We start from the raw sequence: 55,816 nt of genomic DNA on the forward strand, positions 1-55,816 counted from the left end.
CCACCAGGAAGCCCGGGTCAGAAGTGTGCGCGCATCGGATCCGGGGTGGCCGCGGCCCGCTCGGCCCGCCGGTCGCGGTGCCGTCGTGCGGCATGTCCCGCGCACCAGGTCGCGGCGGCCACCGTGAGACCGGCCGCGGCGATCACCCAGGCCGTGGTCAGCAGCGGGTCGGTCAGCGCGTCGTAGACCGAACCGGCCGCGGCCCGGGACACATCGGGCGGCAGATCCGACAGGGCCAGCCGGCGGCCCACCGAGACGGCGCCCGCCAGCAGCACCGCGCCGAGCGCCATACCGAGCGCGGTCGCCGCCACCGCGCGCCGCCGCCGCAGCGACAGCAGGATGCCCCCGACGGCGAAGACGACGGCCGCCACCGGCAGCCAGGGGCCGAGGGCCTGCAACATGTGGAACCCCTTTCGCAGCCCGGCGAATTCACGCGGGCGCAGCACGGTGATGTGGGTGTGCTCGACGGGGATGCGCTCCGCGAAGGGCACCCCGTCCGCCAGCAGCCGGCGTTTGACCTGCTCGGTGACGGGCGCCAGGTCGACACGGACCGCGCCGTCGCCGCCGCCGTGTTCGGTCAGGGCGCTCCGCACCACGTCGTGCGCGGCGCGGTTGGCGGTGGTCCAGGCGGTGCGGTAGGTGTCGGTGCCGGTGAAGGAGCGCACCGCCTGCCGGACGAACTCCTCGGTGCGCTGCCGGTGCGGGCCCGGCTCCAGCTCGGGCGCGATCCCCGCGGTGACCGCGTCGGTGACGGCGCCCCGGACCGCGGGTTCCGAGGCGAGCGGCGCCATCGCGGCCACATAGCGGTCGGTGTCCGCGATCTCGTACGTCACCCAGGCCGAGAGGGCGCCCAGGGGCAGCAGGCAGCAGGCGACGGTGAGGCACACCGCCGCCAGGACGCTGCGGGCGCGCACGGCGGGCGGGCCGTGGGCCGGGTCGGGGGGCACCCCTCCAGGCAAGGCCCCCGGACCGCGCTCCGCGATTCGGGGGCGTGCATCAGAGGGCTACCGCCGGGTCACGGACGGTTCTCCAGCCGCGGTGCCGCTTCCCGCCCGGCGACCGCTTCCCGGGCGCGCTCCCGGTCGCGGGCCGCTGCTGCCAGGGCGGGCCGTGCGGTGGCGGCCTCGTCGGCGTCGGCCGTCGTCATGTACGAGTGGTAGTACACCGCGACATAGACGCCGAACGCCACGATCAGGGAGAGGAGCACGTTCCACAGCAGGCTGGTGTTGGACAGGCTGTGGATCCAGCCCATGGCGATCCCGGCGAGGGACGCCCAGGCCAGTGCGCGGGGCCCGCTGTGCAGGCGGGGCGAGACGAGGTGCAGCGCGAACAGGAGCACGGCCAGCGCGATGCCGCTGACCAGGCCGAGGACCCAGTTGGCGGTGGTGATGGCGTGGGCGTCGCGCTCCACGGCGGCGGTCCAGAAGCCGTAGGAGACACCGATCAGGAACGGCAGCAGCACCGCGGCCGGCCCGGGCCGGGTGCCCCCGGCGGTGTGCGGACGGCGGGTGCGCGGGGCGGGTGCCGCGTGGGCCATGAGGGGCTCCTCTCTCCTCGCCCCGCCGCGACTCCGAGCGGGGTACGGCCCCCGGGTTCCCCACCGCACCGCCGTCAAGCCCTCGCCGCCCGCACGCTCATCGCCGGGCGCGCAAGGACCGGGGTACGGGACCGGGGTGCGGGCCGCGGTGGGCCGTGCTTGGCTGGAACGGGCCTCGCGGACCGGGCGGTCCCGCGAGGAGACACCGCCGAGGCCCGGAACGGCAGCCGGGAGGGCGGCGAGTGGCTGAGGAGCACGGGTCATGAACCGCTTCCGGCGTGCGGTGGGGCGGGGCGCCGGTGCCCGCGGCCCCGGGAGGTCCGCCGCGCCTCGCCGGTACCGCCCGGACCGGCCCGTTCATCAGGACTACGCGGACTACGGGGACCTGGCCCCACGCCAGCGGGTGCTGCGGGTGCGCGGGAGAAGCGTGGCCTGGGTGCCGTCGCTGGTGCTGCTGATGGTGATCACCTACGTCGACTACAACACCTCGGGGCAGTTCCGGGTGCTGTCCTGGATCGCGGTGGTGCCGGGGATCGCCGCCGCGCTCTGCGGGGTGTGGACCACGGCCGCGTTCTCACTGCTCACCGTGATCACCTACATCGAGTCGGACTCCGCCTGGCCGCACCAGTACCGCACCGGGCTGCCGGACTTCATCCTGGTCGCCGCCGCGGGGCTGCTGTCCACCGCGGCCAGTTGGGTCCGGGTACGCAGCGAGCGGCGCCAACTGCATCTCGCGGACGTCGCCGAGACCACCCGCCGTACCGTGCTGCGGCCGCTGCCGCCGGGGTGGGGCGGGATCGAACACGCCGCCGTCTACCTCGCCGCGGACAGCGAGGCCCGGGTCGGCGGCGACTTCTACGACATCCAGCCGGGCCCGTACGGCACCCGGGTCCTGCTCGGCGATGTGCAGGGCAAGGGCCTGGGGGCGGTCGCCGCGGCGGCGGCGCTGCTCGGCACCTTCCGCGAGGCCGGATACCGGGACCGGGGCCTGCCCGAGGTGGCGCGCAGCCTGGAGGACCTGATGCGCCGCCACCACGGGTACATGGCGCGGCTCGGCGACGAGGACGACGACCGGTTCGCCACCGCGGTACTGCTCGGCTTCCCGCCCGGGGAGCGGGACGGCTGGGTGGAGCTGGTCAACTTCGGCCATGAGGCGCCGCTCGCGGTGAGCCCCGGCCGGGTCCGGGCCCTGCCCTCCGGCGACGGTCTGCCGCTCGGCCTCGGCGGCCTCACCGACCGGGGCCCCGTGGTGCACCGGGTGCGGCTGGCGCCGGGCGAGACGATCCTGCTGGTCACCGACGGGGTGACGGAGGCACGGGACGGCGGCGGGGAGTTCTTCCCGCTGCGGGAGCGGGTGACCGAGGCGGTGACGGCCGATCCGGCGGCCGCGGGACCCGCCCCGCTGGTCGCGCTGGTACGGGACGGCACCCTGGCCCACTGCCACGGCCGCCTCGCCGACGACACCACCGTGTTCGCGGTACGCAGCGGCGGCGGGGGCCGGCGCTGAACGGCGGGCGGCCCGCGCGCAGGTCTGTACGGGCAGGTCAGTAAAGTGCCGCGGGTCCCCCCTCAACCCCGCCCGGGCCGTCGACCGGCACCCGGCCGAACCCCGCGAGGTACCCGCGTGGCACCCGACTCCCCTGCCCGGGAACCCGACCGGGACGCCGGCGACACCCGCGGCCCCCACTCCCGCCCCCCGTCCTGGCCCTGTGTGGTCGGCCTCGGCGCCGACGGTTGGGCCGGGCTCGGTGACGGGGCGCGGAGGGCGCTGCGGGAGGCGGAGGTGATCGTCGGTGGGGCCCGCCAACTCGCGCTGCTGCCCGACGAGTTCACCGCCCGCCGGATCACCTGGCCGGTGCCGCTGCGGCCCGCCGTGCCGAAGCTGCTGGCCGAGCACGCCGGGCGTCGGCTCGCGGTACTCGCCAGCGGGGACCCCATGTTCCACGGCATCGGCCGGGCCCTCGCCGAGGAGGCCGCGCCCGCCGGGGTGCGGGTCCTGCCGCACCCGTCCTCCGTGTCCTACGCCTGCGCGCGGCTGGGCTGGCCGGTGGAGACCACCGAGGTGGTCACCCTGGTCGGGCGGCCCGCGGACCGGCTGGCCGCGGCGCTGCACCACGGGCGGCGGCTGCTGGTGCTCAGCGCCGGTGCCGCCACCCCCGCCGAGGTGGCCCGGCTACTGTGCGACCGCGGCTTCGGGCCGAGCCCGCTGCGGGTCCTGGAGCAGCTTGGCGGGGAGCGCGAACACCTCCACCAGGCCCGGACGGCGACCGAACTGGCCGCGGACGGCGGCGAGTTCGACCCGCTGAACGTGATCGCCGCGGACTGCGTACGCGCCCCGGACGCCCTGCGGCTCGGCGCCGTCCCCGGGCTGCCGGACGAGGCGTACGAGCACGACGGGCAGCTCACCAAGCGCCAGGTGCGGGCGGTGACGCTGGCCGCGCTGGCGCCCGCGCCCGGCGAACTCCTCTGGGATGTCGGCGGCGGCTCCGGCTCCATCGGCGTGGAGTGGCTGCGCACCCATCCGACCTGCCGTGCCGTGTCCGTGGAACGGGACCGGGTGCGGGCCGAGCGGATCGGGCGGAACGCGGCCCGGCTCGGCGTGCCGGAGCTGCGCGTCGTCACCGGCGAGGCCCCCGCGGCACTGGCCGGCCTGGACCGCCCGGACGCCGTCTTCATCGGCGGCGGGCTCACCGCGCCCGGCCTGCTCGACGCCTGCTGGGCGGCGCTGGCCCCGGGCGGTCGGCTGGTCGCGAACACCGTCACCCTGGAGTCGGAGGCCCTGCTCGGGCAGTACCACCGGCGCCACGGCGGGGAGTTGGTACGGCTCTCGGTGGCGCGGGCGGTGCCGGTCGGCGGCTTCACCGGCTGGCGGCAGGCGATGCCGGTGACCCAGTGGACCGCCACCAAACCGACCGGACCCGCCGCCGGCACCGATGACCTTCCGACCCCCGGAGCGCCCCAATGACCGTGTACTTCATCGGGGCCGGGCCCGGCGCCGCCGACCTGATCACCCTGCGCGGCGCCCGGACCCTCGCCGCCTGCCCGGTCTGCCTCTACGCGGGCAGCCTCGTCCCGGCCGCACTCCTCGACTCCTGCCCGCCCGGCGCCAGGCTGGTGGACACCGCCCGGCTCGATCTGGACGCGATCACCGAGGAGTTGGTCACCGCCCACCGCGCCGGTCTGGACGTGGCCCGGCTGCACTCCGGCGACCCGTCCGTGTTCAGCGCCGTCGCCGAGCAGATGCGGCGGCTGGACGCGGCCGGGGTGCCGTACGAGGTGGTGCCGGGGGTGCCCGCGTTCGCCGCGGCGGCCGCGGCGCTGAAGCGGGAGCTGACGGTGCCGGCCGTCGGCCAGACCGTGGTGCTGACCCGGATCGCCCAGCAGGCCACCCCCATGCCGGAGGGAGAGGACCTCGCCACCCTCGGCCGCAGCGGCGCCCTGCTGGTCCTGCACCTCGCCGCCCGCTACGTCGACCGGATCACCGCCGAACTCCTCCCGCACTACGGGCCCGACTGCCCCGCCGCGGTGGTCGCGATGGCGAGCCGCCCCGACGAACTGGTGCTGCGCGGCACCCTGGACGGTATCGCCGGGCAGGTGAAGGCGGCCGGCGTCACCCGTACCGCGGTCATCCTGGTGGGGCGCACCCTGGGCGCCGGGCAGTTCCCCGACAGCCACCTCTACTCACCGGACCGGGACCGGCACGACCGCTGACGCCCGCGCCGGTGCGGCGGTCCGATCCCGGGAGGGAGGGAACCCGATGCATGTACTGGTCCTGGGCGGGACCACCGAGGCCCGGCAGCTCGCCGAGGCGCTGCTCGCCGGGGAGGCGGGGCTGATGGGGGTGACGAGTTCGCTGGCCGGGCGGGTACGACGGCCGCGGCTGCCGCCCGGCGAGGTGCGCATCGGCGGCTTCGGCGGACCGGAAGGCCTGGCCCGGTGGATCAGGGAGCACCGGGTCGACGCGGTCGTCGACGCCACCCATCCCTTCGCGCAGACCATCAGCTTCAACGCGGCACGGGCCGCGGCCGTGGCCCGGGTCCCGCTGCTGGCGCTGCGCCGCCCCGGCTGGCTGCCCGTCGAGGGCGACGACTGGCGGGAGGCTGCGAACCCGGACGCCGCGGCCCGGATGCTGCCGGAGCTCGGCCGGCGGATCTTCCTCACCACGGGCCGCGGCCAGCTCGCCGCCTTCACCTCCCCCCGGGGCCCGGCCGCCCTGGACGCGCTCTTCTTCCTGGTGCGGTCGGTGGACCCGCCGCCGCCCCCGCACCCCGCCCGGACGCAACTCCTCCTGGACCGCGGCCCGTTCACCCTCGAAGGGGAGCGCGAGGTGCTGCGCCGGCACCGCATCGACGTCCTCGTCACCAAGGACAGCGGGGGCACGGCGACCGCGCCCAAGCTGGTCGCCGCCCGGGAGGCCGGCCTGCCGGTGGTGCTGATCCGCCGCCCACCCGCCCCGGAGGGCGTGGCGGTGGCGTCGACGGTACGGGAGGCGGTCACCTGGCTACGGGTGTGCGGGCGCTGACCCTTCCCCGGGCACCGGCCCCTCGGGATAGGTACGCGGCGTCCACACCGAGATCCGCAACCCGCCTTCCCCGCCGCGGGGTGCCGTGCGGGTCTGGGAGGAGCCGACGATGAGCAGGGTCCGCATATCGACCTCCGCCGGGTCGAGTTCGCCGAGGCGCACCACCCGCACCCGCTCCCCGCTCCCGCCGACATCCCGGGCCAGCACCACCGGGGTGTCCGGAGCCCGGTGCTCCAGCAGCAGTTCGCGGGCCTTGCCGACCTGCCAAGTACGGCTGCGGGAGCCCGGGTTGTACAGCGCCAGCACCAGATCGGCGGCGGCCGCGGCCCGCAGCCGGGCGGCGATCACCTCCCAGGGCTTGAGCCGGTCGGAGAGCGACACCACCGCGTAGTCGTGCCCCAGCGGCGCGCCCGCGCGGGCCGCCGCCGCGTTGGCCGCGGTCACCCCCGGCAGCACCCGCACCGGCACCTCCCGGTACGGGTCGCGGGCGGCGGCCTCCAGTACGGCGGTGGCCATGGCGAAGACGCCCGGGTCGCCTCCGGACACCACCGCGACCCGGCGGCCGCGCCGCGCCAACTCCAGGGCGAACTCGGCGCGTTCGGCCTCCACCCGGTTGTCGGAGCCGTGCCGCCGCTGCCCCGGCCGGTGCGGCACCCGGTCCAGATAGGTGGTGTAGCCGACCAGGTCCTCGGCCGCGGCCAGCGCACCGCGACTCTCCGGGGTGAGCCACAACGGCCCCGCCGGCCCGGTACCGACCACCACCAACTCCCCGCCGCCCGCGGCGAGTTCAGGCTCCGACCCGGCCCCCGGCAGTACCGCGACCCGGCTGGGCAGCACCGCCACCGAGAAGTACGGCACCGAGTCCGGGTCGATGTCGGTGAGCCGCCCGGTGCGCTCGCCCGGCATGGTGGCGCGCTCCGCGTAACGGGCCTCGGGCAGCCGGCCGGAGCGGTCCAGGGCGCGGCGCACCGTGGGGAAGGTACGGCCGAGCTTCATCACCACGGCCGCGTCGGTGGCGGCCAGCCGGGCGGTCAACTCCTCCTCGGGCAGCGTGCCGGGCAGGATCGTCAGCACCTCCTCGCCCTCCACCAGCGGTTTCTGCAGCCGTGCCGCGGCCGCGCTGACCGAGGTCACCCCCGGCACCACCTCCGTCGGATAGCGCCCCGCGAGCCGCTTGTGCATATGCATATACGAGCCGTAGAAGAGTGGATCGCCCTCGGCGAGCACGGCGACGCTGCGCCCCGCGTCCAGATGGGCGGCGAGCCGGGCCGCGGCCTGCTCGTAGAACTCGTCCAGGGCGCCGCGGTAGCCGCCGGGATGGTCGGTGGTCTCGGTGGTGACCGGGTAGACCAGGGCCTCTTCGATGTGGTCCGGGCGCAGATGCCGCTCCGCGATGGAGCGCGCGATCGACCGCCCGTGCCGCGCACTGTGGTACGCCACCACCTCGGCGCCGCCGATCACCTCCACGGCGCGCAGGGTCATCAACGCCGGGTCGCCGGGGCCCAGACCCACCCCGTACAACCGGCCCGGTTCCGGGTGCTGCCGGCCGCTCATTCCGCCTCGCTCGCCATCGCGTTGATCGCCGCCGCCGCCATCGCGCTGCCGCCGCGCCGGCCGCGGACCACCAGGTGGTCCAGGCCCGCGGGGTGGGCGGCGAGGGCGTCCTTGGACTCGGCGGCTCCGACGAAGCCGACCGGGACGCCGATCACTGCGGCGGGCCGTCCCGCTCCCTCCTCGACGAGTTCCAGCAGCCGGAAGAGGGCGGTGGGCGCGTTGCCGACGGCGACCACGGAGCCGTCCAGGCGGTCGCGCCAGAGTTCCAGGGCGGCGGCGCTGCGGGTGGTGCCGAGTTCCGCGGCGAGCGCGGGCACCGCGGGGTCGGACAGGGTGCACACCACCTCGTTGCCGGCGGGGAGGCGGGTGCGGGTGACGCCGCTGGCCACCATCTGCGCGTCGCACAGGATGGGCGCCCCGGCGTTCAGCGCGGCCCGCCCGCGGGCCACCGCCCGCGGGCTGAAGGCGAGATCGCGGACCAGGTCGACCATGCCGCAGGCGTGGATCATCCGGACCGCGACCCGGCTGACGTCCTCGGGCAGACCGGCGAGATCGGCCTCGGCGCGGATGGTGGCAAAGGACCGGCGGTAGATGGCCGCACCGTCCTTCTCGTAGTCGAACACGCTGGTCTCGCTCATCTCGTGGGGTCCGTAGGGGAGTTCGTGCCGTGGGTGGTCATCTGGCGTGATCCGTCGGGGAGTTCGTGCTCCGGCCGGTCATCCGGCGTGGCTGGTGAGGGAGTTCAGCCGGTGCCACGGGTGGCGGTGCGGTAGCCGTCCGGGGTGGCGACGATGTCCAGGTGTTCGCCTCGGGGGCGGCCGCAGCGGCGTTCGCATCCGGACCAGTGCACCGGCAGCGCGGCCCGCGGTCCGGCGCGCACCGCGTGTTCCGCGTCGGCCCGTACGTCGGTGCGGGAGCGGGCGCAGCCGGGCCGGCCGGTGCAGGCGGTGACCCGGTGCCAGGGCGAGTCCGCGGAGGTGATGAGTCCGGCGGCGGCGAGTGCGGTGAGGCGTTCGGCGGCGGGCCCGGCGTCCAGGCCGGAGAGTACGGCGCCGCGCCAGGGCGTGAGTCGCAGTTCGCCGCCGGGCGGGGGCCGCAGCAGGTCCCACTGGTCGGCGGTGAGGCGGCCCAGCGGGGCGTGGACGCTGAGGACGCGGCGGCCACCGGGGCCGGTGAGGAGGCCGGGCGGCGGGGGCTCGCCCGCCGGGGTGGGGGCACGGCCTGGGGGGAGGGGGCGGAGGCCGGCCCGGTGCAGGGCGGCGGGGATGTCGGGGCGGGCGGTGGCGGGGAGTTCGGACATGCGCCAGGCTCCGCCGCCGGTGGTGGCCGCGGTGGTGAGGAAGGCCTCGGCGGCGGCGAGCGCGGCCCGCGGCCCGTCCTCCGCTGTGACGAACCACACTTCGTCCGCGGGGTCCTGGCCGCCGAGCCGGAGTGCCGCGGTGCCGTCCGGGAGTGCGAGCAAGGTCACATCGGCGCCGAGTGCGGCGGTGTCGCCACGGCCGTCGTCCAGGGCGAAGAGGAAGCGCCCCGACAGGCCGGTGGTCCACTCCCGTGAACACAGCAGGTGGTCCAACTCCCTTACCCAGGGCCGGACATCGGTGTGGCCGCGGCCGTCAAGCCCGGAGAGCGGGGAGGCCAGGATGTTGCGTATCCGGTCGTGGGCCGGGGAGGGCAGCAGGCCGGCGGTGGTGAGCAGGGCGGCCAACTCGCCGGTGCCTTCGGCGTCGAGGGCGCGCAGTTCGGCGTTGCCGCGGGAGGTGATGCCGATCCGGCCGTCCGCGAGATGCCGTGCCGCGTCGCCCAGTGCGCGGGCCTGAAACGCCGTCAACAGGCCGCCGGGGAGCCGGAGTCGGGCCAGTGGGCCGTCGTCGGCGGGGTGCAGCCTGAGGGCCCCCGGGCAGGCGTCGCCGCGGTCCCGGACCGGCGCCGCGGGACCGGTCGCACGGGGCGCACCGGGGTCCTGCGGCACCCGGGATGCTTTGTCCCGGTCCGGGGTGTTTGCTGAGGTCGGCGGCATGGCGGCGAGCATACCCACGGCCCCGAAGCCGCCTCCCGGGCGCCGCTGTGCCCCGTACGCCGAGGACTTACTATGCAGTCGCCAGAGACGGCACGGGTCCCCCACGACCCACGGGAGGAAGCCCGGTGTGAATCCGGCGCGGTCCCGCCACTGTGTAGCCGCACCCGCGAGGTGTGCGGTCAGCCAGGAACTCCCGCCGTCCTCACGACCACCCGGGGCGCGGACACCCCGAGGAAGGCCCGCGCACCCATGCTTCTGCTGCTGTCGACCTCCGACACCGACCTGCTCAGCGCACGCGCGGCCACGGGCCCCGTGCCGTACCGGTACGCCAACCCGGCCCGGCTCTCCCTCGGTGAACTCCCCGCGCTGCTCGACGGGGTGGACCTGGTCGTGGTGCGGCTGCTGGGCGGGCTGCGCGCCTGGCAGGACGGGATCGACCTGCTGCTCGCGGACGCCGCGCGGCCCGTCGTCGTCCTCACCGGTGAACAGGCCCCGGACGCGCAGCTCATGGCAGCCTCCACGGTGCCCATCGGCGTCGCCACCGAGGCCCACGCCTACCTCGCCCACGGCGGCCCCGCCAACCTGGAGCAACTGGCCCGCTTCCTCTCCGACACGGTCCTCCTCACCGGCCACGGCTTCGAACCCCCCGCCGCCGCCCCCACCTGGGGCCGCCTCGACCACCAGCCGCTCCCCGGCACCGGCACCGATCCCGGCCTTCCGCTGGTGGCGGTGGTCTACTACCGCGCCCACCACATGAGCGGCAACACCGGCTTCGTCCGCACCCTCTGCGACCGCGTCAACGCCGCCGGGGCCCGCGCCCTCCCGCTGTATGTGGCCTCGCTGCGCTCCCCGGAGCCGGAGCTGCTCGCCGAGTTGGCCGCCGCGGACGCCGTCGTCACCACGGTGCTCGCGGCCGGCGGCACCACCCCGGCCGCCGCCTCCGCCGGAGGCGACGACGAGGCCTGGGACGCGGGCGCGCTGGCCCGGCTCGACGTACCGATCCTCCAGGCCCTGTGCCTCACCTCGTCCCGCGCCGACTGGGAGGCCAACGACGAGGGCGTCTCCCCGCTGGACGCGGCCGGGCAGATCGCGGTGCCCGAGTTCGACGGGCGGCTGATCACCGTGCCGTTCTCGTTCAAGGAGATCGACGCGGACGGGCTGCCCGCCTACGCGGCCGACGAGGAGCGGGCCGACCGGGTCGCCGGGATCGCGGTGCGCCACGCCCGCCTGCGGCACATCCCCGACGCCCGCAAGAAGCTGGCGCTGGTGCTGTCCGCGTACCCCACCAAGCACTCCAGGATCGGCAACGCGGTCGGTCTGGACACCCCGGCGTCCGCGGTGGCGCTGCTGCGGCGGCTGGCCGGCGAGGGCTACGACCTGGGGGCCGCCCCCGTCGAGGAGTTGCCGGGCTTCGCCTCCGGTGACGGCGACGAGCTGATCCGGGCGCTGATCGAGGCCGGCGGCCATGACCAGGAGTGGCTCACCGAGGAGCAGTTGGCCCGCAACCCGGTGCGCGTCCCGGCCGCCGCCTACCGCCGCTGGTACGCCACCCTCCCCGAGGAGCTGCGGACCGCGGTCGAGGAGCACTGGGGGCCGCCGCCCGGCGAGATGTTCGTGGACCGCAGCCGGGTCGCCGACGGCGGCGACCCGGACGGGGACATCGTGCTGGCCGCCCTGCGGCACGGCAACATACTGATCGTCATCCAGCCGCCGCGCGGCTTCGGGGAGAACCCGATCGCGATCTACCACGACCCCGACCTGCCGCCCTCGCACCACTATCTGGCCGCGTACCGGTGGATCGCGGCGCCCGAGGCGGAGGGCGGCTTCGGCGCCGACGCGGTGATCCACCTCGGCAAGCACGGCAACCTGGAGTGGCTGCCCGGGAAGAACGCCGGGCTCTCCGCGGCCTGCGCCCCCGACGCCGCCCTCGGCGACCTGCCGCTGATCTACCCCTTCCTGGTCAACGACCCCGGCGAGGGCACCCAGGCCAAGCGCCGGGTGCACGCCACCCTGGTCGACCACCTGGTGCCGCCGATGGCCCGCGCCGAGTCCTACGGCGACATCGCCCGGCTGGAACAACTCCTGGACGAGCACGCCCAGATCGCCGCCATGGACCCGGCGAAGCTGCCCGCGGTCCGCGCCCAGATCTGGACCCTCATCCAGGCCGCGAAGCTCGACCACGACCTGGGCCTCACCGACCGGCCCGACGACGAGGGCTTCGACGACTTCCTGCTGCATGTCGACGGCTGGCTGTGCGAGGTCAAGGACGCCCAGATCCGCGACGGACTGCATGTCCTCGGCCAGGCACCCGCCGGGGACGACCGCGTCAATCTTGTCCTCGCCATCCTCCGGGCCCGCCAGATCTGGGGCGGCGGCCAGGCCCTGCCCGGACTGCGGGAAGCCCTCGGCCTGGACGAGTCGGCCGCCACCCGCACCGCCGCGGACGCCGCCGAGGAGACGGCCCGCGCCCTGGTGCGGCGGCTGGAAGACGCCGGGTGGGACCCGGCCGCCGTGGACGCCACCGCCGAAGGCCACCCGGGGCCGGTGCGGGACATCCTCGCCTTCGCCGCTCGCGAGGTCGTGCCCCGGCTCGACGCCACCGGTGACGAACTCGACCATGTGGTGCACGCGTTGAACGGCGGCTTCGTGCCCGCCGGGCCGTCCGGGTCGCCGCTGCGCGGCCTGGTCAACACCCTGCCGACCGGCCGCAACTTCTACTCCGTCGACCCCAAGGCCGTCCCGTCCCGCCTCGCCTGGGAGACCGGGCAGGCGCTCGCCGAGTCGCTGCTGGAGCGCTACCGCACCGACCACGGCCGATGGCCCGCCTCCGTCGGCCTCTCCCTGTGGGGCACCAGCGCCATGCGCACCGCGGGCGACGACATCGCGGAGGCCCTGGCCCTGCTCGGTGTCCGCCCGGTGTGGGACGACGCCTCCCGCCGCGTCACCGGCCTGGAACCGGTGCCCCTCACCGACCTCGGCCGCCCCCGCATCGATGTCACCCTGCGCATCTCCGGCTTCTTCCGGGACGCCTTCCCGCACACCGTGGCCCTGCTGGACGACGCGGTCCGGCTCGCCGCCTCCCTGGACGAGCCGGACGAGCAGAACCTCGTACGGGCGCACACCCGGGCCGAGTTGGCCGAGCACGGCGACGAACGCCGCGCCACCACCCGTATCTTCGGCTCCCGGCCCGGGACGTACGGCGCCGGGCTGCTCCAGCTCATCGACTCCCGGGACTGGCGTACCGACGCCGATCTCGCCGAGGTGTACACGGTGTGGGGCGGCTACGCCTACGGCCGCGGTCTGGAGGGGCGGCCGGCGCGCGCGGAGATGGAGAGCGCGTACCGGCGGATCGCGGTGGCGGCGAAGAACACCGACACCCGTGAGCACGACATCGCGGACTCCGACGACTACTTCCAGTACCACGGCGGGATGGTGGCCGCGGTGCGCGCGCTGCGCGGCACCGCGCCCGAGGCGTACATCGGGGACTCGACCCGGCCGGAGACGGTGCGCACCCGCAGCCTGGTCGAGGAGACCTCCCGGGTCTTCCGGGCCCGGGTGGTCAACCCGAAGTGGATCGAGGCGATGCGCCGCCACGGCTACAAGGGCGCCTTCGAACTCGCCGCCACCGTGGACTACTTGTTCGGCTACGACGCCACCACGGGCGTGGTCGCCGACTGGATGTACGACAAGCTCACCGAGACCTATGTACTGGACCCGGAGAACCGAGCCTTCCTCCAGGAGGCCAACCCGTGGGCGCTGCACGGCATCGCGGAGCGGCTGCTGGAGGCCGAGTCCCGCGGCATGTGGTCCCGGCCCGACCCCGCGGTACTGGCGGCGCTGCGGGAGGCCTTCCTGGAGACCGAGGGCGAGTTGGAGGAGGAGGGGCCCTGAGAGCCGGCCCCGAGCACATTCCGCGCTCGGCCAGCATGTGCGCTGCGGTCGAGGTGGCCCTTTCGTTTCCGAGTAGACCAACTGCAAACCAGAGGGGGTCGGCCCCGGGATCATCTCCCGGGCCCTCTGACCTGTGTGCACTCGGTAAGACCGGACGCAAGACCGGCCCTGACCGAACTCACAGGCCAGGGGCCGTCCTCACTGCTCGATACGCAGAGAAGTGGAATTTGAACCTACGGTGACGCCGCTGCCGCGGCGGTTTTCAGACGGTTCCGTGGGCGGCTTCCGTCTCATGCCCGGCCATCCCCGCGAACAGAGGTGAGGCCGAGATGAATTGAGGGGGGATGCCCCCATCTCCGTGATGTCGAACCTGTCAGGTGAGCGAGTTCTCGATCGCCTCGAAGACGTCCGAGTCGGTCTCCTTCTGCCAGTCCGGCAGATCGGGCCAGTCGGCGACGTAGCCCGGCTTCGGGTCTTCGAAGTGCTTGAACATTTGAGCCGTCCAGCACATGGCGACGAAACGGCCCTTCTGCTCGCGCGTCAGCCTGGACGCATGGCCGTCGCTCGTTTCGAGCAACTGCCGCACCTGTTCGTACACGGCAGACGCAGCCTGCCGTTCCCACTCCGGCGTGTCCTCCCAGGGGGTCACGTAGCCGGGCTTCGGCTCGCCGGGGAAATGCTCGCGTACGCCAGCGATCCATGTTTCCCGGAACAGTCGCGCGCCCTCAATCTGTGACATGTCTACCCCTCTCCTACGTGGTGCTCAGTGCGTCGATCTCGGCCCCCAACTCGGCTACGCGGCCATCGCGGGCCAGGGGACCGAATTCGGATCGCAGGTCCCGGAGTCTACGGGCGACATAGCCGGAGGATGATTCCCTGGCCAGTTGCAAGGCCTGCACGCCAAAGGTGACTACCTGCTCAGGGTCGCGCCGCCTTGCTCCAATGGCGGCAAGGTCGGTGAGCACGGCGCCCCGGCGTCGGAACGACTGTCCCTCCGCGAGAACGTCTTGTTCCAGAGCACTCTTGAGAGCCTTCTCGGCGAGGTCGAGACGGCCGAGCTGCACGTAGCGCGCGCCGCGCTCCTCGGCAAGCCTCGACCCGTCGAAGCGCAGCCAGCCGCCGTTGTTGCCTTGGCCAGCGATGTCCCGCACCTTCTCGGCCTCGTCCAAAGCGCGCTCACATGCGGCCAAGTCACCCAGGCCGGCATGGGCCACAGCCTGAACAGAGGCGACCCAGTGGCGAGTTGTCAGCGAGCTGTCTCCGCGCTTGGCGATTCGTTCCGCGGCAGACAGGATGCCTACCGCTTCTCCGTAGCGGTGCTCGTACAGATCGACGTATGCATGTCGGACCAGCGCGCACGCCCAGAGATCGAACGATCCCGCATCCTTACTCGCCGACGCGGCGAGTGTGTAGGAGGCCGCAGCGTCTGTGTAGCGGTTGCTGTCGAGGCCAGCTCCCCGGCGAGCTGGAAGAGGTCAGCCGCAGCACTGCACAAGACCTGCACCTCCGAGTGCGAACGGCCGAGCATCGACTGTTGAGCTCTGCGAGCTGCTCACGAACGATTGGGTACACGGACCGCTTCGCGCGGGCGAGTTGGTACACCTGCCAGAGGTGACCGTTTATACGCAGGAAGTCGGCGGAGGCCCTTCGGAGTAGTCCTTCGCCGAGCGTTTCGGGCTCGTCGCCCGGCAGAGATGCAAGGGCGCCGATTATGGCAATTGCGCGTAGGAATTCGCGTCGGATCATGTCGTCAATGTCCCCCGAGCCGTGGCGGTCGCCAGGCGGCGACGCTGCGGGCTCCTGGGGCCAGTGCTGCGACTGGGCCACCAGAGAGTCGAGTTCGGCAAGGCCGACTTGCAGTACCTCGGCCAGCTTCGGCCTTATCGGCGGCTGAGGCAGGGTCTTCCCACTCTCCCAGCGGCCGACCGTTGTGCGGTCCACGCCAAGCGCCTGGGCGAGCGTTTCCTGACTGTAGCCCAGGACTTTTCGACGCTCGGCAACACCCACTCCGGCCTCCCTCCACGCCTCAAGCCGTCTTACCGGGGGACACCCGTGCATCACAAGTGCATCAGGACTGCCGCATGAGTGCCGTGGAGATTATCAACGCCGGGCGGTTGCCTGGTCGTTGTCGCAAACGTGAGGGATGGCGCTACAGCCGAATCCTCGCCCACCCCACCGCTATCCGCTTGCTCCCAAGAGGTCGATCCATGCCCGGAAGAGCTGTACCAGCAGCAACACCCGCCCTCAGCAAGGTGGTTGTCCACCAGTACCCCCGCCACCGTCGTAACGTCGGCCGCGCCCGGGACGCTCTCCGGCATCAGCTCGCCCTGTGGCAGGTCGACGGTGAAGTCGCCGACACCGCAGTCCTGTTGCTCTCCGAACTGGCGACCAATGCCGTGACCGCGAAAACCACTCCCGGCCGAGAGGTCAAGGTGCGTTTCGAGCTGAACGACCGGGAGTTGCGTCTTGAGGTCTCGGACGCGAGTGACGAGAAGCCTCAGCCAAGGGAGGCGGGACCTGATGACGAGTCGGGGCGGGGTCTCGCTCTGGTGTCCGCGCTGGCGGACTCGTGGGGCGTATCGCCGCGTATCGGGGTGGGGAAGACGGTGTGGGCGGCCCTCGTGCTGTCGGGGGTGGCCACGTCGTGACGCTGCTGCAAGAAGTGCCTGTGTGGGGGCGGGTCCGTGGTGCGTACAGTGCGCGGCTCCTCGCTCACGCTCCCGGCGGTGTCCGGATTCCGCTGGGCGAACACCGCACCGACTCCCCGCGGCTGGCCCTGCGCTGGCTGCTGGAGCGCGCCCGGAACGTTGCGGACCAGCTCGCCCCTCCCTACGCCCGTCCCGTACAGGCGTGGACGGCCGATGCAGCCGAACACGCCTGGGCGCTGGACCACGTGGCGCAGGGAGAGCCCTACGTTTTCTGGGCGACGGACGAAGACGGCACCCGCTACGTCTTCACCGCACAATCCGCGGCCCTGCAACCCCCGTCCGTCTCACGGAAGTTCCCTTCGACCGGCACCGTCCGGGGTCGGGGCCATGCGGCTCCGCACAGTCCCGGGCCTCGCAGGACTGAAGAGGTTCTGAGGTTCCTCTGAACCCCCGACCCTGCCGGACGTACCGCGCGAGCAATCCCCCGCTCAACGGAATCCCGGCAGGGTCGGGCCTGGCTGTCCCGCACGCGCCCCTCCTGCGTGTGCGGGGCGCCGGGCGGCTGCTCGACGGCGAGCAACACAGAGCAGCCACCCACCTGAGAGCCCCTTGGCAGACTCCCGGGAACAAGGCCGGAACCAGGAAACTGGATCCCTCCACCCACGAGGTGGTTGTGGCCCCCGATTTCCCACTCCGTACGGGCGCGGACGGCCGATCCGGATGAGCACACCCTGGCGCTGGACCACCTGGCGTCGGAAGAGCCGTACGTCTTCCGAGCCAGCGACGAATGCGGCACCCGCTACGTCTTCACCGCACAGCCTGTCTGAGCGCAAGAGACCTAGCCGTTCCGCGGTGCGACATAGGCGTAGCGGGCTGCTCCGCTCGGGCCGGTGATGCGGTGGGCGGGCCAGCCGGCGGCGTAGCTCGGGGGGTGGCCGCCGGGGGCGACGAGGGCGGCGATCGGCATCCGGCGGCGGATGCTCTCGATACCGGCGGGGGTGGTGCTGGCGTTGGGGCCGGCGACCTGGGCCGAGCCGCAGCCGGTGTAGTAGGCGATGGGGACGGCGATGTTGCCGGTGAGCGTGCACGGGGGGCGGACCCCGAGCCGGTGCAGGGCGTCGGCGGTGTGCTGCCAGTCCTGGTGGGCGACGGTGTTGCGGCGCACCAGGGGCAGCAGTACGGAGAGTTGGAGCCCGACATGGGTGCCGAGGAGGGCGGCCACCACCAGGGCGGTGACGAGCCCCCGTCGGCCGCGGCGGGCGCGGAACACATGGGCCAGGGCGTATCCGGCGGGCAGGCACAGCAGCAGATAGGTGGGGAGCAGGAAGCGGGGCGCGGCGTAGCCGATGAGGAAGAGGTAGGGCACGGCGGCGGTGGCGGCGCAGGCCAGCGGCAGCCAGAGCCGCATGGCGCCGGTGGTGCGCGGCGCGTCGGGACCGGCCCCGTACACCCCGGCGCCGGAGGGTCCGCGCGGGACCCCGGAGCCGCGCAGCGCACCGGTGACGCGGACCGCCTGCGGGGCGAGCAGCAGCCCGGCGAGGGCCAGCAGCGGCAGTACGTACCACCAGACGGTGACCACGGTGGCGGGCATCGGGCCGACGCAGGGGCGGCAGAGCAACCGGCCGCCGAGGCTGCGGAGTTGGTCGCCGACGGCGAACTGCGGGCCCATGCCGCCCTCGACCCGCGCCCCTTCGGCGAGCCGCGCGGAGAGTCCGCCGTAGGAGACATAGGCCTCGACGACCCAGTCCGCGGCGCCCACGGCGAGGCCGCCGAGCCAGGCGAGGGCGAGCCGTGGCCGCAGGGGGCGGCGCAGCAGCAGTACGGCGGCGAAGGGCAGGGTGAGCCAGACCGAGTCGGTGGGCCTCAGCAGTGCCATGGCCGCGCAGCAGCCGGCGACGACCCAGTGCGCGGCCCGGTCCCCGGGATCGTGCCAGGCCCGTACGAAGCCGGCGACGGCGGCGCAAGCGGCGGTGGCCACCCAGTAGTTGGGCATGGCCTGCGGGGCGTAGAAGAGGGTGATCCACAGGGTGCAGAAGAGGCCGCCGCCCCAGAGCAGGACCCGCCCGGGGACGACCGGGCGCCACATCCGCAGCGCCAGATAGAGCGTGAGCCCGGCGAGTACGGTCAGGTAGATCCGCAGCACCGTGGTGGAGCCGGTCCAGGCGGTGACGGGGGCGGTGAGCAGGACGGTGCCGCGGGAGCGGGGGGCGCTGAAGTAGGCGGCGGGGGCGTGCGGGCTGGTCTGGCTGACGTAGACGGTCTCGTCCCAGCCGAGGCCCATATGCGGTGGCACCAGCAGGAGTTGGGCCAGGACGAAGGCCGCGGCGAGTACGGCCAGGGGGAAGGTGCCGGTGGCGCCGGCGCCGAGTGAGGGGGAGCCGGACGGGGCGGAGCGGCGGGCGTGGGCGCCGACGATATCGGTGATGTGCGGCATGTATCGGAAGATATCGGGACAAGTTTCCGGTATTCAACGGGCACGCGGTGGTCACTTCCTGGTCAGACCCGACGCCACACCGGTCGTCCTCGCTCACCGGTGACCACCGGGTAGCTGACGGCCCGTCGGCCACGGCTCATCTCTCCGGCCCGCCGCCCGAGGGCGGACCCGGCCCGTCGGACGGCGGCAGCCGCCGGTCCGGGGCGCCCGCCACCAGGTCCTGCATCCAGCGCCGCAGCTTTCCCCACCGCCGGTCGTGCCGTCCGGCGCGCAGCGCGGACCTGGCCCGCGCCCGGGGCCGCCGCCCGTACATCCGCCGGGCCCAGAACGACCCCGGCCGCGCCAGCCGCACCGCGCCGAACAGCGCCACGAACGGCACCAGCACGCCCAGCACTGCCAGCCGCGGCTTCCCCTTGAGCAGGGCGATCACCACGAACAGGAAGTTCACCAGTGTGGTGGCGGCGCCCGCGAGACGGCCCGACTGCTGCTGGCCCGACAGATCGTTGACGCCCAGCGGCGAGTACCCGAGGAGCACCAGCAGGCCCAGCGCCCCCGCCAGCACCACCACCTCCACACTGCGCCGCCCCTGCTCGCTCCAGTACACGTCGTCCAGATGCAGGATCAGCGCGAACTCGTCCAGGACCAGGCCCGCGCCCACCCCGAAGACCACCGCGCACACCGAGGCCGCCAGCCCGTGCCGCCCGGCGCCCACCGAGCCGAAGCCGCCCACCACCGTCAGCACCACCCCCGGCACCACATGGTGGATGTGCAGCCCGCCCGGCGACACATTGCGGAACGGGCCGCGGCCCGCCCGGATCAGCCGGACCACCGCCCGCGTCACCAGAAACGTCCCGATGAACGCCAGCAGCGCCAGCAGCAGCGGCTGCTTGCCGGGCTCCGAGATGTTCCGGTACCACCAGTCGCCCATCGCCGCACCCGGTCCGTTCAGGCCCTGCGGACCAGCGGGAAGGGCAGGGTCTCCCGGATGGTGAGGCCGGTGAGGAACATCACCAGCCGGTCCACACCGATCCCCAGCCCGCCGGTCGGCGGCATCGCGTACTCCAGCGCCTCCAGGAAGTCCTCGTCCAGCTCCATCGCCTCCGGGTCACCGCCCGCCGCCAGCAGCGACTGCTCCGTCAGCCGCCGCCGCTGCTCCACCGGGTCCGTCAACTCCGAGTAGGCGGTGCCGAGTTCGGTACCGAAGGCGACCAGGTCCCAGCGTTCCGCGAGGCGCGGGTCGTCGCGGTGCTGGCGGGTCAGCGGGGACACATCGGTGGGGAAGTCCTTGTAGAACGTCGGCAGCAGCGTCCGCTCCTCCACCAGCCGCTCGTACATCTCCAGCACCACCTCGCCCCGCCCGTCCTCCGGCCGGTACGGCACCCCCGCCCGGTCGCACAGCCGGTACAGCACCGGCAGATGGGTGTCCGGGCCGACCTCCTCGCCGAGCGCCTCCGAGATCGCCCCATACACCGTCTTCACCGGCCACTCGCCGGAGATGTCGTGCTCCACCACCCGCCCGTCGGCCCCCGCCTTCCGCGCCACCTGCGCCCCGAACGCCGCCACCGCCGCCCCCTGCACCAGCTCCCGCGTCAGATCCAGCATCACCGAGTAGTCGGCGAACGCCTGGTACGCCTCCAGCATCGTGAACTCGGGATTGTGCTTGTACGAGACGCCCTCGTTGCGGAAGGTGCGGCCCAGCTCGAAGACCCGCTCAAGTCCCCCCACACACAGGCGTTTCAGATACAGCTCGGGCGCGATCCGCAGATACAGGTCGAGGTGGTAGGCGTTGATGTGGGTGGTGAAGGGGCGGGCGTTGGCGCCGCCGTGGATCTGCTGGAGCATCGGCGTCTCCACCTCCAGATAGCCCCGGTCCAGCAGCCCCTGCCGCAGCGCCTGCACCGCCGACGACCTGGCCCGCACCACGGCCCGGGTGTCCGGATTGGCCAGCAGGTCCACATGGCGGCGCCGCACCCGCGCCTCCGGATCGGTCAGCCCGCGCCGCTTGTCCGGCAGCGGGCGCAGACACTTGCCGGTGAGGTCCCACCCGGTGACGAACAGCGTCGGCTCACCCAGCTCGCTGCGCCCCGGCACCCCGGTCGCCGCGATGTGGTCCCCGGTGTCCACGGCCCGCCGGAACGCGGTCAGCTCCGCCGCCCCGGTACGGTCCCGGGTCAGCGCCAACTGCCCGTCGCCGGACCAGTCCCGCAGCACCACGAAGCACACCCCGCCGAAGTCCCGCACCGCGACGATCCGCCCCGCCACCCGCACCGGCGCCGCCGCCGACTCCCCGGCCAGCGCGGGCAGCCGGGCCAGGGTGAGAGTGGGCGGCGCCACCCCCACCGGATACGGGTCGGCGCCCTCCGCCCGCAGCCGGTCCAGCTTGGCGTGCCGCACCCGCACCTGGTCCGGCAGCCGCCGCTGGGCCGCGCCGCCGCCCTCGGCCACCTCCGGCACCAGCTCCGCCAACGGCGGCAGCCCCTCGGTACTCGCCGGCCGCTCCGCCCCCCACCGCCGCCCCGCCCGCCCCCGCAGCGTCCGCAGCGACGGCACCCGTACAAAACCCTCCGCGATCCCCGAGGCCAGCCCCACCCTCGCCAGCGAGCCCGCGTCGCCGTAGCAGAGGAAGCGCGGCACCCACTGCGGGTGGTACTTGGCGTTCGACCGGTACAGGGCCTCCAACTGCCACCAGCGGGAGAACACCAGCAGCAGCCGGCGCCACATCCGCAGCACCGGACCGGCCCCGATCCGGCCGCCCTCCTCGAAGACCGAGCGGAACACCGCGAAGTTCAACGAGATCCGCCGGACGCCCAACTTCGGTGCCGCCGCGCAGAGTTCGGCCACCATGAACTCCATGATCCCGTTCGGCGAGCCCCGGTCCCGGCGCATCAGGTCCAGCGAGACACCGTCCCCGCCCCACGGCACGAACGACAGCACCGCCAGCAGCCGCCCCTCCGCGTCCAGCGCCTCCACCAGCAGGCAGTCCCCGTCCTGCGGGTCACCGAGCCGGTCCAGCGCCATGGAGAAACCCCGCTCGGTCTCGGTGTCCCGCCAGGCGTCCGCCCGCTCGATGATCCGCTCCATCTCCTCCTCGGTCAGCACCGAATGCCGCCGCACCCGGCACGTCGCCCCCGTCCGCCGCACCCGGTGCACCGCCTGCCGCGCGACCCGCATGTCCCGCCCGTCCAGATCGAAGTCCGCCACCCGCAGCACCGCCTCGTCCCCGATCTGCAGCACCCCCAGACCCGCCCGCGCATAGGCCGTCGCGCCCGCCTCCGAAGCGCCCATCACCGCCGGGGTCCAGGCGTGGCGGCGGGCCACCTCCAACCAGGTGGCGATGGCACGCGGCCACGCCTCCCGCTCACCGACCGGGTCCCCGCTCGCCAGGCACACCCCCGCCTCCACCCGGTAGGTCACCGCGCCCTTGCCGCTGGGCGCGAAGACCACCGCCTTGTCGCGGCGGGTGGCGAAGTAGCCCAGCGAGTCGTCCCCGCCCCAGGCCCGGAGCAGCGCCCGGATACGGGGCTCCTCGTCGCCGTGCAGCGCGGCCTCCATCCGCTGCGAACGGAACAGCGCGGCCGCCGCCGCCAGCAGCGCCACCGCACCGAACAGGCCCAGCAGGAAGTACAGCGGCCGCGGTGGCCGCCCGTCGAAGGAGTTCGAGGACACCAGACCGCCGAAGACCCGCGCCAGCGCCCACGGGAACCACTGCCCCGACGGCAGCGAGCCCGGAAAAAGCGCCACCAGCCCCCACCCCGCCAGCACCGCCAGCAGCAGCCCCACCACCAGCACCGCCAGCGCCCGCCGCACCGCACCGTGCCGGGACAGCGCGTAGAACTCCCGCCGGGCCGCGATCAGCACCACCAGCGCCACCACACACAACGGCAGCGAGGGCAGCGCCGTCCGCCAGTCCCCCGTGGCCAGCACCGCCAGCGCGCCCAGGATCACCAGCGACAGATAGACGACCACCAGCCACCAGGCGATCTTCTTACGGGCCGCGGTCGCCCCCGCCAGCAGGAAGAGGAAGACGGCATACGCGAGGTTGGCGCTGACCGGGACGGTGAGGTCGTCGAGGAACTCCACCAGCGGTTGCAGCGCGTGCCGCAGCGGCGCGATCAGCGCCAGCAGGGTGCAGAACGCCCCGAGAAACCCGAAGAACCCGGCGAACGCCCCCGGCACCCGAGCCGCCCACCCCGCACCCCGCCGGCCCGCCGCCCGCTGCCCGGCCCGCGGCTCCCGCCCCGCCCCTGCCCCGGAGCCCGCACCCCACCCGGCCTCACTTGTCCCTGACCCACGCATGGCGCGAATCTATGGGAGCGGACAGAACCCCGCATCCCCGGGCCAAAACCCACAAAGCGGCCGTATCGCCGGGGGAGGCCCGCCGTATCGCCGGGGGAGGCGGCCGTATCGCCGGGTGACGCAGACGGGGCGACCGCCTTCCCCAGCGCCCTTCGGTACGCTGGGGAAGGCGGTCGCCCCCTCGGTGGCCGCGCGGCGGTGGGGCCCGCCGTACCCGAACCGCGGCCGTGATCCGCCGCCAACGGTCCCTACTTGCGAAGACGCACCCCCGTGTGCCCGGCGAGTAGGAGTGTCGAGTGCCGATGGAAGAGGCCCGCCCGCGGATGAAGCAGCAACCGGCCACCCCGGACCCGGTGCCGCCCCCCGCACCCCGCCGCGGCCCGGCGCTACGCGAACAGGCACCGGTCATCGCCGCGGTCTCCGTCGGCGGCGCCCTCGGCGCCCTCGCCCGCTATGCCGCCGCCCTGATCTGGCCCACCCCGCCCCACGCCTTCCCTTGGACCACACTCGCCGTCAACGCCGTCGGCTGCGCCGTCATCGGCGTCTTCATGGTGCTGATCAGCGACGTATGGGCGGCCCACCGCCTGGTCCGGCCCTTCTTCGGCACCGGCGTCCTCGGCGGCTTCACCACCTTCTCCACCTACGCCGTGGACATCCAGCGGCTGGTGGACCACGACCGGCCGCGCCTGGGCCTCGCCTATCTGGCGCTGACCCCGCTGGCGGCCATGGCGGCCGTCTGGACGGCGGCCCGGCTCACCCGCCGCGTCATCGAACGGAGGCAGCGATGAGGCTCACCGGATCCGCACTGCGGCTCACCGTGTTCATCGGCGAGAACGACACCTGGCACCACAAGCCGCTGTTCGCCGAGATCGTGCACCGCGCCCACCGGGCCGGGCTGGCCGGCGCCTCCGTCTTCCGCGGCGTGGAGGGCTTCGGCGCCACCTCCCGCATCCACACCAGCCGCCTGCTGTCCCTCAGCGAGGACCTGCCGGTCGCCGTCGTCATCGTGGACACCGAGGACCGCGTCCGCGCCTTCCTCCCGCAGCTCGACGAACTCGTCACCGAGGGCCTGGTCACCCTCGACCCCTGCGAGGTCATCCACTGTGATACCGGGGGGACCGGCACCGACCCCGGCACCGGCGGTGCGACGGAAGCGGGGCGGCAGCGGTGAACTGGCTCCTGGTCACCGCCGGCGCCATGGCCGGCGCCCCCCTCCGCTACCTCACCGACCGCGCCGTCCAGTCCCGGCACGACACCGTCTTCCCCTGGGGCACCTTCACCGTCAACATCACCGCCTGCCTCATCCTCGGCTTCCTCGCCGGCGCCACCACCTCCCCCCACCTCCAACTCCTCCTCGGCACCGGCCTCTGCGGCGCCCTCTCCACCTACTCGACCTTCTCCTACGAAACCCTCCGCCTCGCCGAAGAAGGCGCCGCCCGCTACGCCGCCCTCAATGTCACGGCCAGCGTCGTCACGGGCCTGGGCGCGGCCTACCTGGGCGCGGTGGCGGCGGGGGCGGTGTGGGGGTGAGCGGGCGCCCGAAAAACGCTGGCCTCCCGTGCCGTCCAGCGCGGAGACTTCCGGTATGGCGCTGCATCAGCACGAGGTCGCGGTCGACGAGGAGCGGGTCAGGGCACTGCTGGCGGCACAGTGCCCGCAGTGGGCCGAGCTGCCGTTGTCCCGGGCGGGCGCGGGCACGGACAACACCATGTACCGACTGGGCCGCGAGCTGATCGTGCGGCTGCCCCGGACCGCGGACCTCGCCCGGTCCCTGCGGACCGAACAGCGGTGGCTGCCCCGCCTGGCACCCCACCTCGCCTGCCGCGTCCCCGAGCCCGTCCACGCTGGGACCCCGACCACCGCCTTCCCACTGCCCTGGTCGGTCTACCGCTGGATCGACGGCGACCTACCCGGCCCCGACACCGTCCAGGACTGGACCGTTTTCGGAGCCGAACTCGCCACGACCGTAAGGGAGTTCCACGACATCGACCTGATGGGGCAGACCCGCGCCGACGACCTTAGCTGGTACCGCGGCGGCAGCCTTCAGGCGTGCGACGAGTGGGTCAGCGCCAGCCTCGGCCAATGCCGGACCCTGGCCGGGACGGAACTCGACATCGAGGCCCTGGAGAAGCTGTGGCGCGCCGCGCTCGCGCTGCCCGAGTCCACCGCACCCCAGGTATGGCTCCACGGCGACCTCAAGCCCACCAACCTCCTTGTCCAGGACGGCAGTCTGCACGCCGTCATCGACTTCGGCTGCCTCTCGGTCGGCCTCCCCGACGCCGAGCACTCCACCGTCTGGGACCTGCCGCACGCAGCACGACAGGCCTACTGGGACACCCTCGCCCTGGACGACCCGACCTGGACCCGCGCCCGCGCCTGGGCGATAGCCGTCGCCACCAGCGGCCTCACCTACTACTGGCGGACCTACCCGCCGTTCGTCACCGAATGCAAGACCCGCCTCCACGCCATCCTCACCGACGCCGCGACGCGGTGAACCGCGGTTGCCGGTACGGGATCGCGGGGTGAAGTCAGCAGCCGCCCGCGTACGCCGCGAAGGCCGTCCAGGCGTCGGGCGTCACGGAGAAGGGGCGACGGTCGATGTCCTTGGAGTCTCGGACGTGGACGGTGCCGGGGCGGGCGGCGACCTCGACGCAGTTGTCGCCGTCCCCTCCGCTGTAGCTGCTCTTGAACCAGCTCAGGTCTTCCGTGGTGGTCATAGCGCTCCTCGCATCTGTTCCAGCAAGCTCACCGTAGCCCGGCCATCCGGTGGGAAACGCTTGCCCTGCTCGATCTTGGCGACATAGGCCACCGAGTACCCGAGGCGCGGCGCGAACTCCTCCTGGGTGAGACCGCCGCTCTCCCGCAGCGCCTTCAGCGCGGCCCCGAACGTCCTGAGCCCATCGGACAGTTCGGGTTCGCTGCCCGCCCCCGCGCCCCCGTCATGGTCCGTCGTCATCGCGTCGCCCGCCTTCCGTGCCCTGGTCAACCTGCCCAGGTTCAGGAGCAGTTACCTGCGTCGTCCAGCGCGTGAACCGGTACAGACGGATCTGTATGGGTGGGCGGCGCCCACGAGTCCCCCGACGTGCCCAGTCGCCCGGTGAGCGTCACTGACCGCCGAAAGTCGACCGCGTCGAACCGCACCACCCGAGCGGGCGGCGGCACTCGTCCAACTCCCGCCCGAACACCCGGACTTGAGCTCCGCCACCCCGGAACGCCCACCCCCTCAACCGCTGAGGCAAGCCCCCGTTCAGGCCGGGAGGCGGTCCAGGAGGGCGGTGAAGTCGGTGGTCGGGGGGAGGGTGCCGAAGGCCAGGCCCTGGTCGCCGGTGAGGCGGGTGGCGCAGAAGGTGTCGGCCACGGCGGACGGGGCGTGGCGGACGAGGAGGGAGGCCTGGAGGACGATAGCGGTGCGCTCGATGAGGCGGCGGGCGCGGAGCTGGGCGTCCTCGGTGAGGGTGAACTGCGCGCGCAACTCCCGCCAGGCGGCGTCGAGTCGGGCGTCGGCACGGGCCGCGGCCTCGATCTCGGCGGAGAGGGCGGCCAGGGACTCCGGTTCGCGGGCCAGCGCGCGCAGCATGTCGAGCGCGTTGACGTTGCCGGAGCCCTCCCAGATTCCGTTGAGGGGGGCCTCGCGGTAGAGGCGCGGCATCCCGGAGGCCTCGTCGTAACCGTTGCCGCCGAGGCACTCCAGCGCTTCGGCGACGGCGGGCGGCTGCCGCTTGCAGATCCAGTACTTGGCGACGGCGGTGGCCAGGCGGAGGAAGGCACGTTCGCTGTCATCGCCCTGCTGGGCCCGGTCGGCGGCGCCCGCGAGACGTAGCGCGAGGGTGGTGGCGGCCTCCGACTCCAGGGCCAGGTCCGCCAGGACGTTGCGCATCAGGGGCTGGTCGAAGAGCCGGGCGCCGAACACACTGCGGTAGCGGGAGTGGTGCGCGGCCTGCGCGAGCGCCCCGCGGATACCGGCCGCGGAACCGAGTACGCAGTCCAGGCGGGTCATCGTCACCATGTCGATGATGGTGCGCACCCCCCGCCCCTCCTCCCCGACCAGCCACGCCACCGTGTCATCGAACTCGGGCTCACTGCTGGCGTTGGACCGGTTGCCGAGCTTGTCCTTGAGCCGCTGGATACGGAAGGTGTTGCGGCTGCCGTCGGGCAGTACGCGCGGTACGAGGAAGCAGGAGAGCCCACCCGGCGCCTGCGCCAGCACCAGGAACACGTCGTTCATCGGCGCGCTGGTGAACCACTTGTGCCCACGCAACCGCCAAGTCCCGTCCGCCTGTTGCACGCCACTGGTGGTGTTGGCCCGCACATCGGTACCGCCCTGCTTCTCCGTCATCCCCATCCCGGCCAGCAGCCCGCGCTTGCCGGCGGGAGTGCGCAGGCCCGGGTCGTAGACGCGGCTGGTGAGCAACGGCTCGTACCGTGCGGCGAGTTCGGGCGAACGGCGCAGAGCGGGAACGACGGCGTACGTCATGGACACCGGGCAGAGATGCCCCGGCTCCAACATGCTGGCCAGCATGAAACTGCCCGCCCGCGCCACATGGGCCCCGGGCCGGCTGTCGCCCCACGCCGCCCCGGCAAGCCCCGCCCCCACCGAGGCCTCCATCAGCGAGTGATAGGCGGGATGGAACTCGACCTCGTCAATCCGGTGCCCGTAGCGGTCATGCGTGCGCAACTCCGGCTCGTGGCGGTTTGCCTGGTCGGCGAGGTGCTGGGCGGCCTCACTCCCGGTGTACCGACCGAAGCGGTGCAACTCGCCCAGATGCCAGGTGGCCCCCTCCCGCCGGATTCCCTCCAGCAGAACGGCGTCCTCGGCGGGGTCGTGACCGGTCAACGGGGGCGGCTGGTTGGTTACTTGGTGGGTTACGGAGGTGGGGTGGGGGGCGGGGGTGGGAGCGGTGACCGAGGTGGGGTCGGTGGTGGGGGCGGTGGGGGTGGTGGGTTGTGTGGCGTCTGCCGGGGGATCGGTGGGTGGGGTGGCGGGTGGGTCGGTGGGGGCGTTGGTGGGGGCGTTGGTGGGTGTCATGTGGGGCTCCTTGGGGGGGTGGGGCGGAGCGGTGCTCTTGATTTGGAGCGGTGGTCTTTGTTGGGAGCGGTGCTCTTTAGCGAGTGCGGTGCTCTTTGGTGTGTGCAGTGCGCTCTTTCGGGAGCGGTGCTCTCTGGGGTGTGCAGTGCGCTCTTTCGGGAGCGGTGCTCTCGGCTCCGGGGGGTGGGGCGGCGGAGCGGTGGTCTCTGACGGGAGCGGTGCTCTTTTGCGGGAGCGGTGCTCTTGGGCCGGAGTAGTGCTCTCGGATGGGAGCGGCGCTCTCTTGGGTGAGCGGTGCTCTCCGGGTGGAGCGGTGCTCGCTGACGGAAGCGGTGATCTCTGGACGGAGCGGTGCTCTCGGTCCGGGCGGTTGGACGGCGGCCCCTCCGGGCGGTCGGACCCCGCCCCCGCGCAGCGCAGCGCCGTCGCGGTGAGGTCGGCCAGGAGGTCCGCGACGGCTTCCTCGCCCGGTTCCGTGAGCGGGTCGACCAGGATCTCGCCGACCGCGCCGGTGAGGGCGGCGGCGGTGATCCGGCAGTTCTGGGCGGGGAGTTGACCGGTGGCGACGCCCTCCCGCACCACCTCGGCGAAGAGGGCACGGTAGCGGTGGCGGTAGTCGAGGCGTTCGGCGCCCACCGCAGGTTCCGCGGGGGCGGCGAGCAGGGCGTAGGCGAGGCCGCGGTTCTCCAGGGCGCGGCGCGCGAAGACCTCCACCCCGCGGGCCAGCCGCTCGACCGGGTCGCCCGGGCCGCCCAGCACCTCGCCGAGTACCGCCACCTCGTGCCCCGCGGCCCGCCGGAACACCTCCACCGCGAGCGCCGCCTTGGACGGGAAGTGCTGGTAGACGGAGCCGGCCGCTATTCCGGCGGAGCGGGCCACGGCGGTCACCGAGGCCTGGGCCCAGCCGACCTCGGCCACGACGGCGGTGGCACGGTCGACCAGGCGTTCCCGGGTGGCTTCGAGTCGTCGCAGTTCGGCGGGGGTCTTGCGGTAGGCCATATAAAAAGTGAACCACCATTCAGAGCTTCTTGCCAGGGGTGTCGGGACCGTTCCACGGGGTCGGTGAGTCGGACCGGTTCGCCGTAGCCATGGAGCCGCCCCCGTCCCCCCGACCTCCCCATGGCCGACCTCCCCATGGCCGACCTCCCCCCTGGCGCCGCCGTTCCGTCGAGTGGAGGCCGTTTCGTAGGGTGCCCGTATGGCCGTTCACGTTCGTCTCGCCGAGCCCGTCGACGCCGATGCGATCGGTGAGGTACACGCCGCGTCCTGGGCGGAGGCCTATGCGCCGTTCTTCGACGCGGAGTTCGCCGTCCGCGGGGTCGAGGATCGCCGGGTGCGTTGGCATCAGCGGCTCGCCGAAGGGGAGTTGACCGTTCTCCTGGCCGAACTCGACGGTGCGGCAGCCGCGTTGGCCGTCTACAGCCCCTCCGAGGAACGGCAGGGCTGGGCCGAGATCCACAGCTTCTACTGCCATCCGGAGCGCTGGGGCAGCGGTGCCTCCGCCGAGTTGATGGCCGGGACGCTGCGCCGGACCCGCGAGGAGGGCAGCCTCGGCGTACATCTGTGGACGCTGCGGGACACACCGCGCTCCCGCCGCTTCTACACCAAGAGCGGTTTCACCGAGACCGGCGCCTCCCGCCCGCGCGACTTCGGGGACGGAAAGCCCCTGGAACAGGTGGAGTTCGCGTACCGCTGGTGAGGGTGGGGGCGGGGGACCGTACGGCCACCGCCCGTGCCGCGCACCGCCTCCGTCTCCCGCCCGCCCGAACTGCCCCCGTCTGACTCACACCGGTCCCCAACTCCCCCACACAGCACGGCAAGAGCGCTGCAAGCGGTGTGCAAGGAAAGCGTCGGGTGGGCCGGGAAATCGCCTGCTGTCCGTTGTACACAGCGTTCAGCGATGGGGGAATCGCGTGTCTGTCCGAACAACGAAACCAGCACTGATCGAGCAGGGCCACTGGCTCACGGTACGGGACTGCAGGCGGGTCCTGGTGGTCGTGCACACGGTGACCTTCGCGCAGCGTCTGCGCGAGGTCTTCGAACTGCTGGAGACCGATCTGCGGATCCAGTTGGTCTTCACGGTCGCGCCACATGCCTTCGGCACCGGCACCACCGAGTACCTGCGCAGCCTGGGCATCTCCACGGTGCCCTGGAAGGAGGCGCTGCGGGCCGAGTTCGACCTCGCACTCGCGGCCGGGTCCCGCGGAGTGCACCGACTGCGGGCGCCGGTCCTGCGGATCTCGCACGGGGCGGGGCAGATCAAACTGCTCACCGACGTCAGCACACTGGCCCGGGGAGAGCGCCGGGTACCCGGGATGCTCAGCCGCCAACACCTCCTGCACGACGGCGAGTTGGTGCCCTCGGCGATCGTCTACGCCCATGACCGGGATCTGGCGGAACTGGCCGAGTCCTGCCCGGAGGCGCTTCCGGTGGCGCATGTGCTGGGCGACCCCTGCGTCGACCGGATCACGGCCGGTGTGCCTAGGCGGGAGGCGTACCGCGGTGCCCTCGGTATCGGCGGGCGGCAGCGGCTGGTGGTCGTCTCGTCCACCTGGGGGCCGACCTCGACGTTCGGCCGACTGGACTCGCTGCTACCGCAGTTGCTGAGCCAACTGCCGCGTGAGGGCTACCGGGTGGCGATGCTGGTCCACCCCAATGTGTTCGCGGGGCACGGCGACCGGCAGGTGCGCGGCTGGCTGTCCTGCTGCCGGGAACGGGGGATCGCGGTCGTCCCGCCGGAAGCGGACTGGCAGTCGGTGCTGATCGCGGCCGACTGGGTCATCGGCGACCACGGCTCCCTCACCGCGTACGGCACCCTCACCGGGGCGACGATGCTGCTGACCGCCGGACCCCGGCGGGAGGTGTCGGCGTCCTCCCCGGCCGCCCTGCTCTCCGCCGTCGCACCGGTGGTCTCCCCGGCACACCCGCTGGCGGAACAACTGGAGTACGCGGCACGCCTACGCCGTCCAGGGCAGTACGACCAGGTCACGGCGTCGTTGTCCTCGGTGCCGGGCGAGTTCCACCGGCGGATGCGGTCGGTGGTCTACCGGATGCTCGGGCTGGGGGAGCCGGCCAGCCCCTCACCGGCCGCACCGCCTCCGCTGCCCCCGCCGCTCTCCCGGTGGGAGTCTGCCCCGGGCACCGCGGACGCACGATGAGCGCCCGGCTCGCGACCCCGGGGCCGGACGCCGCGTGGGCCACGGTGTGCTTTCTGGCGGTCTCGCATGAGGAAAGCGCGTCGTCGGCGGTCTCGCGTGACGACGGCTCGTCCCTCGTGGTGTGGCGTTCGGACGTGGCGCACGGTCCGGCCCTCGTCCGGTCGGACCGCCTGCCCTCCTCCGCCGGTGAGCGCGCGCCGTCCGCCGGTGAGCGCCCGTATCCGGGAACGTCCCGCTGCCCGCACCGGCCCGGCGATGGGTCTCCCTGCGATGAGCATCTGTGGGTGGACGCGAGCAGTCCGGGCGGTGCGCGGCTCATGGAGTGCGCCGATGTGCTGGTGAGCAGTGGGGCGTTGGCGCCGGATGCGGCGCGGCGGCGGGTGCGCGAGCTGCTGGCCGGGCACCCCGGCTGCCTCGCCGCGGCCGTACCCGCCACCGCGGCGGGATGTGCCGTCGGGGTCCGGGCCCGGACGGGCGCCCTGTCCTTCGTGCGGCTGGACGGGACGGACGCACCGGTCCCACCGCAGGCGGTGGCCTCGCTGGCGCACGCCTGGGTGGTGGCCGGGGGATCGCTCGGGGCACTGCGTTCCGTATCGCTGGCGGAGGGGCGGTGACGGTGCGCGGGTGGGGGTGCGCGGGTGAGCGGGACGGCCGGCCGCGGGGGTGATCAGGGCTGCCGCAGCCGGTCGTCCAGTCGTTGGGCGTCCTCGGGGCTGAGGCGTCGGAAGAGGTCGCGGGCGGCCTCGAAGTACCGGGTGGATTCCGCCTGTTCACCCTGTGCCGCGGCGGCCTGGCCCAGCCACTCCAGGCAGCGCGCCTCCCAGTGCTCGGAGCGCGCCTCACCCGCCCGGAAGCGTTCGAGGGCGTCTCGCAGGAGTGGGATGCCCTCGGTGCTTTCCCCACGGCGGTCCAGGACATGGCCGAGCATGGCGTGCACCCGGGTGGCCTCGTAGGTCTCGCCCAGGGTTACCAATTCGGCGCCCGCTCGGCGCAGTTGCCCGGCGGCATCGTGCAAGTCCCCCTCTGCCAAGGCGGTTTCGCCGAGGCGGCGTCGGGTGAGAGCGGCTCCGCGGCGGTAGCCGATTGACTCCCGGAGCCGCAGTGCGTGCTCGAAGTGGGCGCGCGCCCCGGCGAGTTGGCCGTCCAGCAGGCTGACATGGCCCAACCCGCTCAGCGCTTGAGCCTGTTGCCTCAAGTCCCCGTCGGCCAGGGCTAGTTCGAGCGCCTGCCGGTACCAGTCGGCCGCCTCCGCGTACCGGCAGGCGTTGCGCAGGCCGATCGCGCCGGAGGTCAACATACGGCCCACGCCCTCCCGGGAGCCGCTGCTGCGGGCCGCTTCCAGGCCGAGTCGGTGCGCCTCGATCCACATCTCGGTCGGGCGCAGCCGGAGGAAGAGGGGCCAGAGCAGGTCCGTCAGACGCCAGCAGGAGGAGTGCCAGCCGACCTGGGCCGAGTGCCGTATCGCGCTCATCAGGCCGTTGCGGTGGGTGTCCAGCCAGGTGAGGGCCGCCTCGGGGCCGTCGAGCGGGGTCGCGGGCGCGGCTTGGGCGGGAAGGTCGTGTCCCGGGAGGCGGTGGCTGGGGGTGAGGATGCTCTCCGCCGAGGCCGCGGTGGACAGGCACCAGTCGACGAAGCGGCGCAACGCCTGCTCGCGACGGTCCGCGGGCTCCAACTCCTCGCCGAGCCGCCGGGCATGGGGCTGCACCACGTCATGGAAGCGGTAGGTGCCGGGGCCCGTCTCCACCAGCAGATTCGCCTCCACCAGCGTATACACGGCACTCTCGTACACGGCACTTTCGGCGGCATCCCCGGTATCCCGCGGGCCGACCCCGTCGCGCGCGAGGGCGGCCAGCAGGGTGAGATCGTGCCGCTCCCCGGGCAGCAGCCCCATCCGCCGGTACAGCGCCCGGCTCTCCTCCGGCAGCACCTCGTACGTCAGGTCGAGCGCCGTACGCATCACGGGCTCCCCGTCGACGCGCAGTGAGCCGACGGGGCCCTCGCCGGCAGAGAGGCTGTCGGCCAGGGCGGCGACGGAATGGTAGGGCCGCAGGGCGAGTTGGGCGGAGGCCAGCGCGACCGCGAGGGGCAACCGGCCGCAGAGTCGGACCACTTCACGTGCGGCGGACGGTTCCCGCGCCACCCGCGGACCGCCGCCGAGCGCGAGGAGTTCCACGGCGGCCTCGTCGGGGAGCCCCGCCAGCCGGTGCAGATCGGCGCCGTCGACCTGGAGGCCGGTCAGGCTGCTTCTGCTGGTGACCACGGTGAGCCCGTTCGGTGTCCCGAGCAGCAGCGGGCGTACCTGGGCGGCGGTGAACGCGTTGTCCAGGAGCACCGCCAGCCGCAGCCCGGAGGTCAACGACCGCCACAGGGCGCTCCGTTGGCCCGTCGCGACCGGGACCGAGGTCGTGCCGAGTGCGACCAGGAAGGCCTCCAGGACGACCGAGGGCGAGACGGGACCCTGCTCCCCCTCGAAGTCCTGGCCGCCGAGGTCGGCGTAGAGCTGGCCGTCGGGGAAGCTCTCGGTGTGCTGGTGCAGCCAGTGGGTGGCGAAGGTGGTCTTCCCGACGCCGGCGAGGCCGCTCACCACCAGGACCTGCGACGCGTGCGGCGGCCGCGCGCCGCGCAACTTGTCCAGGGCCTGCCCGTCGCCCTCCCGGTCGGTGAACCGCGCGGTCACGGGCGGCAGTTGACGCGGTACGGGGAGGCCGGGGCGGGGTGGCGCCGGGACGGGCTGGTGGAAGTGGATGCCGCCGTGGATGTCCCGGGCCTGCACACTGGGGCCGTGGAGTACGGAGTTCCCGCTGATGGTGTTGGTGGTCGGCCCGGGTGCGGTGGGGCCGGGGTGGTGGCATAACCACTCGGTGAGCGCATGCCGGGTCGCGGTGTCCCTGGCGGCCAAGGTGTGTAATTCCAGGGCGAGTTGGTGTGCGGAGGCGGTCGGGGACCGGTTTCCCTCGGCGGGTTGCGGGGGCCGGAGCCGGGTCACCGAGGGGTCCGCGCGGGCCGCGGTGTCGACCACCTGTGCCAGTTCGCGCCAGGCGGCGGATCCGGGGTCCGCACCGCAGGCCGCGATGGCCGACAGCAGCGCCTCCGGTCCGTCCGAGGGGAAAGCACCCACGTACGCAACTCCTTTCCACGTTCTGGCAATCACTCCCAGTCTCGGCCACGGCATGGACCCGTAGGGCTACTTATCAGTCAAATCCGCCCTCCGGTGCGTCCCGATATGGCCGTTCAAGGCAGGTTCATGACAGTCTTGAACGTTCGGGACCGCAGGCCCTACCGTCGAGGAGGCCGCTGGTGGAGTTCGAGATCAGGCTCTCGGGATCGGTGGAACTCCGAGCGGCGGGCCGGCGGAACGACCTCGGGTCGACCAAGACGCGGGTGGCGCTCGCCGCCCTCGCCTGGGACACGGGGCGCACGGTGAGCGTGGACACCCTGATCCACCGCATCTGGGACGACCACCCGCCCGACAAGGCCAGACAGGCGCTGCACGCCCATATCTCCCGGATCCGGAGCGCCCTGCGGATCGCCGGCGCCGACGCACCCGCCATCCTCAGCCGCACCAACTCCTATGCCCTGGAGGCCGATCCGGACCGGGTGGACCTGCGCAGCTACACGACCTGCGTGGAGCGGGCCCGTTCGCTCGGCGACGGCGGGGACGCCCAGGCCGCCCTCCGCCTGCTGGACCGGGCGGACGCTCTCTGGCGCGGCGAACCGCTCGCCGGTATCACCGGCACCTGGCCCGAGCATCTGCGCACCGCCGTCGGCGAGACCAGTCTGGTCGCCGCGGTGACCAGGGCCGACATCCTCCTCGGCGAGGGCCGCTTCATCGACGCCGTCCCCGTACTCATCCCGGCGGCCGAGGCACACCCGGTGGACGAGGCCCTGGCCGAACGCCTCGCCATCGCCCTCTACGGCAGCAACCGCACGGCCGAGGCGACCCGGCTGCTCCAGCGGACCCGGCAGCGCGTCGTCCGCGACATCGGCCTCGACGCCGGGCGCGGGCTGCACCGCGTACACCAGGGAATCCTCGCGGGAACCCCGGCGACGGCCCTACTCTCCGGCGCGGGGGCGGGAGTTGGGACACGAGCCGTTGCCGGGGACCGAGCCGGGGCAGGTGCGCAGGCGTCCTCCGCACCACCGGCGCGGCGGGCCCCGGACAATCTGCCGCGCGATGTCCCCTGGGCCGGACGCCACGATGAACTGCGGCGACTCACCACCGCGCTCACCGAGGGCCAGGGAGCTTCGGACATCGTCACCGTCGAGGCCATCCATGGAATGGGCGGTGTGGGAAAGACCGCCCTGGCCGTCCATCTGGCCCACCGGTTACGCGACCGCTTCCCGGACGGCCGCATCTTCCTGCACCTGGGCGGAAGTTCCACCGACCGCACCCGCGCGACCCCCACCCGCGCCCTCACCGAACTGCTCCGCCTGATCGGTATGCCCGTCAAGCAACTGCCCGGCGAATTAGACGAGTTGGTCGCGTTATGGCGTACGGCGGCCCGTGACCGCCGGATGCTGGTGATCCTGGACGACGCGACCTCCTCCGCCCAGATCCGCCCCCTGCTCCCGGGCTCCTCCCCGACGGCCGTCCTGGTGACCAGCCGCCGATGGCTGCCCGGACTGCCGGGTGTGCGGCCGGTCTCGCTCGATGTGCTCTCGCCCAGGGACGCGGCCGCGCTCTTCTCACGGCGGCTGGGCAGAGAGCGCGACCACGATCCGTCCGATGTGGCGGAGATCGTCCGTATCTGCGGCCACCTCCCGCTGGCCATCGAGATCGCCGCCAGCCGACTGCTCACCCGCGCCTCCTGGACCACCGCCGACCTGCTGCGCCAACTGGGCGGAGGCGGCCGCCTGGCCCAACTGCACGACATGGAACGGGCGTTGACCCATGTCTTTGAAGTCTCCTACCGGGCGCTGAATGCCGAGCAGCAGGTGGTCTTCCGCCACATCGGCCTGCATACGGGGGTGGAGTTCGGGACGGGAGCGATCGCCGCGCTCACCGGATTATCGGTGGATTCCGCCGAACGGGTACTGGAAGAACTGCTCACCCATCACCTGGTGGCCGAACCCGTTCCCCACCGCTTCACCATGCATGACCTTTTGCGCGACTATGCGCGAGACCTGGTCGAAGCCGATGAAGCCGAATCCGCGGACGATGTCCGACAGTCCGTACAACGCCTTGTGGATCACTACATCCGGGCCGCGGACCGGGCGGACCGGCTGGCCTATCCCTTCCGCCCCCGCGCCGCGGCCGAGCCGGAAGATCCCGCAACTCCGCAGACCTGTCCGGATATCGGTGACGCGCGATCGGCGGAACAGTGGCTGATCACCGAATCGGCCAATCTACTGGACACTCTGCACTGGTTCGCACAGCACGGCACAGAACGCCAACTCGCAGTCGCCGTCCAGGTGTTGGCCGGATTCCTGGACATGGAGGGCCACTCCGCCACAGCCGAGCCACTGCTCCAGCGCGCCGCCGCCCACTGGAACACCGCAGGTGACAGCCGCGCCAGAGCCCGAGCCCTGCTCGACCTCTCCATGGTGTACACCCACGGCTCCCGCTACGAGGAGGCGATCGCGGTCGCCGGCGAGGCGCTGGACATCGCGCGATCACTGCGGGAACCGGAAATAGAGAGCGAATGCATCCACCAACTCTCCACCTCCCTGTGGCAGACCGGCCAGTACACCCTGGCCCGATCGCTTGAGAAAGAATCCCTGAACTCCCTCCTCCAGACGGGAAACACACTCCGGATAGCGCGCTGCCGGAACATACTCGGAGTGCTCCATCTCCACCTGGACGAGAATGCGGAAGCGCTGAATTACTTCACCACCGCGCTCGCTGAATTCACATCCATAGGCGATGACAGGGGAAGGTACTCCGCACTCAACAACAAAGCGGAAGTCCACAAGAAGGCCGGCCGCCCGGAAGCCGCGGAAATCGACTACCGCCAGGCGATGCTCATCTCGGACCATATGGGCAATCCACGGGACAAGGCCACCCTCCAGATAAACCTGGCCTCCGTCATAAGTGAACTCGGCGGAGCCGATGAGGCCCTGGTTTTGTATGACCTTGCCCTTCCCGTGCTCAGGGGTGTCGGGGATCGCCGCGCGGAGGCCATCACCCTCACCAGGAAGGGCACGGTGTACCGCCAGGTCGGCCGCACCGAGGAGGCCGTGCGGCACCACCTCTCCGCGCTTGAGGTGGCGCGCGCCATTCACGCGGCGGGCGAGGAGATCGACGCGCTCTACGAACTTGCCCTGGCCGAATGGGATGCGGGTCGCACCACCGAAGCCATGGCGAGACTCCGCCGCAGTCTCGAATTGAGCCGAGCCATCGGCGCGGCCGCCGAGCAGGCCCGCGCCGCGAGAGCGCTGGGCCGGCTGCAAGGCGAAGTCGCTTCCTCGTAGGTTCTGCGAGCGGCCACGGGTCGTATTCATCGTTCTGGCATATGCCAAAGGAATATGCCCACTCTCGCCGGTGTGCGGATCCATATTCCGGTGCCCTAGTGTGATCGGCGTCGCGGATTCCGGTGCCATCACCGATCCGGAACGACGCCCATGCCTGCCTGCGCTCCCCGGGCGCTAAGCGAAAGACCGCAATGCGCAAATTCCCGAAACACCGGATCGTCCTCGCAATGATTACCTTCACGTGCATCATTTATGCCATATCCAACGCTCCCGGCCCGCCGAACACCTATGTGTGAACGCCCTGGCGCCGTTCGGTACTTGCCGACACCCCAGGGCCCCGTACCGGCCACCGTGCGGGGACTACCGGACGCCAACGCCGGTGATCCCCAAGGGGGTTGGCGCGCACGGCATGAGGACGGACTCCGCGGAGGCCGCCGCCGGCTTCACGTCGCGCCCAGCTCCGCCCGCGCGATGTCGATGAACCCCTCGTACTGCCTGACGTAGGCGTCGAACTCGCCGAGGTAGGTGAGCCACGCCATGTCCCCGCCGGTCACCCCCTGCTCGGCCGCGCTCCTCAGTGCGTGCGCCATGGCCCACGCAGCCTGCATGACCGCATGAGCATGGCCCGCCAGCGCCCCGGGGCCGAGCAGGCTGACCCGGTTGAGGAGGCCGGCGACCGTGGCGCACGCCTCGCTGACATCGTCGGCCGCCGTGGCGGTCAGATCCCGCTGCGCGGTTCCGGCGCTCTCCAGCAGGTCCTGGGCCGCCCCGATGAAGGCCGCGTACACCTCAAGACGCTGCTCCCTGAGCCAGCGGGCGTGCTCGGTCGCCGCCTGATCGACGGTCTGCTGCCGAACGGCGCGCACACTCGCCTCCGCGCCGAGCCGAGCACCCCGGACCACCGCGTACCCGCCGACGGCGGCCCCGATGAGCCCCGCCGCCCCGGCGAACGCCGCCGCTATCCCCTGATCCACAACCTCATCTCTTCCCCCGCCGACAGCGTCCAACTGCGTTCTGTTCCAACAAGTTTGACGGCACATCAGCATCCATACCGGGCAACTGGATCACCGGCGCGCGGTAGCCTGACGCGATGGAGCCTGGCCGATTAGAGGAACCACCCTCGCCGAGCGCCGCACGCCCCTGCCGGGCCACGGTCCTGGACGGGACGAGTCCGCTGACCCCGACCATCCCGTCCCGCCGGTATGACGGAACGGGGGACTAGATGCCCTGGTGGCAGTTCGCTCTCTGGGGTGCCGGGGGCGGTGCGCTGGTTGAATTCCTCTCCATCTATGAAAGCTGCCGCCAATGGCAGTCCGCGAGGCGAACCCCCACCGGCAAGGTGAGGGCCAATCCGCCGACGCTCGGCAAATACCTCGATGTGCCCGCCCATGTACTGATCACGCTCTTCCGGATGGGACTCGGGGCGGGCGTTGCGGTTCTGTTCGGGGCGAGCGGTCAGATCGGCGGCGCCTACGCCGCGGTCGCACTCGGATTCTCCGCCCCGTCGCTGCTGGCACAACTCGGAAACATCTCCAAGGTCGCCGACGCGGTCACCGGCGCCAACGGCGAACTCGCCGCCCAGAATGGTGCCGCCGGGGGCGGCGCCACCCCTCCCACAGTCGACAGCGGCGATCCGCTGGTGGTCATCACCCCCAGGTACGGCCAGGGAGGAGGGAACCGTGGGCGGTGACACCTCGTTGGTACGCCGGGTGCTCGCCGGCCTGCTGGACGCACCCGCACCGATGCCGACCAGCACGTCCCGTCCACCCGGCACCGGATATTCGATGGCACGCCGGGTCTCCGCCGGACTTCTCGGCGTAAGACTTCCGGAAAGGGCCGTACCGATCGTTCTCCGGGCCGCTCCGAGGATCACCGGTATCGTGGACGCCGCAAATTGTGGTCTGGGACGGCAGAATCGTGCACGGCGCCCGTTGGTCACAGCGGTGCTCTCCGTACTTGCATCATGTATGGCGGGAGGAATTCTCCTGACGTCCGGTCAACCGGCGAGTGGGCCTCCCGGTCATGGTGCGACTTCCGATTTCCGTTACCACCACGACAAGTTGAGGATCGGCGTTTCGGCGGACACACCCGGACTGAGCGTGGCCCGCGACGGCACCTACCAGGGTTTCGAGGCCGACCTCGCCCGGGAGATCGGCCGTGAACTCGGCTTCAGCTCCGGCCGAATCAAGTTCCGCCCGGTCACCTCGGACAACCGCGGCGCCTACCTCAAGGCCAATCGTGTCGACCTGGTGCTCGCTTCGTACAGCATCAGCGCGCAGCGGGAGGAGGGCGACGGTGTGCGGTTCGCCGGTCCCTACCTCGAAAGCCTCAAGGGCGTACTGGTGCGCAAGAACCGGCCCTACAACAACCTCAGCGACCTCCAGCAGGACAAGACCGCCGAAGTGTGCACCGTACGGAACTCGGTGTACGTGCCGTGGCTCAAGTCGCAGGGATTGGGGGACCAGTTGGTCCTCCGGTCCGGCTACGAGGACTGCGTGAAGGCGCTGCTGGATCCGGCGACCCGTGTCTACGGGGTGGCCACCGATGACGTCATCGTCGCCGGGCTCGCCGACAAGTACCCAGCCGAGACAAAGGCGTTGGCGAGCTCCGGCGGCTCCGAAGGCTACGGGGTGGCGATGAACTCCCGCGAGGTCGGACTGCACAACGAGGTGTGCCAGGCACTGTCGGCCATCATGGCCAAGTCCCCTGGCTCCACGTCCCGTTGGGCCGTCCTCTACAACCGGCACCTCAAGCCGATGACAGGCCGGACACCGACCGAGCCGGAACTCAACTCCTGCTGATCGCCCATCACTTGCTCTAGGTCGCAGCCCTGCGCGCCGCCGCCCCCTATCCGATATCGGCGGCTATATCACCGTCCGGACCTGATGGCGCGTCACGGGAGGGTGGAGGTCCGCAAGTGTGCCCCCCCGGTCAGTCCCGCCCGCACTGCGCCAGCCCCCCCAGGGCGTGGGCGCGGGCGTTGGGGTTGGGGGCCTTGTCGGTCAGTTCGATGGTGGTGCGGTACTGCTCGCGGGCCTCGGTTGTTCTGCCTGCGGCCAGGCAGGTGTCGCCGAGGCGGTTGCGGATCTCGACGACCGTGTCGACGGCGTCGGCGTCGACGGCGTCCAGGGCGGAGGTCTGCCGGGCGATCGCGGTGTCGAGGTCGCCGTTCTGGTGGGCCACGGAACCCAGGTGGGCCAGGGCGAGGGCCCGCGAGACGTTGTCGCCGGTGCGCCGGGCCAGGTCGAGGGTCTCGTTCAGGACGGCGGCGGCCTCCTCGGTCGCGCCGATGTCGCACAGCAGCACACCGAGCTCGCAGGTCGACCTTGTCTGTTCGAGTGGGTCCTGGCGCCGTACGGCCACGGCCACCGCGGCACGCATATGGTCGAGTGCGAGGTCGTGTCTGCCCAACTTGCCGTTGAGCACACCCAAGTTGGCGAGCACACCGCCGGTGAGCTGGGTCAGACCGTGCCGTTCCGCGACGTCGAGTGCTGCGCCGAGGTGCCCGGCGGCCTGCCGGTACCGGCCGAGGGACACGGCGCACGCGCCCATCCCGCCCAGTGCCACAGCGGTGTAGTACGGGAGGCGGAGCTCCTCGGCGAGGACGTGCGCCCGGTCGAAGCAGTCCCATCCTTGCTGGTAGGCGCCGCGCAGGCCGTGCACATTGGCCAGCCCGACCAGCAACTTGAGGGACCGGTGCCGGTCGGTCGACGCGGCCAGCGCGACCTCGTGCATCCGGAGGATGTCGCCGAACCAGGACCGCATGGCGTACGGGCGGGCGGCGGCCACCGCGATGTCGGCGGCCGTGTCCGCGTGGCCGGTGCGTGCCGCGTGGTCCACGGCTTCGGCCAGCCCGATCCGGCTGTTGACGAACCACTCCGCCGCGCTTTCCATATCCCGGAACGGCACATCGTCCGGCACGTCCCGCCCCGCACCGGTGAGCAGCGCCGTGGCGGCCTCGACGGCGGTGAGCCGGTAGCGGAGAAGCCTGCCGGGGGCGTCAGGTTCCGGCTGCGCCTCGGCAAGTTGCCTGGTGTAGTCGGCGGCCAGGTCGTGCAGCCGGTAGCGGTCGATCGACACCGCGTCCAGCAGGCTCGCGTCGACGATGTTCTCCAGCAGCCGTTCCGCGGTCTCGGGACGGATCTGCGCGAGCACCGCGACGCTGTAGCGGTCGGGCGCGATGCCGGGGACCTCGCCGAGCAGCCGGAACACCCGCTGTTCCGCCGCGGGCAGCCGGCTGTACGACAACGCGAACGCCGCCGCCACCGTGCGGTCACCGACGCCGAGTTCGGTGAGTCTGCGCCTGCCGTCGGCGAGCTTCCCCGCCAGGTGCCCGAAGGTCCACTCCGGACGATTGCGGAGCCGGGCGGCGGCGATCCGCACGGCGAGCGGCAGCCCGCCGCACAACCGGGCCACCTCAAGCACGGCGTCCGGTTCGGCGTCCGCCCGGTCCTGCCCGACCAGCCCACCGAGCAACGCCGACGCCGACGCCTCGGGCAGCGCGCGCAGGGTGACCTGCTCGTCCGGGTCCAGGTCGGCGAGCCGGGCGCGGCTGGTCACCAGTACGCGGCAGCCCGCGCCGCCCGGCAGCAGCAACCGGATCTGCTCGCGGGAGGCGGCGTTGTCCAGCACCAGCAGCAACTTGGCGTCCGCGGTGGCCGCACGCCACAACGCCGCCCGCTCGTCCAGGTCGTCCGGGATGTCGCGTTCGTCGACGCCCACCGCACGCAGCAGCCGGTGCAGCCCGTCGGCCGAGTCGAGCGGTTCCCGGCCGGGGGTGTGACCGTGCAGGTCGAGGAAGAGGGCACCGGACGGGAAGGACGAGGCGAGCAGATGCGCGATATGCACCACCAGCGCGGACTTGCCGACCCCGGCGATCCCGATCACGGCCACCACACGTGGTGCGTCGGAGGTGTTGGTACTCAAGTACGCCCGCAGCGCTTCGACTTCAGCGTCGCGGCCCCCCAATTGCGGTATGTCCGGGGGGAGTTCATTGCGCACCCGCTGACCCGCGACCATCGCCACGGCCCGCCCGCCGATGGCCGCGTGGTCCTGGCGCAACACCGCCTGATGCAGGGCACGCAGCTCACTGCCGGGCTCCACACCGAGGTCGCCGACCATACGTTCGCGCAGGTCGCGGTAGTCCCGCAGCGCGTCGGTGGCCCAACCGCCGCAGTGGTGGGCACGCATCAGCAGCGCCACCATCGGCTCGTCGTACGGGTTCTCGGCGACCAGCCGGGTCAGCAGGTCGACCGCCTCGGTGGGCCGTTGCTGGCGCAGCCAGAGTTCGGCGAGCGCACGCCACGCGGTCAGGCTCCGGTCGCGCAGCCGCTGCCGCTCCGCCGCGGCGTGCGGGCCGGGCAGCCCGGCGAGCGGCTCACCGATGAACAGCGCGGTGGCCTTGGTGAGCAGGGCCTCGGCGTCGGTGAGCTGTTCCGCGGTCCGCGCCTGCTCCAGCAACTCGTCCAGCAGGGTCGCGTCCACCTCGGCATCCCCGGTGAACTGGTATCCGCCGCGCGAGCCCCGGATCACCTCGTCGGTCGCGCCGACCGCACGCAGCGCGGCCCGCAGCCGGTACATGTACACGGAGACGACGTTGCGCCCACTGGCCGGCGGGTCCCCGCCCCACACCGCGGCGAGCAGGTCCGGGATCGAGCGCGTGATGTGGGGCCGCAACACCAGCGCCGCCAGCACCGCCTGCTGACGGCTCGGCCCCAGCGTCGCCTCGGCACCGTCGTTCCAGGCCCGCATCGGCCCGAGCACACAGAACCGCAACCGGCCGTTCCCGATGGCGACCACCCCCGCAGTTTTCGAACAACGTAGTTCATCTCCCGCGCCCGGGGGCCGGAACGGCCGGTGAGACGACGGTGGACGAGGCGGTGAGACGGCGATGAAACCCTGATGAAACCGGGGTCTTCGCCGGTTGACCAGCAATCTCGGCCTGACAAGCATGGGGCGCCACATCAGCACCGGGCGCCGCAAAAGCACTGAAGGGCGCCACAACAGCACTGAGGAGAACCCGATGACAGGCAGGCATCGCAAACGAACCCGCAGGGGCCCGGTGGCGCTGGCGCTCACCACCGGCGTCGCCGTACTGGGCATGTCACTGTCCGCGGCCGGTACGGCGACCGCCGCGGACCCGGGCCCGGTCGAATCGCAGTCGGTGGACGGACCGGGCGAGCAGAATTCCGATGCGGACGCCGGCCAGATGGACGGCTCCCCAGCCGACCAACTGGCACCCGACGAGAGCCTGTCGAATCAAGCGCCGCCCGCCGACAACCCGCCGCCCGCGGCCGATGCCCCGGCGCCACCCCCCGTCCAGGAGCAGGGCCCGCAGCCCCAGCAGCCCCCGGCCGACAACCCCCCGCCCGCGGCCGATGCCCCCGCGCCACCTCCCGCCCAGGACCAGGCCCCGCCGGCTGAGGACCCGCAGCCTGAGCCCCACTCACCCGGCGGCTACCAGGACGGATCGCCCCCGGTGGAGCCCGGCACAAGCCCCGACGGCGCCCAGGAGACAGGCCAGGATCCGTCGACGGCCGAATCCGACCCGGGCGACGCCGCAACCGGCGTCGGAATCGAGCCGAACGACCAGGACCGGCCGTACCACTCCTCGCCGAGCCCCACCCAGTCGATGATCACGCTCGACGACCACGGCATCGACGACGGCATGTTGGACACCACCCCGTGGGACGGCGATCCGCACATGTTGGACACGACGTCATGGGACCACGACCCGGGAATGGCGGTACCCGAGCTCAACCATGACGGCATGTACGAAGTCCCGCCGTCACCGGAACAACCGAGCTCTCCGAAACCGCACGACGATGACGAGTGGCTGAGAAAACTCCACCAGGCCATCGTGGACGCCCCGCTCCCGCCCAAGAAAACACCGATTCCGATAACAATCGCCAAAAAGGTGCTCGAACACGCCACTGACCCGGAAGTCAACAGAAGGGTCGGCGAAGACATCCAAAACGGCGCCACCCCCGGCTACCCGGGTTCCTGGCCGGCGATAAGAAGCACCGACAAGGACAAGGAGAAGGAAAGGGAGAAAAAGCAAAAAGAGAAAGAACAGGGGAAGTAAGGGAAGTAAGCCCACGCACATGACCGTGGCCCGCGTCCGGGGAACGACGCGGGCCACGGAATCAGAAGGTCACCAGCCGGCGCCGGCACCCTCGATGATCTGCCAGAGACCATTCACGATCTTGGAGCCGGGCAGCCCGAAGGAGTCCAGCACCTTGGCCCAGGCGATCGCATCCCCCGACTGCGACAGGCCGTCCATCACGCCCTTGTAGACCGGGTTGTTGTTCAGAATCTCCCGGGGCATCGGTATGGGGAAGGCAGGCCCGCCCCAGTCGAGCTTCCGCTTGGGCGCGGCCGGGAGCACCAGGTCGCCGACGTTCTCCGCGACGGCCGGGTTGGCCCAGTAGTTGGGCTCGTTACGACCGCCGCCCCCGCCGTAGTCGCCGTGCGCGTCGCCGAGCCGCTGCAACTCGCCGGTGAACGCCACCGCGTTGGAGATCGGGTTGGCGGCGTCACAGACGACGTCGTCCTCGCGGCAGATGCTCGCCACCTTGATGCCCTTGAAGTCACGGGCACCGGGGGTGTGCATCCCGGGACCGTCGGGGGCGACGGACATGATGCCGCCGGCGGGCCCGTGGACGGGGTGCTGGGCGACCGCACGCCGCGGGTCGGCGATCAGGATGCCGTTGAGCAGGTTCTTCGGCACCTCGTTCTTCTGGGCGAGCAGCTCCAGCGCGTCACCGGAGATCAGCGCCCCGAACGAGTAGCCGACCAGCGTGATCCTCGACCCCGGGCAGGCGTTGTGGAAGTCGACGACCCGCTTCGCGAGCGCCGGGTCCGCCACCCGCCTGGTCTCGTCAAGGCTGTGCGGATGCACGCCCGGGACGATCCCGTCCATGTAGAGGAACTTCTCCGTGCGCGCGCCCGCGGGTACGGTCGTATGCGCGTCGTCCCACGTCTTGCCGGTGAGCCCCCTGCCCCTGCCGTCCGTCAGGAGATAGAGGTGACTGCAGTCCTCGGCCACGGTCCGACCGGAGGAGGGCGCCGCGACCGCGGCAGTTCCCGTCCCACCGGCGAGCAGCGCGACTGCCGTCAGCGCCAGACCCGCTTTTTTCAATAAACGCATTTCACCATGCCTTTCCTTCCGCACGTGCCATCACCCGCACGTCCGAGAACATGCGGGTGATGGCACAGAGAATGAACGGGCTCCGCTCAGTCGAGCCCCGATACGGCAGAAATAATCACCGCGCGACGATGCCCCGTCAATGCAGAAACAACCCAGATTCCGCCCCACCCCCCGATTTCATCGTCATTTCATCCCCCGAACCCGACCTCGCCGAGCGGGCCCCAACTTGGCCTACGCCAAGGGGGCGAGCGCCGGCGCGCCTCATGCTCCCCCCCGGCGCCATCGCCTCGCCTCGCCTCCCTCCGCCCGGAGGAACTGTCCGAACTACGCCACCAGGTACGGCGGTTCACCGAGAAGGCCAGGGCGCCAGCGGACGTGGACGCCCACGCCCACCGGTCGGGAGGGGGCACGGTCGGTACGGCGGGAGACAGGTGTTCCGTACCGAGGAGGGGCGCGGACGCCGGGCATTCGCTACCTTTCCGCGCCACTGCACCGGGCCGTTCACCGCAACGCGACGGTTTGGAATTGCCGTTGATACCTGATCGAATGAAAGACGTTGTGAACTGCTGCTGAGAGGCCGGGACTTCTTTAGTCTCATGGTGCACCGCGCTGTTTTTCTGAAAGCGCCGCGCATTTCATCCCCCCATGCAGCACAGAAACGAGGCATTTCTTTTGATGAAACGCTCAGCCAACCGGCTCCTGCTCGTCCTCGGCCTGCTCACAGCTCTGCTCGGCGGATTGACGGCAGGCTCCGCCACCGCCGCCGACGGTCCCCCTCAGCGCATCGTCAACTACCAGACCGGCGGCAGCCTGATGCCGTACTACTACGGCAACAATCCGCGTGACGGCATCCATATCGTGACCTTTGATCCGTCCCTCGCGCGCGGCGGCGACAACTGGACATTCGAGTCCGTCGGCGGCGGTTCCAAAATCATTCGCAACACGAAGACCGGAAAGTGCCTCAAGCCGGGGAAGCCGTACGGTGGCAAGACCCGTGTGGAACAGTGGACGTGCAATTACACGCCGGAATTCCAGTGGTGGCTGACGCCCAGCGGTTTCGGCACCTACAAGATCACCTCGGTTGCCTCGCGTCAGGTGCTCGCGCCCTACCACGGCAACCGGAGCTACGAAGTGGTGGTCTTGGAGCCCGACACGAACATCGCCAAGCAGCGGTGGTCCATCAACCCGCTCTACTGAGGCCGCCGAGGCCCAGGAGATGACCAGCCTGTGCCCGGCCCGCGCACCGCGCGGGCCGGGCGCGTCGGCGTCACTGTTCGTGCAAGAGCCGGCCGTCGACCGGCGCTGAACGGCGTGTCTCGGTCGCCCGCTCTTACTTGATCTCCCCGATTCGGCTGGTCAGCGGCAGGTGCGGAGGCCGTCAAGGACGATGGTGGTGAGACCGCGGGCGAGGTAGGCGACGGAGCGGCCGCAGCCCGCGTCGTACCACTCGATCAGAGAGTTGACGGTGCCGAACGGCAGTCGGCTGCTGAGCCACGGCTCGATGTCGGCGCGGACGGCGCCCTTCGCGGCGGCCTGGGCGAGGTGTTCGCCGCGCAGCGGCGAAATCGCAGCGCCGGGCCAAGGTGCGATCTCTGCCCGGCCGCCCGGTACGCATCCCGGAGAGCGCCGTCACCGAGTACGCCGAGGCCCGCCCCGTCGAACCGCCCCGCCGCCGTATCCGCACCGGCACCCACGCCAATGTCCCGTACGGGAAGGCGGCTTGATGGCAGCACGCAAGCCCCAGCACCGCCGCGAGTTCGGCACGGCGCGCCGACTCCCTCCAGGCGATGGCAGGCCCGGTACGTCTGCCCGGACGGGGAGCGCCACACTGCCCCCGATACCTTCGACACGAAGACCGACGCGCAGGCCTGGCTCACCTCGTCCGGGCCGAGATCGAACGCGGGCACTGGACCGAACCGGACGCCGACGCGATCAACTTCCAGGAGTACGCGGCCCGTTGGATGAAGGAGCGCGGTCTGGCACCGACCACGGCCGACCGCTACGGCGGCCTGCTGCACCTGCACCTGCTGCCCGTCTTCGGCTCCGTGGACCTCGACGAGATCACGCCGCCCTCCGTCCGCACCTGGCGGGCCGAGCGGCTCAAGGCGACCGGTGCCACCACGGTCGACAAGTCGTACCGGTTACTCAAGGCGATCCTGCGGACCGCGGTCGACGACGAACTCCTGCGGGCCAACCCGTGCCGCATCAAGGGCGCCGGCCGGGAGGACGCCGACGAGCGACCCACCGCCACCGTGGAGCAGGTCTTCGACCTGGCCGATGCCCTGGGCCCGCGCTGGCGGCTCATGGTCCTGCTCGGCGCCTTCGCCTCCCTCCGCCCGGAGGAACTGGCCGAGCTCCGCTGCCGCAGCGTCGACCTCGACGAAGGCTCCCTCCGCATCACTCAGGCGTCCCCGGAGCTGACGAACGGCAGGAGGGTCACCGGCGATCCCAAGTCGAGGGGGGCAGGCGGACCGTGTACCTACCGGACTTCGTCCTGCCGGAGCTGCGCCGCCATGTGCAGTGGTTCGCCGAGAAGGAGCCGGATGGCCTCCTTTTCGTCGGGGAGAAGGGAGCCCCGTTCCGCCGGAGCACCTTCGGGCGGTACTGGCGCAAGGCCCGGGTGGTCGTCGGACTGCCGGACAACTTTCGGTTCTACGATCTCCGCCACACCGGCCACACCCTGTCGACCCGGTCCGGTGCGACGCTCAAGGACACGATGGTCCGTGCGGGGCAGTCCTCGGAGAAGGCCGCGATGATCTACCAGCACTCGGAGGAGGAGAGGCAGCAAGAGGTGGCCGGAATGCTCGATCGCAGCGTACGGAAGGCCCGCGGTGCCGTGGCACGGACCGTGGCACAGAAACCAGATGATCAAGCATCTGGCACGGATCTGGCACGCGACGACTGAATTGGACTAGACAACAAACAAGGCCCGGGTCATTGACCTGGGCCTTAACAATGGAGCGGGTGACGAGAATCGAACTCGCGCTCTCAGCTTGGGAAGCTGATGTTCTACCATTAAACTACACCCGCGAAACGGACCGGATGAACCGGTTACGTAACGTCGCGTACTCTACCCCATCGCTGGCCCCCGGTGCTCAGGCCGGGGGCTTTCGTGTGGGCTTGGGGTGGTTTGGTGGGATGGAGGGCAAGGGCGGAACGGGGTGGACCCCTGTGTGGGGGGCGGGAGTTGGGGCGTAGCGTGAGGGGTGGCCGGAGTGGTGGTGGGAGTCGGAGTGCCGTCTGGAGAGGCGTCTCTTTCATCCCGTAACGTGGCTTTTGTTGTCACCAGTTCGGTTCGTGGGGAAGGGACTCGACGACTTGATGCAGCAGTACACCGTCGTCCGTTGTGCCGAGGGGCACGTGTTCAGCACCGCTTCGTTCCCGATGCAGCAGGCCGATCGGCTCGGGCCCGGAAGGCTCATCCGCTGTCCGAGGTGCCATCGCCTCCGCAACGCCGTACCGGTCCCCGCCGGAAAGCGGTAGGAGCGGGAGTAGAAGTAGCGGAGCGAGAGCGGTAGGCGGGCGTTCGGCGTCCGTGGCGCGCGGGGTTGTCGCAGTGGACTGATTGCGAGGGCGCCGCGCGCTCTGCGTATCCTCGGGGCGTGCTTCTCTCAGACAAGGACATCCGGGCCGAGATCGACGCCGGACGGGTACGGATCGATCCGTACGACGAGTCGATGGTGCAGCCCTCCAGTATCGATGTGCGGCTCGACCGCTATTTCCGGGTGTTCGAGAACCACCGCTACCCGCACATCGACCCCTCCGTGGAGCAGACGGACCTGACGCGGCAGGTGGAGCCGGACGGGGACGAGCCGTTCATCCTGCATCCCGGCGAGTTCGTGCTGGCCTCCACCTACGAGGTGATCACGCTGCCCGACGATCTCGCCTCGCGGCTGGAGGGCAAGTCCAGCCTGGGGCGGCTCGGTCTGGTGACGCACTCTACGGCCGGTTTCATCGACCCCGGTTTCTCCGGGCACGTCACGCTGGAGCTGTCGAATCTGGCGACGCTGCCGATCAAGCTGTGGCCGGGCATGAAGATCGGCCAGCTCTGCATGTTCCGGCTGACCTCGCCGGCCGAGCACCCCTACGGCTCGGAGCGTTACGGCTCCCGCTACCAGGGCCAGCGCGGGCCGACCGCCTCGCGTTCGTACCTGAACTTCCACCGGACGCAGGTGTGAGCACCCCCGACCCCGGGCCGCCGGGCCCGGCCGAGACCACGGAACCGAGTACCACATGAGCAGCAGCGGCACCGCGCGCGAGAACCTCACCTACGAGACCTTCGGCACCGCCGTCCGGGAGCTGGCGCAGACCATCGCCGACGACGACTACCAGCCGGACATAGTCCTCTCCATCGCCCGCGGCGGCGTCTTCGTCGCCGGCGGCCTCGCGTACGCGCTGGACTGCAAGAACATCCACCTGGTGAACGTCGAGTTCTACACCGGTGTGGGCACCACGCTCGACATGCCGGTGATGCTGGCGCCGGTGCCGAACGCGATCGACTTCACCGACAAGAAGGTGCTGATCGCGGACGACGTCGCGGACACCGGCAAGACGCTGAAGCTGGTGCACGACTTCTGCCTCGACACGGTCGCCGAGGTGCGCTCCGCCGTCATCTACGAGAAGCCGCACTCCCTGGTGAAGTGCGAGTACGTGTGGAAGCGGACCGACCAGTGGATCAACTTCCCGTGGTCTGTGCTGCCGCCCGTCCGCAAGGCCGGTACGCCGATCACGCCCTCCAAGGACGCTCTCTGAGCCTCCCCGACTCGGCGCCGTCCGGCGCCAGTTGACGGATTCTGAGCGCCCGGCGCGTCCGCTGCCCACGCGGCCGACGCGCCGGCTGCGTGACCGTCGAGACCACGTGGCCGCCCGACGCCGGCCCGGCTCTCCCTCTCCCCTCCTTCCCCTTTCTCTCTCCCTGTCCTCCTCCGCTCCTTCGCCGTACCCGCTCACGCCCGTGGGGCCGCGAATACTGCCTGCTTTTCCGTGGACAGGTTGATCACGCAATTCGTTGTCGCCACGTTGACGGCGTGTGCGGGAAATAGAATTTCCTCGATCATTTTTCTTGGGGAACTCGCGTTCGTGGTCCCTGTTTTCTTTTCTGGCGCCATTCGGCTGATGTGGCGGGGTGTGTGGTCGCGTGTACTCTGCGCGCATATCGCCGAGGGGGCGTGGGTTCGCCGTCAATCGGAGTCAACCATTTTAATAAGGTTGACGTAAGCCCGGGTGAGTGAAAGTGCCCCGCCTATTACGGCATGTGGGTCACCATTCCCTGCGTGTTTCCCTACCTCTACCCTGCCGAAAGGTTGAAGGATTTGGGCTGCTTCTGAACCACGAACAGCGAAAGGTAGTTCACTGATGAAGGCTTTCCGGGGCCTCGTTGTAGGGCTCGTGACCGGGGCCCTGTCCCTCGGCGGCGTTGCGCTTGCCAACCCGTCCGTTCTCCCCTCCCACCGAGCGTTCACTCCCCCCACCCACGATGGCAAGGGCCACGACGGCAAGGGGCACGACGGCAAGGGTCACAAGGGCGGGGGGCACGGCAACGTGCACAACTCCACGTCCGTGAACCTGGACCACAACTGCAAGGGCGGCACCTTCGGGTACTGCACCCAGAACGCGACGTTCAACCCGACGGTGACCCTGATCCCCATTGGGATCATCGGGGGCAACAACGCCAACAACGAGAACCACGAGAACCACGAGAACCACGAGAACAACGCCAATAACGAGAACAACGAGAACAACGCCAACAACGAGAACAACGCCAACAACGAGAACAACGCCAACAACGAGAACAACGCCAACAACGAGAACAACGCCAACAACGAGAACAACGAAAACGGCGAGAATAACGCCAACAACGAGAACGGCGAGAACAACCAGAACAACGAGAACAATCAGAACAACGAGAATGGCGAGAACAACGCCAACAACGAGAACGGCCAGAACAATGGCAACGGTCAGAACAATGGCAACGGCCAGAACAACGGAAATGGCCAGAACAACGGCAACGGCCAGAACAATGGCAACGGCCAGAACAACCAGAATGGCCAGAACAACCAGAACGGCTGACAGGGTCGCCTGTTGACGTCGGCCCCTGTGGCTTGAGGCCCCTGTCGGTGGTTGCCGCTGAAATTGCGGCCGTCATCTAGGGGCGTCGGCAAGGGGCAGGGGGCCCTGGTGTCGTCCTGAGGGGCGACGCCGGGGCGCCCGCCGTACGCGAGGTACCGAAGCGGCGCTCGGCTCTCCGCCGATGCACATGCCGGTGAGACGGCAGATCACGAGGATCATGATGGAGCAGTTCACGAAGACGACGGTCGACTCCGCGCCGTCCGGGAAATCCGGCGTTCCAGGTGAATCGCCTGGTGTGTCAGAGGAGTCCGGCCCGGCAGCGGAACACGTCGAATCGTCCGCCACTCCCGAAAAGGACGCTGAGGGCAGCGTACCCCCGGCCGAAGGAGAGGGGCGGGATGCCGGCAGGCCCGTTCGGCTCACGAAATCTCTGGCGGTGCTGGCGGTTGCGGCCGTTGTTCTGCTGGGCGCGGCGGTCTGGCACATCGGCATGGTTTTCCTGACTCTTGCGCCGGACAGTTCCGTGACGCAGAAGTATCAGAAGTCGATCAACGGCTATATCTATCCGGAATTCGGGCAGGGCTGGCAGATGTTCGCCCCCAACCCGCTGGCCCAGAACGTGGCGATCGGTGCACGGGTGAAGACGCTCGGAAGCGACGGCACCCGGCACACATGGGGTTGGGAAAATCTCTCATACCCGCATGTCCAGGCCATGAGACACAATCTGGTCCCCAGTCATCTGGACCAGAACGTGCTGCGCCGGTCCTGGGATTTCTATACACAGACGCACAATCAGAAGGAAAAGCCGACGAACGGTATGCGCAGTGAGCTTTCCACGGAATATCTGACGCGACTCGCGCTGCAGAGCTTCGGCCGCCGGTGGAACGGTGAGCAGATCGTCGGTATCCAACTCGCCAGTCGTACCGTCGCCGTTTCCCCGCCGAAATGGAAAGGGCAGAAGGCACCGGACACGACGACGTACAGGATTCTGCCGTGGTGGCCGGTCGAGGCGAAGTTCTACAAGGAGCTGTGACGTGAACGAAAATCGCAAGGCGGTGGCGGTCGCTGTTCCGGCGCCCAAGTCTCCCGTGGACGGCGTCACCGCGGCCCGGCCGCCGTCGGCCCCGGTGTCACAGCCGCCGGCGACCGAGTCTCCCGTCCCCCGGGCCGGGCTGGGCGAACGTCTCGTCGGGAAACTGTCGCGGTTCATCGCTTTCGCCTGCCGCACCCATTCTCCGTACCAGGCCGCGGTCATCCGGATCGGATACGGATTCTTCTTCACCTGTTATCTGCTGCGGGAATGGCCGAACCGCGGGGTGCTCTACGGTGAGCGCAATCCGTGGTCGCTGCCCATGTCCAGGGCTCTTATCGGGGATACCCACGCATTCACCGTGCTGACCTGGATGGATGGCCGGTTGTGGTTCGAATTCGTGTATATCGGGGCGATCGCGGCCGGTGTGCTGCTCATGCTGGGCTGGCGGACCCGCGCCATCGCGGTGCTCTTCATGGTGGGGGTGCTCGCGATCGAGAACCGCAGCCCCTTCGTGGGCGACGCCGGTGACGACATCATCCGCATCATGGCGGTGTACCTGGTCTTCACCCGCTGCGGCCAGGTCTGGTCCCTGGACGCCCGCCGCCGCGGACTGCGCGCCGGGGAGGCGCGGCAGGACCGGGCCGGGGTCGCGCTATGGGCCGTCCTCGCGCCGCCGCTGCTGTGGGCGTCGTTCGCGCACTGGGACGGCTGGCTCGGGGTGTTCTGGGTGATGTGGGCCGTACAGGGCCTGTGGTTCGCCGGCAACCGGTGGGCTCCCCGGCACGCGGTGCGCTCGCTGCTGGACTCCGGCGGCGCCATGCTGCACAACTGCGCGATGCTGGTCATCGCCGTGCAGGTCTGCTTCATCTACGCCTCGGCGGGCCTGTACAAGAGCCAGGGCACGAAGTGGCAGGACGGCAGCGCGGTCTACTACGCGATGCACCTGGACCTCTTCCGCCCCTGGCCGTGGCTGACCGAACTCTTCTCGGCGAACATGCTGCTGGTCTTCGTGCTCTGCTACGCCACGGTCATCATGCAGATCTCGTTCCCGTTCACGCTCATGTACCGCAGGGTCAAGAACGTGCTGCTGGCGATCATGATCCTGGAACACCTCGGGATCGCGCTCATCCTCGGCATCCCCTTCCTCTCCCTCGCGATGATCGTCAGCGACGCGGTCTTCCTGCCGACCGCCCTCCTCCTGTGCACCGAGGGCCGGTGCGCGGGACTGGTACAGCGGTTCCGCGAGCGGTCGGGACGGCACACCGGCGGGCAGTGCCTCGAAAGTGCGTGAACCTGCCATGGACGACCCCCACCCCACCCGGCTCCGGCCGCTGCTCGTCTACGACGGCGACTGCGGTTTCTGCGCCGCCTCGGTCCGCTTCGTCGAACATCGGGCGCGGCCCAACTGCACTGTCGTCGCTTGGCAGTTCACCAACCTCGACGCACTCGGCGCCACCGAGCGGCGGGCGCGGCGGGAGGTGCTGTGGGTCACCCCGACGGGCACCGTGTACGGCGGTTCCAGCGCTCTGGCGAAGGCGCTGCTGAGCGGCGGGGGCCGGTGGTGGCACATCCTCGGCGGTCTGCTGCTGACCGCCCCCGTCCGACCGTTCGCCCGCGGTGTCTACCGGCTGGTCGCGGCCAACCGCCACAAGCTGCCCGATGGCACGACGGCCTGCCGGGTGGGCGCGGGACCGCCGAGCCCGCAGCGGTAGCGGGCCGGACGCGGTGAGGGCCTGGTGCCCGTCCCTCGGGGGGACGAGCACCAGGCCCTCACCGTTGCGCGTACCGCTCAGAAGGTGCCGAGCTTGACGATGGACAGCAGCGCCACCAACTGGATCGCGGAGGCGCCGAGCGCCTTCGGCCAGGGAAGGTCGTGGGAGCGGCTCACCATCATCGTCAGCAGGGCGCCGGCCCCCACCCAGGTCGCCCAGCCGAGGAGCTGCACCAGGGACTGGTCACCGCTGAGGAACATCGCGAAGACCAGCCGCGGGGCGTCCGTGAGGCAGGCGATCAGCATGGACAGGCCGACGGTCGGCTGCCAGGCGCCGTCACCGCCGAGCTGGCGGGCCAGGGTGTGGGTGACGACACCGAGGATGAAGTAGCTGAGGACGATCGCCACGGCCGTGGTCAGCACGATCGGGATGGCCGAGGAGAGGGTGGCGTTGATGGCGTCCCGGCGGGCGTCGTCGAAGCCGAAGACGGCGAGCAGGCCGTAGAGGAAGGTCACGGTGAGGGCGGGGCCCCACATCGTGTAGTCGCGCATCCGCAGATAGGTCTGCTGCGGGCGCAGTACCACACCGCTCAGCAACTGCTTCCAGTGCAGCGGCGGCCCGACGGGCGGCGCGGCGGCCTGCCCGGCCCGGTAGGTGTCGCCCTGGCTGTACGGGTCCTCGCCGACGGAGAACGCCTGGGTGTGGCCCGGGTTGTTCGCCGCGTACGGGTCGGGTCCGCGCGGGGGCCGGCCGTCGCCGAAGTACTCCGGCTCGTCATAGCCGCCGGCGGCCTGCGGCCACTGGCCGCCGGGTCCCTGCTGGGGATAGCCGCCGCCCTGCCCGGGGCCCGGCCGACCATAGCCGTCCGGCCTGCCGTACGGGGGCGCGGCGGGGCCGCCGTACGGTGCCTGCCCGCGGGGTGGGGCCTGCTGCCCGTACGGCCGCTGCCGCGGGTCGTTTTGCGGTCGCTGCTGCGAGGTGCGGTTGTCCCGGCCGCGTCCGATCCTGAATCCAGCCACGCCTTCGAACGTACCTGGTCCTCGGGAAGCGGGGGCGGGGCCGGGGAAACGGGGGTGCCATTGCGGCCGAGCTGTGACATCCCCTAGGGGGTGCGGCGGGGGTGACCCGGAGGGGTCGGCCCTCCCCGGACGGTCTGCTGAACGCCCTTCGGGGGGTGGGGAGTTGGCGGCCCCTCGGCGGGACGGTGCGTGGCTACTTCACCGGTTCCGGCTCCGGAGCGCCCTCGGAGTCCGCCGCACCGGCAGGGTCTGCCGGGGTCTTGACGGAGTCGAGGAGGAGTTGGGCGACGTCCACGACCTGGATGGATTCTTTGGCTTTGCCGTCGTTTTTCTTGCCGTT

41 protein-coding genes, 1 tRNA gene, 5 pseudogenes and 1 riboswitch are annotated in these 55,816 nt (G+C 71.4%); of the genes and pseudogenes, 26 read left to right on the forward strand and 21 right to left on the reverse strand.

The genetic code is table 11. The annotated features are described in order from the left end of the window. Window positions 1-17: 17 nt before the first annotated feature. Window positions 18-947: a hypothetical protein gene (locus tag ACFVST_RS06980; RefSeq protein ID WP_390147634.1), complete on the reverse strand. Its 930-nt coding sequence runs from the start codon at window positions 945-947 to the stop codon at window positions 18-20. Window positions 948-1,015: 68 nt separating this feature from the next. Beyond that, on the reverse strand, window positions 1,016-1,537 hold the full coding sequence (locus tag ACFVST_RS06985; RefSeq protein ID WP_390147636.1) for a hypothetical protein: 522 nt from the start codon (window positions 1,535-1,537) through the stop codon (window positions 1,016-1,018). 262 nt (window positions 1,538-1,799) lie between these two features. Here ACFVST_RS06985 and ACFVST_RS06990 point away from each other — a divergent pair, with 262 nt between their 5' ends. The 4 genes from ACFVST_RS06990 (at window position 1,800) to ACFVST_RS07005 (ending at window position 6,059) form a co-directional block, all read left to right on the forward strand. Then, entirely contained in the window at window positions 1,800-3,044 is a 1,245-nt protein-coding gene (locus ACFVST_RS06990; protein ID WP_390147637.1) for a PP2C family protein-serine/threonine phosphatase, read from the forward strand. 204 nt (window positions 3,045-3,248) lie between these two features. After that, window positions 3,249-4,502: a precorrin-6y C5,15-methyltransferase (decarboxylating) subunit CbiE gene (cbiE, locus tag ACFVST_RS06995; protein ID WP_390147723.1), complete on the forward strand. Its 1,254-nt coding sequence runs from the start codon at window positions 3,249-3,251 to the stop codon at window positions 4,500-4,502. Further along, window positions 4,499-5,248 (forward strand): precorrin-4 C(11)-methyltransferase, encoded by a 750-nt coding sequence (gene cobM, locus ACFVST_RS07000; RefSeq protein ID WP_390147639.1) that lies wholly within the window; start codon window positions 4,499-4,501, stop codon window positions 5,246-5,248. The genes cbiE and cobM overlap by 4 nt, the downstream gene beginning before the upstream one ends. Window positions 5,249-5,294: 46 nt before the next feature. Further along, window positions 5,295-6,059, forward strand: a complete 765-nt coding sequence (locus tag ACFVST_RS07005; protein WP_390147640.1) for a cobalt-precorrin-6A reductase — start codon at window positions 5,295-5,297, stop codon at window positions 6,057-6,059. Here the strand turns inward: ACFVST_RS07005 and ACFVST_RS07010 are convergent. From ACFVST_RS07010 to cobG, 3 genes are all read right to left on the reverse strand, one after another. Then, window positions 6,039-7,613, reverse strand: a complete 1,575-nt coding sequence (locus ACFVST_RS07010; RefSeq protein ID WP_390147642.1) for a precorrin-2 C(20)-methyltransferase — start codon at window positions 7,611-7,613, stop codon at window positions 6,039-6,041. The genes ACFVST_RS07005 and ACFVST_RS07010 overlap by 21 nt on opposite strands. Further along, complete coding sequence (locus tag ACFVST_RS07015; RefSeq protein ID WP_390147644.1) at window positions 7,610-8,251, reverse strand: precorrin-8X methylmutase; 642 nt, start codon at window positions 8,249-8,251, stop codon at window positions 7,610-7,612. Before ACFVST_RS07015 ends, ACFVST_RS07010 begins: the two co-directional genes overlap by 4 nt. Before the next feature lie 104 nt (window positions 8,252-8,355). Beyond that, the gene (gene cobG / locus ACFVST_RS07020) at window positions 8,356-9,630 is read right to left on the reverse strand and encodes a precorrin-3B synthase (protein ID WP_390147645.1); all 1,275 of its coding nucleotides are present in this window, start codon (window positions 9,628-9,630) and stop codon (window positions 8,356-8,358) included. 71 nt (window positions 9,631-9,701) lie between these two features. After that, window positions 9,702-9,846, forward strand: a riboswitch (cobalamin riboswitch). A gap of 33 nt (window positions 9,847-9,879) precedes the next feature. On the opposite strand from cobG, the gene cobN reads away from it, so the two are divergent. Then, window positions 9,880-13,521: a cobaltochelatase subunit CobN gene (cobN, locus tag ACFVST_RS07025; RefSeq protein WP_390147647.1), complete on the forward strand. Its 3,642-nt coding sequence runs from the start codon at window positions 9,880-9,882 to the stop codon at window positions 13,519-13,521. Window positions 13,522-13,894: 373 nt separating this feature from the next. On the opposite strand, the gene ACFVST_RS07030 is transcribed toward cobN, so the two are convergent. The 3 genes and pseudogenes from ACFVST_RS07030 to ACFVST_RS07040 all read right to left on the reverse strand — a co-directional run. Beyond that, entirely contained in the window at window positions 13,895-14,260 is a 366-nt protein-coding gene (locus ACFVST_RS07030) for a hypothetical protein (protein WP_390147649.1), read from the reverse strand. Between the two features lie 13 nt (window positions 14,261-14,273). Next, on the reverse strand, window positions 14,274-14,690 hold the full coding sequence (locus tag ACFVST_RS07035) for a tetratricopeptide repeat protein (RefSeq protein WP_390147651.1): 417 nt from the start codon (window positions 14,688-14,690) through the stop codon (window positions 14,274-14,276). 718 nt (window positions 14,691-15,408) lie between these two features. Next, window positions 15,409-15,579: pseudogene (locus tag ACFVST_RS07040) on the reverse strand (helix-turn-helix transcriptional regulator); the annotation flags it as partial. 149 nt (window positions 15,580-15,728) lie between these two features. Here ACFVST_RS07040 and ACFVST_RS07045 point away from each other — a divergent pair. After that, window positions 15,729-16,169 (forward strand): ATP-binding protein, encoded by a 441-nt coding sequence (locus ACFVST_RS07045; protein ID WP_390147653.1) that lies wholly within the window; start codon window positions 15,729-15,731, stop codon window positions 16,167-16,169. An 838-nt stretch (window positions 16,170-17,007) separates the two neighbouring features. Here the strand turns inward: ACFVST_RS07045 and ACFVST_RS07050 are convergent. The 3 genes from ACFVST_RS07050 to lysX all read right to left on the reverse strand — a co-directional run bounded on the left by ACFVST_RS07050 (window position 17,008) and on the right by lysX (window position 22,899). Next, complete coding sequence (locus ACFVST_RS07050; RefSeq protein ID WP_390147655.1) at window positions 17,008-18,603, reverse strand: hypothetical protein; 1,596 nt, start codon at window positions 18,601-18,603, stop codon at window positions 17,008-17,010. 136 nt (window positions 18,604-18,739) lie between these two features. Continuing rightward, window positions 18,740-19,531, reverse strand: a complete 792-nt coding sequence (locus ACFVST_RS07055) for a hypothetical protein (protein ID WP_390147657.1) — start codon at window positions 19,529-19,531, stop codon at window positions 18,740-18,742. 17 nt (window positions 19,532-19,548) lie between these two features. Further along, the gene (gene lysX, locus ACFVST_RS07060) at window positions 19,549-22,899 is read right to left on the reverse strand and encodes a bifunctional lysylphosphatidylglycerol synthetase/lysine--tRNA ligase LysX (RefSeq protein ID WP_390147659.1); all 3,351 of its coding nucleotides are present in this window, start codon (window positions 22,897-22,899) and stop codon (window positions 19,549-19,551) included. Window positions 22,900-23,201: 302 nt separating this feature from the next. Between lysX and crcB (ACFVST_RS07065) the strand changes: the two genes are divergently transcribed. From crcB (ACFVST_RS07065) to ACFVST_RS07080, 4 genes are read left to right on the forward strand one after another with little or no spacing between them, the layout of a single operon-like run. After that, window positions 23,202-23,687: a fluoride efflux transporter CrcB gene (gene crcB / locus ACFVST_RS07065; protein WP_390147725.1), complete on the forward strand. Its 486-nt coding sequence runs from the start codon at window positions 23,202-23,204 to the stop codon at window positions 23,685-23,687. Then, entirely contained in the window at window positions 23,684-24,070 is a 387-nt protein-coding gene (locus tag ACFVST_RS07070) for a DUF190 domain-containing protein (RefSeq protein WP_390147661.1), read from the forward strand. The genes crcB (ACFVST_RS07065) and ACFVST_RS07070 overlap by 4 nt, the downstream gene beginning before the upstream one ends. Beyond that, window positions 24,067-24,429, forward strand: coding sequence for a fluoride efflux transporter CrcB (gene crcB / locus ACFVST_RS07075; protein WP_390147663.1), 363 nt, complete (start codon window positions 24,067-24,069; stop codon window positions 24,427-24,429). The genes ACFVST_RS07070 and crcB (ACFVST_RS07075) overlap by 4 nt, the downstream gene beginning before the upstream one ends. A gap of 55 nt (window positions 24,430-24,484) precedes the next feature. Next, complete coding sequence (locus ACFVST_RS07080; protein ID WP_390147665.1) at window positions 24,485-25,393, forward strand: aminoglycoside phosphotransferase family protein; 909 nt, start codon at window positions 24,485-24,487, stop codon at window positions 25,391-25,393. 34 nt (window positions 25,394-25,427) lie between these two features. Here ACFVST_RS07080 and ACFVST_RS07085 read toward each other — a convergent pair whose 3' ends face one another. The 4 genes and pseudogenes from ACFVST_RS07085 to ACFVST_RS07100 form a co-directional block, all read right to left on the reverse strand. Then, window positions 25,428-25,616, reverse strand: coding sequence for a DUF397 domain-containing protein (locus ACFVST_RS07085; RefSeq protein WP_390147667.1), 189 nt, complete (start codon window positions 25,614-25,616; stop codon window positions 25,428-25,430). A 47-nt stretch (window positions 25,617-25,663) separates the two neighbouring features. Further along, window positions 25,664-25,855: pseudogene (locus tag ACFVST_RS07090) on the reverse strand (helix-turn-helix domain-containing protein); the annotation flags it as partial. A gap of 291 nt (window positions 25,856-26,146) precedes the next feature. Continuing rightward, window positions 26,147-27,775, reverse strand: a pseudogene (locus tag ACFVST_RS07095) (acyl-CoA dehydrogenase family protein); the annotation flags it as partial. 660 nt (window positions 27,776-28,435) lie between these two features. After that, a pseudogene (locus ACFVST_RS07100) lies at window positions 28,436-28,924 on the reverse strand (TetR/AcrR family transcriptional regulator); the annotation flags it as partial. A 199-nt stretch (window positions 28,925-29,123) separates the two neighbouring features. On the opposite strand from ACFVST_RS07100, the gene ACFVST_RS07105 reads away from it, so the two are divergent. The 3 genes from ACFVST_RS07105 to ACFVST_RS07115 all read left to right on the forward strand — a co-directional run bounded on the left by ACFVST_RS07105 (window position 29,124) and on the right by ACFVST_RS07115 (window position 31,697). Beyond that, a complete protein-coding gene (locus ACFVST_RS07105) occupies window positions 29,124-29,624 on the forward strand; it encodes a GNAT family N-acetyltransferase (RefSeq protein WP_390147669.1) in 501 nt (166 codons plus the stop codon). A 214-nt stretch (window positions 29,625-29,838) separates the two neighbouring features. Beyond that, on the forward strand, window positions 29,839-31,083 hold the full coding sequence (locus ACFVST_RS07110; protein ID WP_390147671.1) for a hypothetical protein: 1,245 nt from the start codon (window positions 29,839-29,841) through the stop codon (window positions 31,081-31,083). A 284-nt stretch (window positions 31,084-31,367) separates the two neighbouring features. After that, window positions 31,368-31,697: a hypothetical protein gene (locus ACFVST_RS07115; protein ID WP_390147673.1), complete on the forward strand. Its 330-nt coding sequence runs from the start codon at window positions 31,368-31,370 to the stop codon at window positions 31,695-31,697. Between the two features lie 53 nt (window positions 31,698-31,750). Here the strand turns inward: ACFVST_RS07115 and ACFVST_RS07120 are convergent, their stop codons facing one another. Next, window positions 31,751-34,201, reverse strand: a complete 2,451-nt coding sequence (locus ACFVST_RS07120; protein ID WP_390147675.1) for an NB-ARC domain-containing protein — start codon at window positions 34,199-34,201, stop codon at window positions 31,751-31,753. 179 nt (window positions 34,202-34,380) lie between these two features. Between ACFVST_RS07120 and ACFVST_RS07125 the strand changes: the two genes are divergently transcribed. Next, window positions 34,381-37,494 carry a tetratricopeptide repeat protein gene (locus ACFVST_RS07125; protein WP_390147677.1) on the forward strand — a complete coding sequence of 1,038 codons (3,114 nt, stop codon included), beginning with the start codon at window positions 34,381-34,383 and terminating at the stop codon, window positions 37,492-37,494. Between the two features lie 443 nt (window positions 37,495-37,937). Here the strand turns inward: ACFVST_RS07125 and ACFVST_RS07130 are convergent, their stop codons facing one another. Then, window positions 37,938-38,468: a hypothetical protein gene (locus ACFVST_RS07130; RefSeq protein ID WP_390147679.1), complete on the reverse strand. Its 531-nt coding sequence runs from the start codon at window positions 38,466-38,468 to the stop codon at window positions 37,938-37,940. A 248-nt stretch (window positions 38,469-38,716) separates the two neighbouring features. On the opposite strand from ACFVST_RS07130, the gene ACFVST_RS07135 reads away from it, so the two are divergent. Further along, on the forward strand, window positions 38,717-39,184 hold the full coding sequence (locus ACFVST_RS07135; protein WP_390147681.1) for a hypothetical protein: 468 nt from the start codon (window positions 38,717-38,719) through the stop codon (window positions 39,182-39,184). A gap of 370 nt (window positions 39,185-39,554) precedes the next feature. Beyond that, window positions 39,555-40,295: a transporter substrate-binding domain-containing protein gene (locus tag ACFVST_RS07140; RefSeq protein ID WP_390147683.1), complete on the forward strand. Its 741-nt coding sequence runs from the start codon at window positions 39,555-39,557 to the stop codon at window positions 40,293-40,295. A 130-nt stretch (window positions 40,296-40,425) separates the two neighbouring features. On the opposite strand, the gene ACFVST_RS07145 is transcribed toward ACFVST_RS07140, so the two are convergent. After that, window positions 40,426-43,293 carry a BTAD domain-containing putative transcriptional regulator gene (locus ACFVST_RS07145; protein ID WP_390147685.1) on the reverse strand — a complete coding sequence of 956 codons (2,868 nt, stop codon included), beginning with the start codon at window positions 43,291-43,293 and terminating at the stop codon, window positions 40,426-40,428. 124 nt (window positions 43,294-43,417) lie between these two features. Here ACFVST_RS07145 and ACFVST_RS07150 point away from each other — a divergent pair, with 124 nt between their 5' ends. After that, window positions 43,418-44,578: a hypothetical protein gene (locus ACFVST_RS07150; protein ID WP_390147687.1), complete on the forward strand. Its 1,161-nt coding sequence runs from the start codon at window positions 43,418-43,420 to the stop codon at window positions 44,576-44,578. A gap of 69 nt (window positions 44,579-44,647) precedes the next feature. Here the strand turns inward: ACFVST_RS07150 and ACFVST_RS07155 are convergent, their stop codons facing one another. Continuing rightward, entirely contained in the window at window positions 44,648-45,643 is a 996-nt protein-coding gene (locus ACFVST_RS07155) for a cutinase family protein (RefSeq protein ID WP_390147689.1), read from the reverse strand. A gap of 645 nt (window positions 45,644-46,288) precedes the next feature. Between ACFVST_RS07155 and ACFVST_RS07160 the strand changes: the two genes are divergently transcribed. The 3 genes and pseudogenes from ACFVST_RS07160 to ACFVST_RS07170 all read left to right on the forward strand — a co-directional run bounded on the left by ACFVST_RS07160 (window position 46,289) and on the right by ACFVST_RS07170 (window position 48,548). Then, a complete protein-coding gene (locus ACFVST_RS07160) occupies window positions 46,289-46,840 on the forward strand; it encodes an RICIN domain-containing protein (RefSeq protein WP_390147691.1) in 552 nt (183 codons plus the stop codon). Between the two features lie 386 nt (window positions 46,841-47,226). After that, window positions 47,227-47,367 carry a hypothetical protein gene (locus tag ACFVST_RS07165; protein WP_390147693.1) on the forward strand — a complete coding sequence of 47 codons (141 nt, stop codon included), beginning with the start codon at window positions 47,227-47,229 and terminating at the stop codon, window positions 47,365-47,367. Next, a pseudogene (locus ACFVST_RS07170) lies at window positions 47,367-48,548 on the forward strand (tyrosine-type recombinase/integrase). Before ACFVST_RS07165 ends, ACFVST_RS07170 begins: the two are co-directional and overlap by 1 nt. A 51-nt stretch (window positions 48,549-48,599) precedes the next feature. Here the strand turns inward: ACFVST_RS07170 and ACFVST_RS07175 are convergent. Beyond that, window positions 48,600-48,673 (reverse strand) — tRNA-Gly (locus tag ACFVST_RS07175). 572 nt (window positions 48,674-49,245) lie between these two features. On the opposite strand from ACFVST_RS07175, the gene dcd reads away from it, so the two are divergent. From dcd to ACFVST_RS07205, 6 genes are all read left to right on the forward strand, one after another. Beyond that, window positions 49,246-49,821, forward strand: a complete 576-nt coding sequence (gene dcd / locus ACFVST_RS07180; protein WP_390147695.1) for a dCTP deaminase — start codon at window positions 49,246-49,248, stop codon at window positions 49,819-49,821. Window positions 49,822-49,876: 55 nt separating this feature from the next. Next, on the forward strand, window positions 49,877-50,395 hold the full coding sequence (locus ACFVST_RS07185; RefSeq protein ID WP_390147697.1) for a phosphoribosyltransferase: 519 nt from the start codon (window positions 49,877-49,879) through the stop codon (window positions 50,393-50,395). A 603-nt stretch (window positions 50,396-50,998) separates the two neighbouring features. After that, complete coding sequence (locus ACFVST_RS07190) at window positions 50,999-51,712, forward strand: hypothetical protein (RefSeq protein ID WP_390147699.1); 714 nt, start codon at window positions 50,999-51,001, stop codon at window positions 51,710-51,712. 217 nt (window positions 51,713-51,929) lie between these two features. Continuing rightward, complete coding sequence (locus ACFVST_RS07195) at window positions 51,930-52,745, forward strand: DUF5819 family protein (RefSeq protein WP_390147701.1); 816 nt, start codon at window positions 51,930-51,932, stop codon at window positions 52,743-52,745. 1 nt (window position 52,746) lies between these two features. After that, entirely contained in the window at window positions 52,747-54,036 is a 1,290-nt protein-coding gene (locus ACFVST_RS07200) for an HTTM domain-containing protein (RefSeq protein WP_390147703.1), read from the forward strand. 7 nt (window positions 54,037-54,043) lie between these two features. Then, window positions 54,044-54,457, forward strand: a complete 414-nt coding sequence (locus ACFVST_RS07205) for a thiol-disulfide oxidoreductase DCC family protein (RefSeq protein ID WP_390147705.1) — start codon at window positions 54,044-54,046, stop codon at window positions 54,455-54,457. A 77-nt stretch (window positions 54,458-54,534) separates the two neighbouring features. Here the strand turns inward: ACFVST_RS07205 and ACFVST_RS07210 are convergent, their stop codons facing one another. Next, window positions 54,535-55,476: a Yip1 family protein gene (locus ACFVST_RS07210; RefSeq protein ID WP_390147707.1), complete on the reverse strand. Its 942-nt coding sequence runs from the start codon at window positions 55,474-55,476 to the stop codon at window positions 54,535-54,537. Window positions 55,477-55,816: the final 340 nt, after the last annotated feature.

Origin of the sequence: Streptomyces sp. NPDC058045 (assembly GCF_042885635.1) — a bacterium.
Classification (GTDB): Bacteria; Actinomycetota; Actinomycetes; order Streptomycetales; family Streptomycetaceae; genus Streptomyces.

Bases quoted from the DNA above. Each gene is read 5' to 3' on its own strand.
- ACFVST_RS06985 (WP_390147636.1), bottom strand. From the start codon at position 1,537: ATGGCCCACGCGGCACCCGCCCCGCGCACCCGCCGTCCGCACACCGCC.
- ACFVST_RS06990 (WP_390147637.1), top strand. From the start codon at position 1,800: ATGAACCGCTTCCGGCGTGCGGTGGGGCGGGGCGCCGGTGCCCGCGGC.
- cobM (WP_390147639.1), top strand. From the start codon at position 4,499: ATGACCGTGTACTTCATCGGGGCCGGGCCCGGCGCCGCCGACCTGATC.
- ACFVST_RS07005 (WP_390147640.1), top strand. From the start codon at position 5,295: ATGCATGTACTGGTCCTGGGCGGGACCACCGAGGCCCGGCAGCTCGCC.
- ACFVST_RS07010 (WP_390147642.1), bottom strand. From the start codon at position 7,613: ATGAGCGGCCGGCAGCACCCGGAACCGGGCCGGTTGTACGGGGTGGGT.
- ACFVST_RS07015 (WP_390147644.1), bottom strand. From the start codon at position 8,251: ATGAGCGAGACCAGCGTGTTCGACTACGAGAAGGACGGTGCGGCCATC.
- cobG (WP_390147645.1), bottom strand. From the start codon at position 9,630: ATGCCGCCGACCTCAGCAAACACCCCGGACCGGGACAAAGCATCCCGG.
- cobN (WP_390147647.1), top strand. From the start codon at position 9,880: ATGCTTCTGCTGCTGTCGACCTCCGACACCGACCTGCTCAGCGCACGC.
- ACFVST_RS07030 (WP_390147649.1), bottom strand. From the start codon at position 14,260: ATGTCACAGATTGAGGGCGCGCGACTGTTCCGGGAAACATGGATCGCT.
- ACFVST_RS07045 (WP_390147653.1), top strand. From the start codon at position 15,729: ATGCCCGGAAGAGCTGTACCAGCAGCAACACCCGCCCTCAGCAAGGTG.
- ACFVST_RS07050 (WP_390147655.1), bottom strand. From the start codon at position 18,603: ATGCCGCACATCACCGATATCGTCGGCGCCCACGCCCGCCGCTCCGCC.
- ACFVST_RS07055 (WP_390147657.1), bottom strand. From the start codon at position 19,531: ATGGGCGACTGGTGGTACCGGAACATCTCGGAGCCCGGCAAGCAGCCG.
- lysX (WP_390147659.1), bottom strand. From the start codon at position 22,899: ATGCGTGGGTCAGGGACAAGTGAGGCCGGGTGGGGTGCGGGCTCCGGG.
- crcB (WP_390147725.1), top strand. From the start codon at position 23,202: ATGGAAGAGGCCCGCCCGCGGATGAAGCAGCAACCGGCCACCCCGGAC.
- ACFVST_RS07070 (WP_390147661.1), top strand. From the start codon at position 23,684: ATGAGGCTCACCGGATCCGCACTGCGGCTCACCGTGTTCATCGGCGAG.
- ACFVST_RS07080 (WP_390147665.1), top strand. From the start codon at position 24,485: ATGGCGCTGCATCAGCACGAGGTCGCGGTCGACGAGGAGCGGGTCAGG.
- ACFVST_RS07085 (WP_390147667.1), bottom strand. From the start codon at position 25,616: ATGACCACCACGGAAGACCTGAGCTGGTTCAAGAGCAGCTACAGCGGA.
- ACFVST_RS07105 (WP_390147669.1), top strand. From the start codon at position 29,124: ATGGCCGTTCACGTTCGTCTCGCCGAGCCCGTCGACGCCGATGCGATC.
- ACFVST_RS07135 (WP_390147681.1), top strand. From the start codon at position 38,717: ATGCCCTGGTGGCAGTTCGCTCTCTGGGGTGCCGGGGGCGGTGCGCTG.
- ACFVST_RS07155 (WP_390147689.1), bottom strand. From the start codon at position 45,643: ATGCGTTTATTGAAAAAAGCGGGTCTGGCGCTGACGGCAGTCGCGCTG.
- ACFVST_RS07160 (WP_390147691.1), top strand. From the start codon at position 46,289: ATGCAGCACAGAAACGAGGCATTTCTTTTGATGAAACGCTCAGCCAAC.
- ACFVST_RS07185 (WP_390147697.1), top strand. From the start codon at position 49,877: ATGAGCAGCAGCGGCACCGCGCGCGAGAACCTCACCTACGAGACCTTC.
- ACFVST_RS07190 (WP_390147699.1), top strand. From the start codon at position 50,999: ATGAAGGCTTTCCGGGGCCTCGTTGTAGGGCTCGTGACCGGGGCCCTG.
- ACFVST_RS07195 (WP_390147701.1), top strand. From the start codon at position 51,930: ATGATGGAGCAGTTCACGAAGACGACGGTCGACTCCGCGCCGTCCGGG.
- ACFVST_RS07205 (WP_390147705.1), top strand. From the start codon at position 54,044: ATGGACGACCCCCACCCCACCCGGCTCCGGCCGCTGCTCGTCTACGAC.